Genomic DNA, 49,620 nt, shown 5'->3' on the forward strand with positions numbered 1-49,620 from the left:
CGGCTCACCTCGAACCGCCGCGCAATCTCCGTGGGACGATCCCCCCGATCCAACGCACCCAACACACGATCCCGCAAATCCTGCGAATAGGCTGGCATCCATACCCCTTCAAAAATACATGAACAGTATCGCATACAATGTATATGACTAAATTAAAATACTCTAATAAAAGATCGGAGGCGTCAATTGTCATGAACGCCCAATTCCTGACCGAAATCGAAGTCGCGGAACGAACGCACGTCAGCCTCGCAACTCTCCGCCGGTGGCGGCTGGAGAAACGCGGACCGAAATTCTACAAGTTCGGTTCCCTTGTTCGCTATGACAAGCAGGAACTCGCCCAATGGGAACAGACCCAGCCGAGCGGCGGTGAAGATGCCACCGAGCGATTCATGCCCAAACCCGCTTGGAGCAACGAACTGCTCAGACGATCGGGATAAAGAAAACGAGTAGATTGCCGGAGCGATTCCTAACCTCAACAGGGCGAAGGAATTTAAGGGAACGCAAGAGATGAATCGAAAAGCACTCGAATTTACACTGCGATCGGAGTATCCTATGCACAGGAGGACTCCCATGCCCCCGGTGGTCAAAGAAAAACCAAAGAAAGCGGCTACACTTCCGGTCAAAGCTCCCACGCCTCGCAAATCGAAGTTTCAAGCCGACCTGGCACCTTCGGAAGACAGTATGGTGCGGATTCTCAAGGCAGAGCTGCAAATGACGAGCAATACGGACTTTCTCTCGGACGCGCTCGCATTGTTCCGTTGGGCTGTCTCGGAGCGTAAGCGCGGCCATCACATCGTCAGTGAGAGTTCAACAGGTGAACGCAAAATCCTGATTTTCCCCCGCCTGGAGCGTGTTGCCCCGGAAGTGACCTTGCCGCACGTCGATATTCGCTGGACGGACAAGGAACTGGGAAGTCTCGCTGAACTTGCCTCCGGGCAGCCCGCTGATCCCACCGATGCCCTCATTCGGGCCATGAGGCGATAAAGTGGCGGTAACGATTCGTCGACTCGAAGAATCCGATGGAGTAGAGAACTTCGATTGTGGAGATGAACCGCTCAACAATTATTTGAAGCGCCATGCGTGGACGAATCAGCAAAAGATCTCTATCGGCGTGACGCACGTCGCGGTGGATGAATCCGCACCTCACACCGTGCTCGGCTACTTCACGTTAGCCACTTCCAGTGTGCCCCGCGACCGACTTCCCAAGAAATATGTGCGCGGATTGCCCCCATACGACCTGCCTTTGATTTTGTTGGCCCGCTTGGCGGTAGACAAGCGATTCAGCGGCAGGGGGCTCGGCCACGCTTTGCTATCAGAAGCTCTCAAAATTACCCTGCGCGTTGCCGATGAAGTTGGCTGTCGTTGCATCATCACCGACGCCTATCTTGACAAGGCTGGATGGTATGCACGCTACGGTTTCGTCCCCTTAGAAGGCGCAACCACAACCAGCCCGCAAAAGATGTTTCTCGATGTGCGCACGATCCGGCGCGCATCCTCGTTTGAATCTCCCCCTGCAGAAAGTGAGTAGGCAGGAGAACAGGAGCCATTCTCATGAGTCTCTTTCGTCGTGGTGATGTTTGGTGGTACGAGTTCTGGTTTTCCGGACGGCGTATCCAGGAATCGACAAAATCTGCCTCAAAGACTGTGGCCAAATCCGCGGAGCAACGGCGACGCCGTGAACTTGCAGAGGGCTTCAACAGCTTCGAGGACGTTCGTCATGAGCGTGTCCGCACCGTCAACGAGATTGCCACCGATTTTCTGACCAGCTACAAGCTACGCAATCCGCAGTCGGCGGTATTTGCGACCTATGCCGTGCGGCATCTGCAACGTCTGCTAGGGGACCGGATGATGGTCGAAGTGAGCGAGCAAACGGTCAGAGATTACCAAGACCAACGCTTGCGCGAAAACGCTTCGCCAAAGACCGTCAACGATGAGGTTGGCATTCTGCTGCGGATTATGGACGATGCCGGCAACCTGTTGCCGTTCGCGTGAGTCCAGCCATGCGAGCACGGAGGCGCGTTTGTAGAAAATCTTGCGGCCCACTGCGATGCACGGCGGCCCTGTGCGCTCAAGGTAGCGGCGGTAGAGCGTGCGCTTGTGAACGCCGAGGAAGTCGGCAGTCTGCGCCTCTGTCAGATAGTCAGCGCCGAGCAACGGATTTGCGGTTTGAATGTCGGATGTCATGCCGTGTCAGCCTCCATGCTTCGGAGTCTGTCAGCATCTGAGCGTCGGCGTAACAATACCGCCCGTCGAGCGCGGGTTACGCAGACAAGTTTTAAGGCTCTTGCGCGCTATTCATGCGGGGCTGCATCACCCGAAAAAAGTGAGCTGCAAAAACTTCTGAAGTCAGTGGGCGGCGAGCGCTGACACAGAAAATTTGTGTCAGGATCAGGCCGGTCATTTTTGCTGACACAGTGCTGACACAACACACAAAATGAAAACGCCGCTTTCGGCGGCGTCATCTAAATTTATGATTCTGCTTGGTTTACTTGGTAGCGCTAACGGGAATCGAACCCGTGTTTTAAGATTGAGAATCTCACGTCCTAACCCCTAGACGATAGCGCCATTGCTTTTGATAACTTACATAATGAAACTGGCTTCCTGACCATTTTACTATGCAATCTGCGAGAATTTTCTACCCGATAGACGTTCCGAGACGCGGGCCTATTCTCAAAAAGCAGCCCTCGTCTCATCATCGATTGGGAGATATCGAACCCGCTACGGATAGCTACTATGGACATCAAGTCAACCTTAAACAGTATCGCCGGTTGGACGGAAAATGGCAATTCGTACCGGTCGTGAAACAGGGGAAAAACCCACCCTAAATTCATCCTCGTCAACGGCGAAGCGGTCAGCTTGAAGGGCGGCAGGCCTAAGATCGTTGACAAGAAAGTGGAAGTCTACCAACCGGAAGAGCTGAAGTCCTTCTTTGCAGACTGCACCCCTGAGGAGAAGTTGGTCTTTCAGGTCTTCCTCTTGACCGGCTTCTGCGAGCGGGAGGTGCCCGAATCGTGACAACTGAGCCAATGAATACCAGGCTCTATCCCACCCTGCGTAGTCGAGCTTAGCGTGAAATGAGGGGAAAGCATATTACAGAAACATATAATCGGACCCTTGCCAGGTGGCGAACTACTCAGCCATCGAAGGATAACAAGCAGCGCAGATCTAACCGGGCAGGCAGGTGCCATCAAGAAGGGTTCAGATGTCGAGGTTTCTCATCGTCCGGAAGGCAGGCCGATTCGCTCTAGCACAACGGTCGGCGTTGAGGCGTTGGTCGCTACGTTGCCGGCACCTACAAGCAATTCGAATGGCTGCAGGGTTCCGTCCGTCGTTCTGGCTCGCTGCAAGGTGGACATCATCGATGCTGGATCGAGCAGAAAAGTGGCGGCCGCTTCCGTTCCCGCGGCATTCAGGCCAGCAACAATGAGCACGTGGCCTGTTTTGGTAAGATTCGGCAGGTAAGCGATGATTCCGTAGGTCTGCTCTTCCTGTCCTTTGGTACTGTAGAGTGTGGCTTCGCCAGGTCGCGGGTACAGGTTTACAAATCCCGATGGCTTATCTGGGTCTGGATCGAACCGAAACCGGAAGTGCAACTGAGGGCGAAAGAGTTCGATCCAGGGATTCGCCTCGTCGGACCCAATGAGAATGACATTGCCCGCGCGTAGATCGTAAATGCGTAAGTCGTGCGCATAACGGACCATCATGCGCTCGGGAACGACTTCCCTCAATTGCGCCAGATGGACTGCGAGACCGAGGTCTACCACGCTGGTGAAGCGGCGCCCCCCCAACTTGAGAATCTCCTTCGCATCGGGCTCAGTGTCAGTCTTCACCGATGTCCGATAGCTTCCGTTCATGTATTCGGTGAGCGGCACCGGGCGCTCAATCAGCCGCTGCATAATGACAAGACCATCGTCGGAAGGCACAATGAAGGTGTCGTGATCCCTGCTGAATAATTGCCCCCAGAGGATGTGCGATAACGCCTCCCGTCGGGACTCCATCAATCTGGAGTGCTTCAGAAGCATGATGCCGACCCCAAGGAGAAGACCCACTAGAAGCGCAACGATCATGCCCGGACTGATGCGAAAGCGTCCATCAGCCTTATGGGGGACTCCTGGGACAAGGCCTGAGACAATCTCAAGCTTTTCGGGCGCCACCGATTTCGTTGTCTCGGATTCCTGGGCTTCGGTTTCTTCTGAAAAAGCGCCATCATCGATTCGAGGTGAAGGCGGAGCAACGTCAGAAAAAATCGGCGTGTATCCACCGCGAGGAACCTCAAGCCGTAGAGTCTCCTCACGTCCTTCCGTCGCGAAATACTCTTCGATACGCTTGCGCAGTTTCCGCGCATAGCTGCGTACGATGTTGTCGTCGTTCGGGTCGTAATCTTCCGCCCTCCCGAAGACGATTACACCGATCCGTTGTTCTGTAATCTCCTCTGTGCGGCCTCGAATACAGCGACCAACGATGTAGAGAAGGAAATCCGAGAGCAGACCCGAACGCCCCAGCGATCCACTTGCAGCGATACGCAATGCAAGCTGCCACCGAGCGTCTTCTGCATTGATAGGCAGTTCCACGCCTGGCACGCCGTCCAGCCGGGACACAAAGCCCTGCGTAGCCTTCAGTGATGTCTCCAGGGTTTGCATGGCATGCGAACTTTCTTTGTTGGAATCGAGTCTAAATCGACTTGATGAACGCCTCATGAATCCATGTGTCTCGCGGCATTCGCACACATGTGTTCATCTCTCCAGATGAAACGCACCCTGTGATGATTTTGCGAAAGATACCGGCATTGCACCGTGTCCAAGGGCTCAAACATGAGAAAACCCCTACCGCGATCTATTGTTCCATCCAATACTCAAGACATTCGGGCCAGCGAGCCCAACTTGTGCTCATACCGTGTGCATTCCCATGAAAGCGAAAGGTGAATATGAAAACTTTGTTATTGGAGACGCCGCGCGCAATCTTTCGATCAGACAGGCAAGGAAAGATGAGACCCTTTCTGGGTTTGAATTTAATCTTCGGCCTGGTGGCCTTGCTTCTGATCGCAACTGGGCAGTCTTCATTCTGCCAGGGCATTACCGGATCGATCACCGGAACGGTGACCGATTCCAGCGGGGCCGCGATCGCGGAAGCCACGGTGACCGTGCGCAACGTGGACACCAATGCGACCCGCATTGCCATGACCTCCAATGTGGGGTCCTATCGGGTGCCTGAACTCCCACCTGGAAACTACAGCGTAACAGTCGAGAAAACCGGCTTCCAGATTTCCCAGCAGAACAAGATTGCTCTGGCGATCGATCAGTTGTCCCAGGTCGACGTCAAGCTCAACGTAGGCTCAGCGGTACAGACGGTGAGTGTGTCGAGCGCCGCTCCGGTGATCCAGACCGAAACCTCGTCTGTGGGCTTGGTGATTGACAGCTCCACCATCCAGAACACCCCGCTCAACGGGCATCTCAGTGTCCTTGGCCTCATCAGCCTCGTGCCTGGCGTTCAGGACGTCGCCACACAGGACACGGTTCCGGTCCGCGGCATAACGCTGGCCTTCGGCAGCAATCAGCGCAACGCCTACGGCGACGCTGGATTTACCTTCGACGGCGTGACCAACGAAGAGATCGAACTGCAACGCGGTGAGGGCGAAGTGCCGCCGCTCGATGCCATCGCGGAGTTCAAGGTCATTACCCAAGGCGCGCCGGCGGAATTCGGTCAGCCCAATCAGGTGATTGTGGTGAGCGCCAGCGGCGGCAATGCGCTGCATGGCGAAGCATTGGAGTATAACCGCAGCCGCGGTACAGCCGCCAAACAATGGTACCCGAACGCGGACGCACCGGCCCGTCCGCCCTACCAGCGCAATGAGTACGGCGGGAACCTTAGCGGACCGATTTATATTCCGCATCTCTACAACGGAAAGGATCGCACCTTTTTCTTCACCAGCTACGAAGGCTTCAACCTAACCCAGTCCGTTACTCTCACCAGCACTCAGCCCACCACAGCAGAGCGGAATGGCGATTTCAGTTGCTTCCTCGCCGGCGGCAGCTGCGCCACATCGGCGGCGGGCACGGTTATCAAGAATCCATTGACCGGTCAGCCATTCCCAGGCAACGTCATCAACGTCCCCTTCAATCCGGTCGATGTTCAGTTGCAAAACATGCTCATGCCTCAGTCAACGACGCAGTCCACCGGCATCAACACGACTGAGCTGGTTCCACACACCACGGGTATCAGCCGCTTCAACTTGCGCGTAGATCACAAGATCGACGATAAAGACCAGATTCGAGGAACCTGGCTTCGCGCCTTTTACGGACCATTCAAAGACGTGGCCTCCGAGGGCGCCGGGTCCAGTCTGGCCGGCGGCGTGGCACAGGATGGCGAACACAACGATATCTTTGTGGCAGGCTGGACCCACACCTTCTCGCCCACTTTGCTGCTGGACAGCTACATCTCCTATCTGCACCTGCCGCTCTACCGCACCGCGCAAAACTACAAGACCGACTTCTCCGCGATCATCCCGGGGCTGTCCGCACAGACGCTGGAAGGCGCGCCGTCGATATCGATCACCAACATCACCCCGTTCAGCGAGGCCGGATCGAAAAACCTCGAGCAAACCTATCAGGGCAACACCGCGCTCACCAAGGTTCTGGCAAAACACACCATCAAAGCAGGCATATCCTACCTGTATAACGATTCCTGGCAGAACAGCGCGGTCTCGCATGGCGCCTTCACGTTCAACGGACAATACACAGACATTGCTTATGCCGATTTCCTTCTCGGCTACCCGACCACCACCCAAACCGCAACCCCGCTGGACTTTGTGGTGCGCTTCAACTCCAGTCAGTATGCCGCTTATGTCCAGGACGATTGGAAGCCGTTTCGGAAACTGACACTCAATTTCGGCCTGCGCTACGACGTGCAGAGATTCCACGACAACCCCTATGGGACCGAATCGCTCTTTGTTCCCAGTGTTGGCAAGGTCGTGGTCTTCGGCAACTCCTATCCCGCGATCGCAAACCCGGTCTACATCCCTGATACGGTGCTTTCATCCAACGTGGGTTTGCCTAACAGCATGTTCGCTTATCTGGGGCAGGCTATGACCAATATCGCTCCGCGATTCGGGTTCGCTTATCAGATCGACCAGAAGACGGTCATCCGCGGCGCGGTGGGTCAGTACTACAACATGATGCCATCGTCTTATATCGACAACGGCTTCACCAATCTTCCGTTCGACACCACGCTTACCTATAGCAACACGGCGAAGACGCCAGGCATCAGCATGAACGCGCCATTCGCCGCCAGCTCAACTGTGCCCGCTAATCCCTCCGTTGTCGCGCAGCACAAAACCACCGCCCCCTACACCGAGCAGTACAACCTCGCGATCGAACGGCAGTTGCCCGGAGAGATTGATCTGCGTATCGGCTATATCGGTCAGCGAGCCCTTCACCAGAATAATTCCGGCGGTCCCGGTAACACGGAACCGGATCTTAACTATGCGCCGCCTGGCGATTACACCGAGCAGTCGCAACGGCCTTACCAACCCTTTAACACCATTTCGGAGGCTTTCGATCCTATCTTTCACAGCATGACCAATTCTTTGCAGGTGGGCGTGCATAAAAAGTACAAGAACGGCCTGATGATCAACGCGGAGTATCAATGGATTCGCATTTTGGGCGTGGAAAATTTTCAGAACCCAACCACCATCGGCGATTCCTATGGCAACATCTCCAGCAATACCCCGCAGGTGCTCCAGCTCAACTATGCCTATGAGCTTCCCATGGGCCGGGGGAAGGCGCTCTTCGGCAACGCGAGTGGCATAGCCGACAAGATCATCGGCGGATGGCAGCTAGCCGGCGTCACCACCTTCGAAACCGGTCAACCCTTCTCTGTTACCTACACGGCACCGGGATCACAGGTATACGGCGCCAACGGCCGTGCCGATCGTATTCCCGGGGTTCCGTTGTATCCGGCGCACAAATCCCTTGCGGAATGGTTCAATCCCGCGGCTTTTACAGCTCCGCAGCCATACACATTCGGAACCTCCGGCTATGACATGCTGTGGGGGCCGCATGCCCAGAACTGGGACATGAATCTCGTGAAGAACATCGACTTTGCGGAGCGCTACAGGGTACAGCTCCGAGCCGAGGTTTTTAATATCGCCAATCATCCCAACTTCGGCGTTCCCAGCGCTGCTATCAGCAATCCTGCCTCAGTCGGCATAATTTCGTCGACGATCAATGAGAACCGCACGATGGAGTTCGGCGCCAAGTTCAACTTCTAAACAAATCGCGCATAGGACCGCGCCCGTCTGTCAGGCATAGAGACTCTGACAGACGGGCGCAATCAATCGCACCTCATCTCAAATTGCGGCTATAGGAACATCGGCTCGACATCTTATAAGCCCATAGATAGGAAGTTATGTATGAATATGAATCGACGTCTGGTAATTGTCCTGCTGTTTACCTGTCTCTTCCAAACATGCGGTAGCCAAACAACTTCCCTTCCAGCAGCACAAACTCCGGCGCGCACCATCGGCGACCCCACACAGCAAAATCCAAAGTACATCGCAGGCGGCTTCGACCTGCCGAACGGCTGGCGCATCACTCCAGCCGGAAAGGCCATTGCGACGATCGAAGACCTGGTACTGAATGCGGTGGTATCGCCGGACGGCAAAATCATTGTCGCGACGCATTCGGGCTACCTGCCGCATGGCATTGACGTGATCGACGTGAAGACGCGAAAGCTCGTCCAGCAGATCCCGCTCAAGACAACCTGGCTGGGGCTCGCATGGTCATCCGACGGTCATACTTTGTATGTTTCGGGCGGCAATGCTACGGGCGCTAAGAACATCGCCGGAAGCATGGCTCCCATTTATGAATTCACCTATAAAGACGGTCTCCTGAGCGAGAAGCCCACGGGCGGTCTTGTCGAAACAATCGATGCAAAGAAGGTCTGGTGGTCCGGTGTAGCGTATCTGCCCGGCAAGCATCTGATCTACGCTGCCAATCGTGGAACCGGAACCGCGCCAAGCAACGTTGTCGTCTTCGATGCCGACACACGCCAGATCGTGACCCGGATTCCCGTCGAGATCAATCCCTATGCAACCGTGTTGAGCAAGGATGGACGCAGGCTGTTCGTCTCGAATTGGGCGAGTGAGAGCGTGAGCGTCATCGATACCGGGACGAATAAAGTCATCCGCACATTGCATGTGGGAATGAATCCGAATGACATGAAGCTGGCGGCGGACGGCCGGTTGTTCGTAGTCTGCTCGAATGACAATACGATCCATGTGATCGATACGAACACACTCGAAGTCGTCGAACGGCTTTCGACAACATTGTCTCCATTTGCGCCTGAAGGCTCGACGCCGGATGCGATCGAGATCGATAACAAACGCAAGATTCTATACGTGGCGAATGCCGACAACAACTCGATTGCCGTGATCCGGATTGCGGTGCGCGGCCACAGCGCTGTGATCGGATTCATTCCAACCGGATGGTATCCCTCGGCGCTGGCGCTGGCGGAAAACAACAATACGCTTTTCATCGGCAACAGCAAAGGCGAAGAAGGACATCCGGATCTCAAAGGCGTCGGAAGTCCGCTCGCCTCGAAGTGGAACGGCGACGAAACCGTCAAGACGCTCCAGAAGAGCAGCATCGAAGTCTTACCCGTGGCAGATCTGCGGCAAAGCCTGCCGAAGTGGACGCATGAAGTGATTGAGAATACGCCCTACAACGACTCTCTGTTGTCGGAGGCGCGGCCATCCAAAGAACCTACGATTCTACCGCGCGAGGTCGGCGTCGAGACGCCCATCAAGCACGTGATTTACATCATCAAGGAAAACCGCACCTATGACCAGGAGTTCGGCGACCTCAAAGGCGCCAACGGCGACCCTCGGCTGACCATCTTTGGCGAGGAGGTGACGCCTAATCAACACGCACTGGCGAAGCAATATGTGATCCTCGACAACCTTTACTGCGATGGCGAGGTCAGCGTGGACGGCCATTCGTGGTCGGACTCGGCCTATGCAACAGACTTCAACGAACGGTATTGGCCGCCGACTTATGCCGGTCGCAGCAATGCAGTGCCGACGCGGGCGTATATCCCGTCGGCAGGGCATTTGTGGGATTTGGCAGCACGCAAAGGGCTCACATACCGGTCCTACGGCGAGTATGCCGCGCGCGCCAGCACCGGCACAACGATGGATGCCGCTCCTGGCGCGGGAGGACTTGTCGGTCATGTTGCCGCTGACTATCTCGGATCGCGCCAGCGCGATACAGCAAACGTGGCTGTCTTCCTGAAAGAGTTCAAGGAATACGAAAAAAATTACGACAGTTCCGACCCGAATAAACAGTTCCCAAACTTTGTTGTGATGAGCATGCCAGAAGACCACACACGCGGCACCGCTCCCGGCGCGTTTACGCCCCGCGCGATGGTGGCGAGCAACGACTACGCGATCGGGCAGCTTGTCGATGCGGTCAGCCACAGCCGCTACTGGCCAAACACAGCAATCTTCATCATTGAGGACGACGGGCAGGATGGCCCGGACCACGTGGACGCGCGGCGCACAGTAGGACTGGTGTTGAGCCCCTATGTAAAGCGCGGCATCGTAGACAGCACCCTGTACTCCACAAGCTCGATGGTCAGATCTATCGAACTGCTGCTCGGCATGCCGCCAATGAGCCAATATGATGCGGCCGCCATGCCGATGTACGCGTCTTTCGGAACGGAAGCTCAGGTGACTCCGTTCGATGTGATTCAGCCGGAGATCGATGTCAACGCAAAGAACAAAAACGGTGACTACGGATCGGACGAGAGCAGAAAGATGGATTTTTCCGACGTAGACCGCGCTCCGATGCATGCGCTGAACGAAATCATCTGGAAAAGCGTCAAAGGCGCAAACTCGCCCATGCCGCCGCCGGTACACCGCTTCCGTCCCCTCATCGATGCGGGCGACATGATCACGAAAGACGACGATTAAAGCATTGCCGGCAAATGCTTGTGCTATCCAGATGCGAAAGCTCTACGGCGAATTTCCATAGGCCGCATCTTCGCCAACAGCCCTTCGCTGCGTTTGCCCTCGTGGGCGCATGCCCAACACAATCTTCGTTTTTAGCTATATGTGAAAGGAACTGAGTATGCGCCTCCCTGTTTTCGCGGCTGGTTTGATCATGATGGGTTGCATCGGCAACTCAACCCTGGCGCAATCAAGCCACAGCAATCCATGGGATCCGACTGAGCTTGGCCCGCTGCCGCCCATCGCCAGCCTCACCGATGGCTTCTGGCTCAAGGGCGACCTTCATCTCCACTCCCGGCACAGCAAGGACTCCAGTAATAATTCCGAGGCCAAGATCATCTCCTTCGCCGAGTCCGTCGGCATGGATTATCTCTGCATCAGCGACCATGACAATCATGTACTGGGCGATGTGGCGCATAACACCTGGACCGATCCCGAATTCAAATCGAAATCCGTCCTGCTTCTCTACGGCGCCGAGTGGACTACGACGCGCGGCCACGGCAATGTCTTCTCTGCCAGACCGTACGATCATCAGCGGCTCTACGACGTGCGCGATCAGCGTGACATCGTGATCGAAGCAGTGAAGAAGGAGCTTGGGATTCATCTATCGGCAAATCATCCCAGCGGAAAAGACCACTTCGGTTTCTCCTACGATCTGGTCGATTCGATCGAGGTCTGGAACTCGGCTGTATGGCCGAAGAACGCCAACGCGATCATGATCTGGGACGACATGCTCTCCTCGGGCCGCAAGCTCACCGGAAGAGGCGGAAGCGACTCGCATCATGGCACTCCGGACTCTCCTGAACTGGCTACGAAGAACACTTATCAGCGGCAGGCCAATTACGTTGGGACGCCGACGACCTGGGTATTTGCGAAGGAGCGAACGTTGCAGTCGGTGGTGGATGCACTGACGAACGGCCGCGTGGCCGTCAGTGCGAATCCCTATGCGCCTCGTGTCGAGTTCTATGCCGATCTCGATCAGGACGGCAAGATGGACATGATGATGGGCGACAACGCGAAGGCAACCGGCAAGCCGGTGAACTTCCGCGTTCAGCTGACGGGAAATACCGTTGCCGGGGCATCCTATACCGTTCACATTGTGAAGGATGGAAACCCGTTCAGCACCTTGCAGGCCATTGGCGGCAAGACGACGATGGTCGAGTTCACCGATACCCCGAAGCTGCTTGGACGGACCTATTACCGCGTCGAGGTCGAGGGACCACCTACCGCTTATCCGGAGGTTCCAGGGTCTACGGCGCTGAGCGGAAATATGGTCGGGTTGTCCAATCCCATTTACTTCAACTTCGACCCGAACTTTTGAGAGAGAGCCTGCCTTCATGGACCGACGGAATGCCGATGTGAACAACATCCTCTGGACCGCCTTAATCGTTGCCACGCTCCCTGTCCGCGCCATTGCACAGACCACTCCTGCTCAACAGGACCAGATCGTCCATATCAATCAGATTCAGGTGATCGGGACGCATAACAGCTATCACACAGGTGTTGCGCCCAGTGAGCGCAAGCTGATTGAACAGCAAAATCCCAAGGCTATGCGCGCGCCAGAATAGCGCTCTCCAGCGGCGCGCAACTCCTCAGCGCGGATTATCCCCCGGCCGAGCCAGCCAAGTGGACCGGATTCTCGATCACGCTTCCGCGCGGCGTGATTGCGCGCTGCAATCCGGTCACTGCGCCATCGGGCTGCACAGACTCCCCGTTAGAGCCAGCGCCGGAGAAGTAAACACGAAAAATTGAAGGATGCCGCATTGCTGTCTTGAAGTTGCAGTTTTTCCTCTACCAACAAGGTTATTCATGAAATCGGTCTTCATGCAAAAGAACATCTCATCTGCATTCAAGCGCTCAATGCTCCTCGTCATCGGCGCTCTTGCCTTGACTACCTCTCTGCTCTCGCAAAAGTCCACGGCCAAGTCCTTGCCGTATGACACGCGCAATGTCGATCCCTTTATCGGAGTCGATTGGGGCGGCAATACCTTCGTGGGCTCCACAATCCCTTACGGGATGGTCAAGCTTGGTCCCGACATGGAGACCCACTACACATTCCCGGCTTCGCGGCAGTCGCTTATGGCCGTTCTCTCATTGCCTTCAATCAACGGTCAGGAAGATAGTAAAGGAGTTGACGAATTGGCTCCCACCGCTATCCCACGAATGGTCGCTCCGTCGATCGACCTCCCTGGTGTGCCATTTTCCTATCCCAGCAAGTCCACCGACCAGATTGGAGTCATGTATTCCCCCTCGGGGACGGAGATTACACCGGAAGGATACCTGTACAGCGGCTTCGGCGAATTGATGTTTTATGTCGGGGTGGATAGACAACCGGTAGCGCAAAGGCTCCGCACCCTCGAGGATGGGCATCTCCCCATCGTTTGCTACGAAGTCGAGCACGAGGGGCTGCTCTACCGCTTCCTGATGTTTGCCGCCTCGCTTGGTCCCGAGCAGAATGGGCAGCGCGTGGTCAACTTCGTGCGGGTGACCGTGCACAATCCGGGCAAGTCGGCCAGACGAGGATTCGTTACTTCAGCATGGCGGTACTCCGGACCACAGACCACAGTGTTTCCGACGGGCGACAATCGTTTTCGCCGGCCAGTCATGGGTAAGCGCGTGGGAGATTACTGGCAGCCCGGCGAGGCCTTCCATCCGGAATCTGCTTATAGCGTGAAGGACAACGCGTTTCTGCGGGATGGCGCAGCCGTATATTTTTTTCCTGCGGAACCCAAACCTTACCTCACTCCCACGTATCGCGACTACTATAACCGCATCCCGGCGCCCAATGCCCAAAGCCGGGTAATGCCTGTCCTTCCGGACACGCCCGTGGCGACAGCGGAATACGCGCTGAATGTTCCAGCAGGTTCAGATCGTTCCGTTGACTTCAAGATGCCTCTGATTCCCGTCGCCCCCGACAGCCCTGAGTTCAATGCGGTGCAACAGGCGAGCCTCGATGAAAGACATCAGCAGGTGCGGCACTTCTGGAACGGCGTTCTAGCCGAGGGCATGCAAATCGTAACCTCGGAGAAAAAAGTCAATGATACCTTCGACACCAGTCTGGTGAACGACCTGCTCTCGCTCAATAAGATCGGGGACGATTACGTTCAGACCGTCAATCAGCTTCAATATCACGGCTTCTATCTAAGGGATTCCGCCGACTTCGTGCGAATGTACGACACGACCGGATACGCACAGATTGCAGGCCACGTCGTCGATTTCTTTGCTTCGAGGCAAGGAGAAGACGGCCTCTTTCTTTCGCAGCCTGGGCAATATGACGGTTGGGGAGAAGCGCTCTGGACGTATGGCGAGCACTATCGCATGACTCGCGATCGAGCCTTCGCAGTGAAGGTCTATCCGCGCGTGCTTCGCGCTGTCAATTGGCTTGAGAAAGCAATGGCAGATGATCCGATGCACATTGTGCCCTCCACCGACATCCATGACAACGAATACATCTCCGGACATCTGACCGGCTATAACTTTCTCGCGCTTGACGGCCTGGAAGCCGCGGCGCTTCTTGCTCACGACCTGGGCCATAATGACGATGAACTCCGCATCGGCAAAATCGAAGAGTCACTGCGCAAAAACTTCATGTCCCAACTCGACCGCGTCACGGCAAAAACAGGTGGCTATATACCGCCTGCCCTTGATGGAGATACGGGCGGAACGGATTGGGGAAATCTCTTATCGCTGGTTCCCGAGCAGCAGCTCAGTCCATTGGATTCGCGCGTAACCGCGACCCTGCGCGCGACGCAGGCGCGCTATGAGGAAGATCTGGTGACCTATCGTCAGCCGGGACAGGGCACCTATCTGCATCACTATCTGACGATCAAGAACACACTCACTGAATTGATCCGCGGGGAGCAGAAACAGGCAATCCGCGAATTCTATGCGGTGCTCCTTCACACCAGCTCGACAAACGCCGGCTTCGAATATTCCATTCGACCCTGGGGCGATCGCGACTTCAGCGGCAACCTGGCTCCGCACGGCTGGTTTGCGGCGGAATATCGCAACCTGCTGCGCGACATGATGGTGCGCGAAGAAGGCGATACGCTGCATTTGCTGTCCGCTGTTTCTCCAGCATGGATCGGAGCTGGAAAGTCTCTCAACGTGGAGAAGGCTCAGACGTACTTCGGAACCGTCGGCTTCAGCCTCAAGATGCCTTCGGCAACGCAGGCCGAGCTTTCCCTTCACACCGAATTTGCCAGTGGACATACGCCCAAAAAAATCGTGCTCCATCTTCCGTGGTTTATGGATGTCGCTGCCGTGAATGTGGATGGCAGGCCGGTGAGCCCGGTGGATCACGAGATCCAGATAGCGCCGACTGCGAAATCGGTGCATATCGCCTGGAAACGGCGACTTGTTTCTCCCGATGTGCCCTCAAGCTACGAGGTTGCCGTGCAGCGCTACAAAGCCGAGTATGCAAAGCGCTATCGCGAACTGAATGGAGAGGGTCAGTGAAAACGCTTATCACGCAGTCTCGATCGAGATGCATACCATATCTCAGTTTGAAGACAGCCCAAAGGTGGTTACCATGATCAAATCTCTTCGCTATTTACTTTTGCTGGTCGCCGCCTGGAGTCTCACTCTGCGGGCGCAGGCACAGAAACCGGATGTAGTTTTGGAAGGCGATGTCACCGTTGCCCAGAACCATACACATTTCTTCGTTCCGTTCCTGGTGCCCGCCGGAGTTCATCGCATCTCGGTCGACTTCAGCTACACACACCGACAGGAAAAGACGACCCTCAACATCGGCATTCACGATCCGAACGGCTTCCGCGGCCAGAGCGGCAGCAACAAGGACCATTTCACGCTCGGGCCGGGCGATGCCACGCCCTCCTATATTCCCGGAGCCATTCCGCCAGGCCAGTGGAAGCTGCTGATCTCCGTCTCCAGCATCCGCCAGGAGCTGACGTCCCATTACCGGGCGGAGATACGCTTCAACTCGCCGCTGGAAGATTCAAGTTTTACTCTCGTTCCTCTTGAAACCGATACCCGCTGGTATCGCGGCGACCTGCACATGCACACAGCGCATAGCGACGGAAGCTGCGTGAACCAGAGTGGAGCCCACGTTCCTTGTCCGCTCTTCCTGACCGCTCAGATGGCTGCTTCCCGCAATCTCGACTTCATCGCCATCTCCGACCATAATTCTCTGGCCCACTACGCGGAGATGCGAGAGCTGCAGCCCTATTTCAGCAAGCTGCTGCTGATCCCAGGCCGCGAGATGACAACCTTTTATGGCCACTTCAACGCATTTGGCACAATGCAGTACGTCAACTATCTGGTCGCGGAACAAGGCGGCAGAACCATCGATCAGGTCGTCGCGGACATTCGATCCCAGGGCGGCATCGTATCGATCAACCATCCGATGTCGCCAACCGATGAGCGGTGCCGCGGATGCGGATGGGGACCACCGGGGCCAGTAGATCTTTCCAAGTTTTCCGCCGTCGAAATTGTGAATGCGAACCGCGTCATGTCGCCCTTCTGGGACGAGCAGATCGCGAAAGGCTTCCGATTAACCGGGGTCGGCGGCAGCGACAACCACGAGGCGCCGAAGACTGACGACATCCTGTCAGCGATTGGTCATCCCACGACCGTCGTTCAGGCGACAGAGCTTTCGGTTGCCGCCATTCTGGATGGAATCCGTGCCGGGCACGTCTTTGTGGATGTCACCGGCTCCCGCAACCGAATTCTTGAAACAGAGGCGCATACCGCGGAGGCTACCGCGCACATGGGAGATGCGATAGCCGCAAAGAGCGGTGCAACGATCGCACTGCGGATCCACGTTGTAGGCTGCGGAAGCGCGAGCGTCCAGAGCATCGTCGATGGCAAGCCGCTCGATTCGCCCATTCCTCTTGCCGGCAACGACCAGACGGTTGAAACACACTGGACAAGCGATGGCAACCGGCACTCGATACGTTTCATCGTGGTCGACGCGGAAGGCAGGACGGAACTCCTGGGCAATCCCGTCTATGTGAACTTCTGACTTGCTCATGCGGCCATAGAACAAACAAGAATGATCATGAAGACGAGGATCTTCCCGGACAATCCGGAAGCGATGGAAAGCCCGCACAATGCGGCTGCTCCGAAGGAGCGGCTGATGGCGCTCGGCGCGTTGCGCGAGCAATCACTGAAATTGCACGACATATTCAGGGACTGTTGTGTAATCGGAGATTCTTCCCCACCTCCAAGCAGGCCCTTCTATTCGTTGGACCTTTGCACAACTATGCGGTTACGCCCTTGCTCCTTTGCCTGATAAAGCAGAACATCCGCCCGATGGAGCAGTTCTACGGGATCATGAACTTTTGAGACTTCGATGATGATTCCTCCACAACTTACGGTAATGACCTTCTCAACATTTGAACTTTCGTGAGCGATCGCCAGGAAGAGTATGTCCAGACGAAGTTGTTCAAGCAACACATCGAATTCCACTATGCCTGATAACAGAAGGACAAATTCCTCTCCTCCGTAACGCGCTGCCAGATCATATGGTCGCCGCGTAATTTGTGAGAGAACATGCGCCACTTCCTTTAGGGCGTTGTCGCCCGCGCCATGCCCATAGCGATCGTTGTATTGCTTGAAACAATCGACGTCAATCATAGCGAGATTCAATGGCTCACCAGTCCGCGCGGCACGACGGCACGCAAGGCTTAATACCTGGTCGAAGTGACGACGGTTTGCGAGACCTGTCAAGCTGTCTCGTGTCGCCAATCGTTCTAGTTCCTTGCGTTGAGCTACTAGCTTCAGATGATTTCTGATTCGAGCATGGACAATGACCGGACGAATCGGTTTGAATACGTAATCCAAAACGCCAAGCGACAAGCCGTGCTCTTCGTCCTGTTCGTCGGTGAGAGCGGTGATGAAGATAACGGCGGTATCCGCTGTCCGCTTCTCAGCCCTCAGACGCCGCAACACTTCGTAACCATCCATTCCCGGCATGGAGACATCCAGCAGGATAAGATCAATGTCGGGTTCTTCGTTAAGTCTTTGGAGCGCGGAGGTTCCATCCTTTGCAAGAAGGACACGGCATTCTCTTTGTAAGAGTTCGGCCAGCATCGTACGATTGATCCGGTCATCATCGACGATCAGCACGGTTGGCAACGGACCGATTTCGCTCACAGGGATAACGCTCCACCCGATGAATGTTTCTCAAGATCGTCTCGCAAACGCTGCAGGGCAACAATGGCCTGCTCCAACTCCAGCTCATCAAAATGAACGCGAATCGCCTCTGCCAAAGCAGATGCTGAAGTCCCGTTGAGACGAGCACCGATCTGTTCTAAAAGGAATTGCGCAGCATAGTCGCCGCTGGCTACCAACGGCTCTACCGTTGCTACGAGACTCAACACCATAGGAATGTCCACGGCATTGGTAGTAGGTGCTCCGCTGGCTGCTGGTGAAATCAGATCATTCACTTTTCTGAGGAGCGCTTCCAGATGATGACGGAAGATCGGCACTTGCTTGTTCACCGCATCCTGGTCGAGTTTCCGCGCTGCCTGCTCCAGTTCATCGGCCGATGTGCAAAGATCATGCGCATCGAGATAGGAAGCCGCTCCCTTGACAGCATGGGCGAGCGAGGCGACGCCCTCGAGATGGCCACCAAGATGATCCGCAACCAATTGCGCGGGAGCGGCATTGAAATCGCGAACGAATCCCTGCAACAGTCGAGATAGCCGCTCAGGATTATTGCCGAGTCTGGCGAGCGCAGCCGAAAGATCGAGAGAGATCAGGTCTCCGCCCGCACCGGAATCTTCGGCATCTTCCCCATCGGATTGCCTGGAACTATCGTCACCGGTCATCGGCGCGGGTGTTTGGGGCAACAACTGCAAAAGTGTTCGATAGAGATCCATCTCATCGATAGGCTTTGTCAGGTGCGCGTTCATCCCGGCTGCAAGACTCGCCTCGCGATCCTCGAGCCGTGCTTGGGCGGTTAGAGCGACTATCGGCAACTTCGACCAACGTTCCTCTTTCCGAATCTCCCGCACTGCAGTTAGACCGTCCATTACTGGCATATGCACATCCATAAGCACGGCCTCATAGTCGCCGTCTTCCAGTTGCTTCAACGCCTCTATTCCATTGGATGCAGTCCCGACTTCCACTCCGGCCAGCATCAGAAAGTCACTGACAACTTCACGGTTCAGCGCATTATCATCGACCACTAATACGCGGCGACGGTTCAAGCTTTTGATCCACTCTTCCTGCGACGACGGCGCGTGCGAATCGATGCCGGACCACATACTGCCTTGCGATGCGATGGTTTCGCCTTGTTTATTCATGGGCGTGGGATCGAGAATGTCGATGATGGTATTGAACATGACAGATTCGGTTACCGGCTTTATGAGCACTCCTTGAAGACCAAACTGCTCGGACTTTCGCAGAACCTCCTCACGACCATAAGCGGTAACCATTAATACTGCCGGGATCTCCCGCAAATTCATGTCGGCCTTGATTCGCTGTGCGGCATCGAGACCGTCCATCCCGGGCATTCGCCAGTCCATCAGGACTAGCTCAAAGGGCCGACGCTGTGAAGAAGCCAGCTTTAGATTCGTCAGCGCCGATGCTCCTGAATCGACCGCTTCGACATCCATGCCGAAATTACGCACCATCTGCGAGAGAATGTCACAGGCGCTGGGATTATCATCGACAATCAGTACTCGCTTCCCTTTTAAGTTCGCCCGCTTGGGTGTCATACGATGCGCGTCAGGAATCGCTGGCAACCTCACTTCGATCGTAAAGAAAAAGGTGCTTCCCTTATCGGGCTCACTTGTAACCCAGATAGTCCCGCCCATGCGTTCGACGAGTTGCTTGCAGATGGCCAGGCCCAGGCCGGTACCGCCGTATTTACGTGAGGTATTTCGATCGGCTTGAGAAAAAGCACGGAACAGGCCTGCGATCTGGCTGGGATCGAGACCGATGCCGGTGTCGCGGACGGCGAACTGCAGCGTCGCCGCATTCGTTCTGCTCTGCGGAGCCCGACCGATCGATACGACGACTTCTCCCCGTTCAGTGAACTTCACTGCATTGTTCACGAGATTGATAAGTACCTGGCCGAGTCGGAGGGAATCGCCCACAAGGCGCCCCGGCACATCCTGCGCGACCTCATAAACGATCTCCAGGCCTTTCTCCTCCGCCTTCAATGCGGTCACAGAGGCGGTCGATTCAAGCACGGATTCCAACGTGAACTCGGTTTCTTCAATGTCGAGCTTTCCGGCTTCAATTTTGGAGAAGTCCAAAACATCGTTAATGATGGAGATCAGTGCGTTCGCCGCGGTATTGATCTTGTCGAGATAGTTTCTCTGCCTCGGCGCAAGATCGGTCTGCAGCGCCAGCCTAGTCATGCCGAGAACGGTATTCATTGGGGTACGGATCTCATGGCTCATCATGGCCAGAAAATCGCTCTTGGCGTGTTCGGCGGCTTCGGCGGCATCTCTCGCCTGTTCGAGAATCTCCGCAGCCTGCCTTTCTTCGGTAATGTCCTGAAGCGTTCCAGATACGCTAATGACTTTGCCCGATGCATCCAGGTTTGCCCGGCCTCTGAGACGAGCGAAGTAGCTCGTACCATCGATTCGCCAATGCTCCGTTTCAACGTCGAAGGGTGTACCGTCTGCGGCGCATCGCTCGAATCCGCTGTGCATCTTTTCCAGGCTCTCGGGCGGAAGCAGATTCCGGAGACGATCGACCGTCAGCGGAGGATCGTCCGGCCCCACTCCATTCATCTCATTGAGCATGTCAGAGGTCGTGAGGCGGGAGGTCTTGAGATCGAGTGTCCAATTGCCGACCTTCGCCAGCTTTTCCGCCTGGCGCAATGCCTCATAGCTGTTCTGGAGCGTCTCTTCGGCCAGGCGGCTCTCCGTGACATCCATGACGATGCCTACGAATCGATTGGGTGTACGCTCATCGGCTTCCAGCATACGCGCTGCGGATAAAATCCTCCGCGTCTCGCCGGCAGGAGTGATGATGCGGAACTCCATGCGATGAATTCTCTCTCGTTTCGCGAGAGTCGTCACGCGCTCCCGAGCAACCCAGTCTACGTCATCGGGATGCAGTCGAGCATTGAACGTCTCCATGGTAACGACTGAAGTGGGATCAACACCGTAGATTTCATACCAGCGTGCGTCACAAAGGATGGTATTCGCGGCGAAATTGTAATCCCACACCCCGAGATGAAGCGCTTCCGCGGCCAGCCCGAGGCGCTCCCGTTCCAGGTAAAGCTCATGCTCTGCCGTCTTCCGTTGGGTAATATCCGTATTTGTGCCAATGGTTCTTAGCGGAGTACCATCCTGGGCGCGCTCGACGACTTTACCGCGAGCCAGTATCCATCGCAACGAGCCATCTTTAGCTAGCATGCGGTACTCTATGACGAAATCTTCGGTCTTTCCCTGCAAGTGATTGCCGATTGCCTCCTGGCAGAGGGCCAGATCGTCGATAGGCAATCGATCGAACCACTCCGCTGTTGTGTCGCCAATCTCCTCTTTGGTATAGCCCAGCATCGCCTTCCACTGGCGGGAGTAGTAGACCTTCCCGGTCTTCATGTCCCAATCCCATATGCCGTCGCCCGTGCTTTCCAGCGCGAAACGCCATCGTAGCTGGCTCTGACGCAACTCCTCTTCAATCCGTTTCTTCTCGGTAATATCGCGTGCGATGCCGATCAAGCCGATGATCTTTCCCTGTTCATCTCTGTAGGGACTGCGGGTGGTCAGGAAAGTGCGTATCGTTCCGGCTCTGTCGAGCGTCTCCTCCACCGTTGAGGCGACACCCTTCTCTATCACCTCGAGCTCAATCTTTCTGATTCTCTCCCCGGCTTCTTCTCCGAACAGATCGCTGGCTTTTTTCCCGAGCCCCCCTTCGCTGGGACGCTCGGCAAATTGCGCAGCAGCTCGATTGAAAAGCAGAAACCGCCCGTCACAATCCTTGATGAAGATCGCGTCGGTGGCACCATCTACGATGGCCCGGAATAGTGGAGAGGAATCCGCCACATATTGTACGACCTCGTCGTCGGGAGGCTGGGGAGAGCCCATATTTTGAGGGAGGGTCATCGCTACTTTCTCTGACAATTGTAACCAGTATCGGATATCTGCAATATTCTACCCCGTCAACTTCAGAAGTTGACCGTCACCATTGCTGTGGACAGAACCAATATTGCTTCGATTTGACCATGCATCGTCCTCCTCTACTGCTACAGAAGAGCCGCTCTAGTGAGGGCTGGCGTGGGAGAGGTGGAAGGTGGTGACGTACTGGAGGAAGAAGGTGTTGTCGTTGGTGGGTGTGCCTGAGCTGCGATGGTCGAGCTCATAGTCTGCTTTGAGCAGTTGGAAGCGGTTTGGGCGGAATCCCGTGGCAAACTCGAAGCGCTCGGTGTTGCCGCTCTGGTTGGCGCTTGAGTAGCCGGTGCGGGCGGCGGCGTACCAGCGGGGACCGAGGGTGCGGCGAGCCTCAATGTAGCCGGCGTCTTCGCGAATGGTGGGCATGGTGGTGTACGGCAGAACGAACCTCTGAAATTCGCCCTGGATGTTCCAGTGTCCGTGGCCCCACTCGGAATCGACGCCGAGGGCATGAGCAGGGAGCCTGCTGGGGTTCGCCTCGCCAGGACGGAAGAAGGGGGATTGGCGGTCGAGGTAGGGACCGCGATAGCCGGAGACGCCAATCCGCAGGCCTTGCCGGATGGTGTATCCACCGCCGCCGGCCCAGTTGCCGTACTGGTCGTGGTCGAAGATGCTGCGAGGATTTGCAGGAGAGGAGTTGGCGAACTGGGCGCGCCCATCGAACTTGCCGCGGGTGGCATCAATCTGCGCTCCGGCCACGGCGAGGCTGGAGACAGCGGCGTAATAAGAGGAGCCGTAGGAGAGGGAATAGTAGCCGTAGGGGAGGGGAACGTTGGCGAGCGGGTTGTCGGCGTCGTCGTAGCGCAGCAGGAAGGAGCCGAAGGCGGTGGAGAGCTCGCCCACACGGACTAACAGCGAACCTTTGGTCGAGACACGCGAGTAGTTGAGCGAAGCCTGGAGGATGTTGCCGCTGGCTCCGCGGTCGGTTTCGGAGAAGCTTTCGAAGAAATATGGACGCGTGTAGAGCTGCCAGGCTGCGGTGATTGCCCATCGGTCGCTGAACTTGACGGTGGGATAGAAGACGCCGCGGAAGCCTGCGCTGGCGGGCGCTTCGGCGACAGACGGCTGCGTAAATACGCTGGATGCGGCGAACTGGCCACTGAGGGTCGCGCGCAGATCGACGCCGGCATCGGCCTCCTGCGCCTGGGCAACGGTTGACGGGATCCACGCGAGCAGCGCGATCAGGAGAGCGGTTGGCTTCAAATTGCCTCCCAGGCTTCGAAGCCAGGGACGGGCGCGGGTTCGAGGGCAGCTTGTGTGGCCGGCGAAGTCTCGGGCTCGGCTTCGCGTTGTGCGGCGGCATTGTGGAGCGGCAGTTGAGCGAACACCTCGACGATGCGAGGGTCGAACTGTATTCCGGCGTACTCGTGCAGGATTTCGATGGCGCGCCGATGGGTGAGCCCGCGACGGTAAGAGCGGTTCGTTGTCATGGCGTCGTAGGCATCGGAGACGTGGATGATGCGCGCGTCGACGGGCGTCTGCTCGCCCGACTGGCCTTTGGGATAGCCACTGCCATCCCAGTTCTCGTGGTGAAGTTCAACAGCATCGAGGAATGGGGTAAGGCCACCGACGCCTTCGAGGATCTGGCGCCCGATCACCGGGTGTTTCTTGACGATGGCGAACTCCTCGTCGGTGAGCCGCCCGGTTTTCTGCAGGATGGCGTCCGCGATACCGATCTTGCCGATGTCGTGGAGGAGCGCTCCAACACGGATGCGTTCGATGTGTTCACGGTCGAGTTGCATGGCGGCTGCGGTTGCGGAAGAGAGCTCGCTGACGCGCATGCTGTGGCCTGCGGTGTAGTGATCGCGAGCGTCGAGCGCGTTGGCTAGGGAGCCGACGAACTCGACGTAGGCGTCATGCAGGCTGTCGCGGGCGGCGCGGACTGCGACGGCGGCATGGTTGTAGTTTTCGACCAGTTGCCGAATTTCAAAGATCGAAGAGTGATTGCTTTCGAACTCCGGGAGTACGCCGGTGTGTTCAGAGTTGCGGAGGTGGGAGACCAGTCCAGCGATGGGCCGCACGATGGAGCGCGATGAGATGAGACTGCAGAGGAGCGCAACCACCACGCAGCCGATATCCACGGCGAGAAAAAGATCGTGCAGGATGGTTTGAACGGGAGCGATAGCCGCATCCATGTTCTGCAGACTGCGCAACTGATAGCCTTCGCCCATTGAGCCGCTCTGCATGGGAAGCGAAACCCAATTGGCCCCGCGCAGGCGGATGTCGCACTCGGACTGCGCGGGGCAGTTGCGCAGAGCGGCGCCGATCTCGACGTAGGGGATGCTGGAGATGTTGGAGTTGATGACCACGCCGTTGTGGAGCAGGACGGCGGGAGTGGTGAACTCGGAGAAGTCAAAAAACTCGCCCACGGAGAGCACACCGATGTTCTCCTGGTCCTGATCGACGGGAACGGAAGCGACCTGAAACGCGCGCCCGCCGATGAGCAGGAGACCTTTCCGATTGGACTCGAGAGCCGTGGTATCCACAGGCACGAGCTGGCTGGCTCCATCGGCGTCACGCGAGGGCTCGCGGACGACCGCTGCCAGTGGGGTTCCGTCGGGAGCGGAGACGAGCAGAAAGTCGAAGCCCATGAGCTCGCCCAGCTCGCGCAACTGGTCTTCGACGGTTCTGCGCGCCGCCGGGCTGTGCGATTCGGAGACAAGCAGTTGGATGCCGCTCTTGAGCGCGGCGTTTTCGCTTACGACCCTGAGAAACCGGCTGTTCTGCAGGTCGCTCTTGGAATGGAGGCGGGCGATTGCGAACTGATTATCGCGCAGGGTGGCGCGTACGCCATCGCCCACGGCAGACTGCACTAACCTCTGGATCATCCAGAAGCCGACCGTGAGCAGGAGCGCAAACGGGACGAAGCAGACGAGAAAGGTCCGGGTTTGAAGACGCACGGTTACCTGCCTTCCATGCCGTTCATCGACTCGCCCTGCATGTTCATCGCGCCTTTCTGCTGCGGAACATCGTCGATGGGAATAAAGAATTCGACGGTGGGGCTATGTCCTGATTCGACCACGACGCTCTTGCGGAAGAAGCCGGCGGCCTTGTGCCAGGCGACGACGGTGTACTGCCCGGGAGGAACGTTGGGGATGCGGAACTGGCCGGAGGGGTCCGAACGAACAAACCAACGGTTGGGAGTAACCACGATGGTGCCTTCCATGTTGGGATGCAGATGACAGTAGACATAGACGACACCGGGTTTGGTGAAGGTGACACTGCGGGATTCGCCTTTGTCGTAGTTTCCAAGATCGAACGTCTTCGGCTTGGAGAGCGAGAAGATGTTGTGGAAGATGGGGTCCATGTTGGGGAAGGCAACTGCTGAGCCGACCGGGACGACGAGAAGGTCCGGCGTGAATTGGCGGTTGAGTTGCTGCATGGAGAAGGTAGCGGAGGTCGCGGTGGCGGTGGCGGGAAGGCCGGGGCCTTCCAGATAGATAACGACGCGGGAGCGCTCGTAGTCGAGCGGGTCCTGGCGGGCGTCCTTGCCCAGTTCTACCGCGGTGCCGCGCTGATAAATGGAAACTGACGAGGTGACGCTCGGTTTGGTGAGCTTCTTCTTGATGAGGATTGTGCCAGTGATGTCCTGAAAAGGTGCTTTGGGGCAGTTCTCTGCGGCCTGACAGGTTGCGGCCTGTCCAGATGCAGGGCCGGGTTCGGAGGCCCCCACGGAGAGCAAGGAACAGGTGAAAAAAATGGCTAAGCAAGTTCGGTGCAGCAGAGTCATAGGGACCCGTTCCCAAAAAAGCACAAGCATAACTATTATATCAGAGTGCCAGATGGCTGAACATCTCACAGTTGAGGAGAACTGACCAAGACTGGGCATGGCAAGACGGCATGAGAATAACGACTCGGAATCTCGGCGAATACACTGCTGCCGCGCGTATTTCTGGCACGGCAGCGGCTGCGAGATCGTATGACAGTCGCGGAGACAAGAAAGCGATGATAAGAAAGACCTCATGATCGAGGTGCGGTGAAAGGCGATGAAACGGAGCCGAGTGAGCTGCGCGCCTACCTTCTTGGTAGAATGCCGGACAACGCGCAGACGATCTGGACGCTGATGACCTTCGGAAGAGGCGCTTTCCCGAACTTCTGCGGTGAAGGATCGAGAGCAGGCAAAGCAAGCAGAGGTCTCAATTGTGCCCACGGCCTCTGCAGAACTGCGGCATAAGTTTCACTCGGAGATTCTCTTTTCCCTGCTCGATGTTCGCCAGAGATCGAGTCGAAAACGACCTCTGGGCCGCCCTTAAAGTGGAATAGAAGTGAACCTTGTCTATTGGGCAGATAGCTGCGATTTTCTTCTCTGTTACTCGCCTTCGCCACCCTCATGCTGCGAAACCTCGAACAGATACTCAAGTGAAAGTTCCTGACATCCTCTAGGGGGTGACGGGCTGGGGGATCCTCTTGGTGCCGCGGAGTTCTTCGTCCGTGCGCTGAATATCGGGTGTCGCGAAGTCGAAGAAGGCCCAGGTGCCGTATCTGGCTTTGAGCTGGGGAAGGACGGTGTTGAGGACGGCTGCGCTGCTGTCACCGTGGGATTGGCTTTGAGCGATGCTCTGGCGGAGGAAGGCGAGGTAGTCGCGGAAGGCGCGAACATCGGCGGCGGTGCCAGGGTGGTCGCCGTGGCCAGGAACAAAGGTGGCTGTGGGGTAGTCGGCGAGCAGGGTGTCGAGTGTTTCAATCCAGGGTTTGGTGGAGGCGTCGATGAGGTTGGGGAGGGTGTGGTTCCAGAAGAGATCGCCGCAGAAAACGACATTGGCTTCGGAGTCGTAGACGACGGTGTCGCCGCCGGTATGGCCGGGCATGACGCGGAGCAGCAGGCTGCGGTGGTCGCCGAGGTAGATGGTGGTGTCGTGGGTATAGGTGACGTCGGGCAGGGCAAGAGTTTCGACGAAGGCGCGCTGCTGTGGAGTGATGTTGGGGAGGAAGAACTTGAGGTTTTCGGTGCGCTCCCAGGCGCGAACATTTTGCTGGGCCAGGACGATGGCGCCCGCGCCGACAAAGACCTGGTTTCCGGCGACGTGGTCGAGGTGATAGTGGGTATTGATGACGTAGCGGATGGGGAGTTTGGTCTGCTGTTGGATGACTTCAAGCATTTTTTGTGCCGCGGCCTGGCTTTCGAAGGTGTCGACGACAGCGACAGCGTTGGAGCCGATGAGAAAGCCGGCATTCGAGCCTGAGCTGGCGGTTTTAGCGGCGGGGTTGTCGATGGCGGCGGAGATGCCATGGCCGAGGGGCGCGAGGGTAAACGGCGCGTCGGCTTGCTGGGCGGTGGTTTGGGCAGCGCATGCGGCTGCGGTTCCGGCCAAAAGAGCAAGGGCGATTGAGAGAGTGCGTGCTGTGCGGATCATTTGCACTCCATTGTAGCGGCGGGGTGTTCAAGCCCGAGCAGCGTATCGGCAAGTACCGTCTCGGAATGGCGAATCCGATTGCCGGCGACGACTCTGAAGCAGAATCGACCGTTCGTGTCGTTGGAGCAGGAAGCGTACTTGAGTACCAGGGAGCGATTCGTTGGCTACAGCGACTTGTCGCTCTTTTTCCATCGCGGCCTGCACTGCCTCGTCGCCATCGTCGCCATCGAGTGGGAAGGCTATTGCGCCATTCATTGAATGCGGCAAAAATCGGGCTCTAAGCCAACGGGCTGAATGCGATTCACCTGCACGGATTCGGCGCGTCATCCTCAAATTCCAAGTCGTTTTACTTCGTCGTTGTAATACTTGCGGTAGAGGATCTCCCACTCCTGCGAGCCTTCGAGGATGATCTTGCGCTGGTTGGAGATTTTGGTGCGGGCAGCGGCGTCTATCTTTGCTTCTTCATTCAGCAGATTTTCGAGCGCCTTACGTGCTTCCTGGCGGATGGTGTTGCGATCCTCGTTAAAGCCGACCTCATTCATATCCGCGAGAGTGTCAGCAATGGTGTGCGCCAGCTTATTGAGCTTGTCTCGACTGATGCGCATTACAGCACCGCCTTGTACTTGCGCGCCAGCTCGTTTTTGACCTTCTTGAACATCTCTGCATACTGCGCGCCGGACTTCCGCATCTCGTCAGAGTAGGCCTCGAGAATCACGCGCACCTCATCATGAATGCGGTCTTCAAGCGACATTTCATCAATGAGAGCTGCTGTGACGCGCTCCTCCGTCGTGTGCAAGTTGCTCGTGGTGATCAACTTGGCATCGATGAGGTGTTTGACCGCGCGGCGGCCTAGATAACCAATGTATTCGCGGGAAAAGATCATCTGCGTAAGGGTCAGAATAGCGCATTGGGGTGGCGGATGTATACCCGTGTGAGAGGAGCATTCCGCGATGCGATTCACGATCTTGGAAAAGGCTGAGAAAAATGGCTTTCGCCACTACCGTGTCTATATGGATACGCCCTGATCTTCACCTTCCAATTTTTCGAGCGCAAAAAAGGGGCCGGATTGCGCAGTGCACCGAACCCCACCAGGGGACTTTTTATGGAAGCAGAACCGGATGCGCTGAAGTGTCATAACAGGCATTGCGCTAAGATCAGATCCTGAAAATCTGTATCATCGCTACGCCGCCGGCAGAACGTCCCTGACCAGCTTGCAGCTCACTCTTTCCTATACGACAAAAATAGTCGTATGGGACAAATCAGGTCGCATATCTATTTTTAATGCGGAAAAGTTACTTGAAGTTCTGGATGATGAGGCGAGAGCAAAGCAATAGCCTGGAAATAGAAAAAAAACGGCCCCCGTTTTTGGCGGGGGCCAAGTTGCCTTGGTTCTCTCTTGCGAGAGCTTTTTTGGCGGCCGTCGGCGGGGGTGAGCCGAAGGCGCGGTAATAGCCTCGGGGGCGTGGCTGAGCGGTTTAGGGCCGCTCCGCACCTGACGAGGAAGCAACACCCTGGGGTGATGCAGCATCCTGGGCCGCCAAACTGTTTTCCATCAACCGGATGCGCACCATGCTTGTACGAACAGGCTCATCGCTGTCCTCATTCTTGGCATTGCCAAGCGCAACGGCATGCAGACGGTAGACGGGAATGTTGTGTTCCACTAGATAACGGTTCACTGCCTGCGCAAACTTCTGAGAGTTCTGAATGCCTGCAGAGCCGTGTATTGGCGATTGAGCTTCAATGTCGATGATGTAACCCTTGCGTCCGTTCACGCTCTGGATCACGTCATCGAGCTTGCTTTTAGCATCTGCCGAAAGCGTTGGTACGCCGCCCTTGAACTTAACCTCAGTCTCGGTAACGGGCTTATACTGATCCAGGCCATTTACAGTCGTGTTCAGAGTGTCCACATGTGTGGATGCGCCCTGAGCGGTAGTAGAGGCGGCCTGCGCCTGCTGCCCGGCTGCGGTAGCTGTCTGGTTGGCTGTGTCCGCTGTGGACTGTGCCTGGTGAATGCCTGCCTGCGCCCGCGCATCTACATCTTTAATGTCCGCGGCGTTCTTGGCATTCAGTTGATCGAGCTCGGTAAGTCTGTCGTTGACGGGGTCCAGGCGTTTCTTGACCCACTTCTTGCGGGCAAAGGGATTCATGTGACCCCAGAAGCCTTCCTTGTCCGCGTTGTCGAGACGTTGCTGATTAATGTCCGGCTGCTGTTGCTGCTGCGCAGCGGCCGGAGCTGCCTCCTGAGAATTGCTGGAGGATTGCGCTTGGGCGCCCGTGGGGAAAGCGAGCGCCGTCGCAAGCGCGGTGAGAGCTACTGCACCGCGCAGGGCGTTTCTATCATATTTAGAAATAAGTCCTGTCATCTTTATCCTCGTATGTTTCCATCCCTGCGGCATAACCAACACGGACGGTTATTGACAGTACGCTTCTGGGTAGTGCAACAGTCGTGCCAAACTCCGCTATCGCCAGAATATTTTTGAAAGTAATTGTATTAACAGGAGTTATAGGACTGAAAACGCCGAGGCTTAAGGACCGGATAGGAAATACCCAGAACAAAGAAGGTAATTTTTACCTACTGAGGGTAACTTCTACCCTGTAACTTTGAAGGCGATGGCGGAAAAAGAAGTCCTGAAACGCTGCAAAAGCAGCCGGAAACGAGGCAAAATTGAGGAAATCGCGGGCCTAAGCAGGAGGCGCAATCAGCGGATCTGGACGCGCAGAATGCGGAGCTCAGGGTAGGCTCCATCCCAGCCCTGTGTGACAGGGTCGAAGATCAGGCGGAAGTCGCGCTCGTCGCCGGGTTTGAGCGGCGCATCTGCCACAGACTGCAAATCGACATACGGCTCGCGGGTGCGGATGACCTTAAGCGGCTGGGTCTCATTCTGCGCCACCTCGTGAGCCGGATCGCGGAAGAGCACCTGGACGGAGATTCCGGTCACGGTCTGACTTCCCTTGTTCGCAATATGACCATCCACGTAGGTCACCTTGCCACCGGCCAGGTTGGCGGATTCGCTCAGAGCCAGATTCGTGATGGGCAGATTCGCGGCGTAGGGATCGGCCGCAGCATTAATCGGCGCAACTGTCGGCTTGGAGCGGCCATGTTCCACGGCGAAGACCGCGATGGCGGCCACGGCAACGACAACTGCGGCAGCAATAGCCAGAGGCAGCCAGTTGCGTTCCTGCGCTTCGGCGGTGCGGATAAGTTGCGGTCCCGTGCTCACGCGTCAATTTTACTCCCATTACCAAAGACAACGTCTCAGCAACACAAGATCAGAATTTTCACAGAAGAATTGACCGCACGGGACGATAAGGGAAGCAGCCGAGAAATACGAAACCGCAACGAAACCTGATACAGCAACAGGTGCCGCAAAAGGTTCACCGCAACTGATTGCGTTCCAGTGTGTTTTAGTCCGAAGGAGAAGTTTTTGCATCCAATAAATCAAGCAAGCGGAAACGCTAACGCCACTGGGAACACCATCTGCGGGAAGCTCGAATTTGTGAGTCAGTGATTAGCCTCGCCCGCAGGGCGAAGAAAGGCAGGACGCCCGATGCAGCCCTCCCCTAATCCCGGTATTGCGGCACGCATCCTGCGCGGCCGCAGGAGTGAAGACCTGATCTATCAGGCAGTGGCCGCGGCAGCTATGGCCGCCACGCTGGTCAGCATCTGGCTGTTCTGATCGCCGCATAAATCGAACTCAGATGGGCACGCTTCGGCGTGCCCATTTTGCTTTTAGAACTCTCTTCCGCACCAACACTGTCAATATCCGTCTGCAATAATGAATTTTCTTCGCAGTCAGGATAAAAAGACGCAGGGAAACGCAAGCGCCAATGCGGCAAATTCTGATCGCAAAAACCGGGATGGAGAATCTGCCATGAAAATTGCCGCAAAGACAATGCGCGCAGCGCTTACTGCCTCAATCGTTGTGCTCGCCGCAGGCGCGGCGCACCGTGCATCCTGCCAGTCCACTCCCGCAACTGCCGAGCAGCCCGACAACTACACGTGGCTCGAAGAGATTCACGGCGCAAAGTCAATGGCCTGGGTGAACGCCGAGAATGCCAAAACCGAGACATGGCTCAACAGCGACCCGCACTTTGCCGCGCTCGAAGCCAAAGCGCTCACGGTTCTCGACTCACCCGACCGCATCGCGTTTCCTTCCTTCATGCATGGAACAATTTATAACTCGTGGAACGATGCGAGCCACGTGCGCGGCATCGTGCGCCGCACCACGCTCGCGGATTATCTGACCGCCGAACCGCACTGGGAGACGGTGCTGGACTATGACGCTCTCGGAGCGGCGGAAAAGCAGAGCTGGGTGGGCCGCGGATTGAACTGCCTCCGCCCGGAAGAAGATACCTGCCTGGCGAGCCTCTCGGCCGGTGGTGAGGACGCAGTGACGGTGCGCGAGTTCAGCCTGAAAACCGATAGCTTCGTCGAGAACGGTTTCGTGCTCCCGCGCGGCAAGCAATCCGTCACCTGGCTCGACAAAGACACGTTGCTGATCTCACGCGACTGGGGTCCTGGAACCATGAGCCAGGCCGGCTATCCCATCACGGTACGCGAGTGGAAGCGCGGCACGCCGCTCGAAAGCGCCAAGGAAATCTTTCGCGGCGAAGTAACAGACAATGGCTACGGCGACCACGCAACCGTGCTGCGCGACGGCGAAGATCACGTTGCCGTGATTCTCGAGCAAAGCGCCTCAACCTTCGAGCACACCTCTTTTCTTCTGTCGCCCAGCGGTCCGCGCAAGCTCGCGCTTCCGCCCAAATCCGGCATCACCGGCTTTCTCGCCAACCACTTCATCGTTGCGCTGCAGGAGGACTGGACCCCGGCCGGCCAGACCACGCGCTATCCGCAGGGTTCTGTGCTCTCCATCGATTACGACGCGGCCAAAGCCGATCCCGAGCACCTCAAGCCAACCGCCATCTTCACTCCGACCGAGCGCGAATTCACGCAGGCAGTCCGCACCACCAGGAACCATCTGCTGCTGACCACGCTGAACAATGTGCAGGGCCGCGCCTATATTTATTCGCCCGGCAAAAGCGGCCAGTGGAGCCGCAAAGCGCTTCCCATTCCGGACAATCAGACAGTGGCGGTGACATGGGCCAGCCCCACGGAAGAGCGTTTCTTTCTCTCGCTCAACGGCTTCCTCAATCCTCCTTCGCTCTGGCTGGGCAATGCAGCCGACGGCTCGCTCAAGGAGATCAAATCCGAGAAGCCGCAGTTTGACGCGTCAAATTTTGCCGTTCATCAGTATGAAGCCACATCGAAAGACGGCACCAGGGTTCCCTACTTCGTCGTCGGGCCAAAAGATATGAAGTTCGACGGCCAGAACCCCACGCTGCTCACGGCCTACGGTGGCTTTCAGGTATCGCAAACACCCGGCTACAGTCCAACCACCGGCAAGCTCTGGCTCGAACGCGGCGGCATCTACGTGCTGGCAAACATCCGCGGCGGCGGCGAGTTTGGCCCCGCGTGGCATGACGCCGGCCTGAAAACCCACCGCCAACGCATCTACGACGACTTTTACGCCGTAGCGCAGGATCTGACGACACGCAAAATCACATCGTCCTCGCGGCTCGGCATCGAAGGCGGCTCCAACGGCGGCCTGCTCATGGGCGTCGAGTTCACGCAACATCCTGAGATGTGGAAGGCCGTCATCATCTCTGTTCCATTGCTCGATATGCTCGCCTTCGAACATCTCTCCGCCGGCGCTTCCTGGGTAGGCGAATACGGCTCCGTCTCCGTACCGGAAGAGCGAAAGTTCCTCGCATCCATCTCGCCTTACAACCAGCTTCGCAAAGACGTGAACTATCCCGAGCCGCTGATCTTTACCACCACCAAGGACGACCGCGTGGGACCGGTGCATGCGCGTAAATTTGCCGCGCGTATGGAGGAATTCGGCGAGCCGTTCCACTACTTTGAAATCACAGAAGGCGGCCACGGCGCCGGCGCGGACAACAAGCAGCGCGCCCGCACCGACGCCGCAATGTACACCTATCTCTCAACAAAGCTGATGTACTGATCTCTGCGTGTCCCGAAACAGAATCGGGTGCCCCACCCATGACGCTCACTATTCCTGTTAGGCTTTCAGTGCATGACACCCACCCCTGAAGATCTGGCGGCTCAGTATGCGCAAATGAGTGAGCCGGAACTGATGGAGCTGGCCCGCTCCTACGATGGTCTGCTGGAAGTGGCACAAGCAGCGTTGCGTGCGGAATTTGCACGGCGCGCGCTTGAGCCGCCACTGGTGGAAGAGCCAAAGCAATGGGAGTTCCGTCACCTCATCACGGTGCGGCGTTATCGAGATCTGGCCGAGGCATACGCGGGACGTTCGCTGCTCGAATCGGCGGGAATTCCAGCCTGGATAGCGGATGAGAATCTGGTCCGGATGGATTGGTTCTACTCCAATATGGTCGGCGGTTTGCGATTACAAGTTGACGAGCGCGACGAAGCGACAGCACGGGAGATTCTGGACGAAGCGGCTCCAGACACAATCACGTATGGCGAGGAGCAAGTCTACGTACAGCCAACTTGCCCCAAGTGCGGATCGGCTGAAATCACGCTGGGCAGCGGGACAGAGAATGGGCGGTCTCTTTTGGCGCTCTACCTGGTGTCGATTCCGGTGCCGCCACAGCAAGCAGCCTGGCATTGTGAGGCATGTGACGCACGGTGGGTAGAGTCCGATGACTGACGGCACACCTTAACCAAACCTGGCCCGCTTCACCGACTGCCGAAAATCATTCCCCGTCATAGTCACCCGCACGCACATCTCCGCCAACCGCGACCGCATGCGATCCCCGATCCGATCTCCAAGCGTAGGCTCACGCCCCGCACGTTGCGCATCGCTCACATCCCCGCCACCGGCAGGCAGGTCAGAGTAATTAGTAGTCACAATCGTCGAAAGCTTATCGTTGTAGCGCGTATTCAGGATCAGCGCCACAATATCCCACGACCACTCATTCGGCTTCTGCGCGCCCAGGTCGTCGAGCACAAGCACCTCCGCCTTAAAAACTGGGCGCAAAAAATCCATCTCCGTCGCAGCCACCTGCGGGTTGTAGCTGTGCTGGATATTTTTCAGCAGCTCGCGATAATCACAGAAAAGGCCGCGCACACCGCGCTCCCGCGCCAACCGATGCAGAATGCCCGCGGCAAGATGTGTCTTTCCCACGCCAATGCAGCCGGCAAAGAGCAGCCCACGTCCAGCGGTCTCAGCAGGGTAGCCGTCTGCAAACTTGCGCGCCGTCATCAGCGCCGCGCCAAGCGTGGCATCCGCGCCGGAAAAACGCGTCTCAAAGGTATCCAGCGTGCAGTGGCGATAGCGCTCAGGAATGCGCGCGGAAGTCAGCCGCCGCTCCTCGCGCTCAAGCTCCTGGCATTGGCATTCGCGAGAGACCCAGCGCCCATCCTCTGCGACGACGCGCACAAGACCAACGCCACCGCAGATGGGGCATAGATTGCTCATAGCTCTCTACCAAGCCTAACGCACAACACGCGGGCAAGCCGATGTGCAAGCAGCGTACGCAATGTGGAAATAGCGCCGGACAGCGTAAAATCAAACCCGCAAAAGGTATGGCCGAATTGAGGATCTGACTGAGGTGAAACTGCTCACAGTGTTGACGATGACAGCAGCGCTTATAACCACGGCGTCCGAGCTTGGCGCGCAGATCACAACGCCGGCAGCTCCAGCCCAGTCCCAAGGCGCCCAGACACAAGGCCTGGACGGATACAGAAACGTCCGCGAGAAACAACTGCTCACCGACTTCGGCTGGCTTGCGCGCTACAAGGATGCCAACGCGCAACTGCCGCCAGCCCAGCCGGACGACAAGCGCGTCGTCTTCATGGGCGACTCCATCACCGAAAGCTGGCATCTCGACCAATCGTTCTCCGGCAAGCCGTACATCAACCGGGGCATAAGCGGCCAGACCTCGCCACAGATACTGTTGCGCTTCCGCCAGGATGTGCTGGAGCTGAAGCCGAAGGTCGTAATCATTCTGGCCGGAACGAACGATGTGGCAGGTAATACCGGTCCCATGACGGCGGAGCAGACCGAAGGAAACATCCAGTCGATGGCTCAGCTCGCCGCCGCTAACGGCATCCGTGTCGTGCTCTGCTCCGTTCTGCCGGCCAGCCACATCGGCTGGGCGCCAAATGTACAAGATACCGCAGACAAAATCCTCGCCATCAATACCTGGATCAAAAGCTACGCCACCAGCCAGGGCTACCTGTATGTCGATTACCACTCAGCTATGAAGGACGCGCAAAACGGCCTTCCGCCGGAGCTAAGCAAGGACGGCGTCCACCCGCTCCCGGCGGGCTACGCCATCATGTCACCACTGGCAGACGCGGCGATCGCCAAAGCGCTGGCAAAATAGCTATTTAGTGCTTGCTCGGGGGCGCTGCCGCAGGAGCCGCCGCCGTCTGGGTTCCGGATTGCCCTTTCGACAGGCTGCGCACATACGCAACCAGGCCTCGAACTTCCGCGTCCTTGGCGCGAACCTCATCCTCAGGCGGCATCTTGTCTCCCCTGCCCTTGCGGATGGCGTCAAAAAGCTCCTGATCGGATTTGCCTGCAAGCGATTTGGCGTCGGTGTAATCGAGCAGCACCAGATTCATGCTGGTCGCCACCTCAGATTTACCGTTGCCGGTATCGCCATGACACAGCGCACAGTCTTGCTTGTAGATCTGCTTAACGTGAGGAGTAATTTCCTGCGCGGATGACGCCTGCACAACACCGAATGCAAGGATCACACCGGATAGCAATAGCCCAAAACGGAAGAAGGTTCCAGCGGACATACATGCCTCCCCAATTCATTCGGCAGCTTGTAGACTGTCATGAATTTTTCGGCTGAAATTCTAGGCCCACGAATCGGCTTTGGGAAGGGTAAACATCATTGCCCGCAAACAAAAATCGCAGTATAATAACGTAGATTGCAGGAAAGGTCTGTTTCAGCGATGCCTAAGGAAAAGATTCACCCCCCATATGACGCTGTGCGCGTACTCTGCGCCTGCGGAAGCAACTTTGAGACCCGTTCGACCCACAAGGGCGACATTCACGTGGAAATCTGCTCGGTCTGCCACCCGTTCTTCACCGGCAAGCAGCGCCTGGTCGATACAGCCGGCCGTGTGGAGCGCTTCCGCCGCAAGTACGCGAAAGCCGAGCCCGCCAAGTAAGCCACTGAAACGGCAGGATTTGTGCCAAACAGGCCTCCGCCACGGCGGGGGCCTAATAGTGTTGAGTCGTTGCTTAACCTGACTGAAAAATCACTATGCCGCACCCCAAGCGCCAACTCGGAGCAAAGACAGAGATCGATGGCTTCCGCCTGATCTGGCGCCTGCACCGCGAGCAGCACACGAACGGGCTGGATGACTGGCACGCGGTCGCGATTCATGTTCGGAATGAGACGCCTGCGCGCCGCGACCTTTATCTGGAATATCCCCTGGCCCCGACGCAGAATAAGAATGGCCTGACCCGTACCGATACCATGCGCGTGCCGATTCACGAGAAGAAGGTCGAAGCCCATATCCAGCAGGCCATAGCCGCCGGATGGGACCCGGATTCCCGTGGCAAGCCGTTCATATTTGAAGTTCCAGAACTGCCGAGTTAAGTCGGAGTATTTCATGGCAGGACGAGGTTTCACCGTGAAGAAGGAGTGGGAGCAGCCCACCGAGCGCACCGGCTCCATGCCGGTTCCAGCCGAGATGAAAATCGGCCCGGTCGAGGTGCGCCCAGCCACGGTTCTGGCTCCCATGGCCGGCGTCACCGACACCATCTTCCGCCGCTTCATGCGCCACGCCAGCCTTTTTTCTGGCCCTGGGCCGGATTCGAGTGAAAACGTAGAGTCCTCTGTCTCGAATACCCAGTCCGGCTGCGGCCTGCTCATGACCGAGTTCACCTCGGCTGACGGCCTCTCGCGCATGCGCGAATCCAAGCGCAAGCGCTACCTCACCTTCTTTGACGACGAGCACCCCATCTCCGCGCAGCTCTTCGGCTCCAACCCGCAGACGCTGGCCGAAGCCGCACGCATCTGTCAGGACACCGGCTTCGACATAGTCGACCTGAACCTCGGCTGCCCGGCCAAGCGCGTCGTCGGCTGCAATGGCGGCTCAGGCCTGCTGCGCGATCTGCCCAAGATCGGCGAAATCTTCCGCGCCGTCCGCAAGTCCGTCTCAATTCCCTTCACCGTCAAGTTCCGCCTCGGCTGGAACGACGAAAACATCGTCTGCGTAGAGCTGGCAAAGATAGCCGAAAGCGAGGGCCTCAACGCTCTAGCTCTCCACGCCCGCACCCGCGAGCAGTCCTACACCGGCTACGCCCGCTGGGAGTGGATCGCCGCCGTCAAGCAGGCCGTAAAAATCCCCGTCATCGGTAACGGCGACGTCCGCACGCCTGAAGACGCTGCCGCCATGATCGCGCAAACCGGCTGCGACGGCGTCATGATCGGCCGCGGCGCACCAGCCAATCCCTGGATCTTCCGCCAGATCGCGCAATTCACGGCAACCGGCGCATACGACAAGCCCACCTCCGCCGATCGCCACCATATAATCCGCGCCTATTTCCACATGCTGATGGCCGGCGGAGAAATGTACGACATTTCCGAGAAGCCGGAGAATGCAATCCGTGAAGCCGCAGGCAAAATGAAGCAGTTCGCTGCATGGTTCACACACGGCGTCCCCGGCGGAGCGAAACTGCGCGCCTCTATCTATCAAGCCAAAACATCCAGAGCAATTCTCGATCAGGTGGATGCGTTCTTCGAAGCACAGGCCAATCCCAGCGCGACTAACGAAGAACTTGCAGAAGCCAACGCACCGCTTGATTTCTCCGACGCCGCGTTAGTCTGCGACTAAACAGCTTCCACAGCCATAGCCACAGCATTCCCCCCACCCAGGCAAAGCGCTACAATCCCGCGCTTCCCACCACACTCCTTCAAATCCGCCAGCAGCCGCACCAGCAGCCGCGCCCCGCTAGACCCAATCGGGTGCCCCACCGCCACCGACCCACCATGCACATTCACCCTTGCAGTATCGAGGCCAAGCTCCCGGTTCACGGCCATCGCCTGTACCGCAAAAGCCTCATTCAGTTCAAAGCGGTCGATGGAATCCAACTCCCACCCCGCGCGCTTCGCCACCTTGCGCACGGCATCAATCGGAGCCAAGCCAAACCACTCCGGCTCCCTGCCCGCCGTGCAATGCGCACGAATCACGCCAAGCGGCTTCAGATTGCGCTCCCGCGCCAGATGCGCGCTGGTAATCACCACAGCAGCCGCGCCGTCGCTCACGCCCGGCGCATTGCCAGCCGTCACCGTGCCGCCTTCCTTAAAGGCCGGCTTCAGCTTCGCCAGCGTCTCCACCGTCGTATCCGGCCGGATCCCCTCATCCATCGCAAAAACCCGCGCAGGTTCGCCCTTCTTCGCCGCTGGAATCTCCACCGGCATCATCTCCTCGGCAAAAACCTCACCCCGCGTCGCCGCAGCCGCCCTGCGATGCGACTCCGCCGCAAAAGCATCCTGCTCCTCGCGCGTAATGCCATACTTCTCCGCAATCATCTCCGCGCCAACACCCATGTGAAAGCCGCGATACGCCTCCCACAGCCCATCGTGAATCATCGCGTCTACCAGCGTGCCATTTCCCAGACGGTAACCGCTCCGAGCCTGCGGCAAGAGATACGGCACATTCGTCATGGACTCCATGCCTCCTGCAACCACCACCTCCGCATCGCCCAGGGCAATGGCCTGCGCTGCCAGCGCCGCTGCACGCAGGCCGGACCCACAGACCTGGTTCACCGTCAGCGCGGCTGATTCAGGGGCCAGCCCACCATAAATCGCCGCCTGCCGCGCGGGATTCTGCCCCAACCCGGCCTGCAGCACGCAGCCCATAATGCACTCGTCAATTTCCGTAACACCGAAACCGGAACGACGCACCGCCTCGCGCACCACAAGCGCACCCAGCTTAGGCGCTGTAAAACCCGACAACGAGCCTTGAAACTTACCTACCGGCGTACGCACCGCCGAAACAATCACTGCCTCACGCATTTTTGAAAATCCTCCCAGCGAACACCCGAGAATATCAACTCAGATGTCACGCGCGCGACAGGCGCAGGATTCACTTGAGCAAGCCGCGCAGGTTTGCTAGCCTTGAGCGCGTCATGCGACTACCAATTTCCGCTTTTTTTGTGGCTTTCGCCGCTGCCTGCGTTGCCCTGCACGTATCCGCGCAAAAATTCACGCCCAAAACCATCCAGTTCCAGGGCGCGCCGGATTACTCGAACGATGAACTGCTCTCTGCCGCCGGTCTCAAAGCAGGCCAGACGCTCTCTTCCGACGATATGCAGCAACGCATGAACGCGCTCTCGCAGACCGGCCTTTTTGATGGCGTCAAATTTACCTTCAACGGGCAGGACCTGGTCTTTCAGCTCAAGCCCGCCGCGCAGCTCTATTCCGTGCGGCTGGACAACATGCCGCTCACGCCCGGCCCCGATCTCGACGCGAAGATCCGCGCGAAACTCCCGCTTTATCACGGCAAGGTTCCTACGGAGGGAACGCTGCTGGACGGCGTGCAGGCGGTCCTTGTAGAGCAGCTCGCCGCCATCGGCATCAAGGCAACAATCACCTCCGCGCCATACAGTACCCTGGGTGCTCGTGAGGCCAGCGCCATCGCCTTCCACGTTTCCACGCCGCAGATCCTCATTGGAGAGATACTGCCGGGCGCCGCTCCACAGCTCACGCCGAAAGCTCAGGAGGTTCTCGCATCTCTTACCAGCAAACCCTTCAGCACAGAAGACTCCGCAGCCGGCATCGCAAAGGATCTCCGCGAAATTTACCAGGGCATGGGTTATCTTGACGTGAAGGCAGACGCCACAAAGCAGCCAAATCTGAGCATCGCGCCCGATAGCGTACAGGTTTCCTTCCGGTATTCGCTTGATCCCGGCACGCTCTATAAGGTCACATCCATCCAGCTTGCGCCGGATATGCTGGTCAGCCAGGCGGACTTCGACAAGCAGTCGCACGTGCATCCTGGCGACCCTGCCGATGCCGAGCACATTGCCTGGAACTGGCATTTCATCGAGCGGCAGTATCACAACCGCGGTTACGCGCGGGCGCGCATCACGCCGACAGCCACGCTCGACCACGCGCAGCACACGGTGAGCTACGCCTTAGCCGCCGAGCCGGGAGAGGTGTACAAGATGGGCAAAATCAGCGTCGAGAATGTGTCGGATGAGATTCGCGCCATGATGCTGGCCGCGTGGAAGCTCCCGGCCGGGGCTATCTTTAATGAAAGTGCGCTGTTTTCTTACTACGCAATCGACGCCACAAACACCCATGCCGACCCACGGCTGTTCAAACTCTTCCAATCGGTCAACTGCAAATACACGCTGATCGTGAATGACGACACCAAAACCGTGGACGTGGCGCTAAGGCTGGAGAAGCGTACCTCTTAGGCTATCCTCATGCCATGCTGCACACCATTTTGAATGACATGTTCCACTTGCAGCTTCCGATCATCGAGAAGCTGCTGCGTCCCGTCGTCGTTTACCTGGTCCTTGTGATCCTGCTGCGTATCTTCGGCAAACGCGAACTGGCGCAGCTAAACCCCTTCGACCTCGTCGTACTTCTTTCACTCTCCAACACTGTGCAGAACGCCATCATCGGCGACGATAACTCGGTCACCGGGGGCATCCTCGGCGCACTCGGCCTGCTGGGCATCAACTGGCTTGTCGCCCGCTTCTTATTCAGTTCACCGCGCCTTACGCGGGTATTGCAGGGCCATTCCACCGTGCTGGTGCGTAACGGGCAAATCGATCAAAAGGCCATGCAGCATGAATCGCTCACGCATGAGGAATTGCTGGAAGCCGTCCATAAGCAGGGCTTCACGGCATTTCATCAGGTAGGTCTCTGTGAACTGGAGCCAAGCGGAACATTCTATGTAGAAGGCATGGAGCCAAGCTCTATCGAAAAACAGCACGCCGATATACTGGCGCGCCTGGAAGCGCTGACAAAGGAAATTGCGGCGCTGCGGATGCAATCAGCGCGATGATAATTGCCTTTTGCGCTTCAACTGCGGACCAGTTCGACAGCGACATCAATCTGAAGCCGCTGCCAAACGCGGTCAGCGGTCCATGCAGTAGCGCCGAACGATTTGGCAAGCGCAAGGCAGGCACGGTCGCCGAGAGAGAGTGACCGGTCGGTGCGCGCAAACCCGGCGGCAAGCTCCGCCACATCCTTTGCAAACGGAACAACCTCCACACCGGGCAGCATTGCATCCATTCGCTCGCCATCCATGAGCGGGCTGTCCCGCTGCAAGCGAGTAAGCGCTTCACACCAATTCACGCTGGAGATTGCTACAGGAGTCTTGCCTTCTTGAATCACAGATCGAACCCGTTCGCCGCCGCGCTCGCCGAGAATCATCGCCAATACAGCAGAAGAATCAAGAACAATCCTATCCAAGCTCCGCCTCGCGCTGTGCTTCTTCGTGCTTCTCAGCCAGAAACTCGTCCAGGATTCCGCTCAGGCTCCCGCGTTTGGCAATAATGGATTCCCGAACTTCTTTCAGCGTCATATCCATGTTTCGAATCCGGATCGAGCCGCCTTCGCTGCTGATTGTGAGGCGATCGCCGGGCTTTAATCCGAATTCTTTACGAAGTTCGGCAGGAAGAACGATGCGGCCGCTTTCGCCCAGAACGACAGTTTCGGTAGGCACATGGCACCTCCCATCAAGTATGGCAGAAAATCACTAAATCCGCCAAATTTCCTAAAACCTGCCATACCGACCCAACGGAACCACTGCTTCTTAGCTTGCACTCAAGTTACAAGCCAGTTCCCGACCACCGGGAGGGCCACAAAGTTTCCAGTGCATCGAAGGCGCAAAAGGGATGGACGGTCAATCCTCACTCCCACTCGATAGTGCCCGGCGGCTTCGACGTAATGTCATACACAACCCGGTTAATGCCCCGCACCTCATTCACAATGCGGCTTGAGATCCGCTTCAGCACCTCATACGGCAGCGGAGTCCAGTCCGCCGTCATGCCGTCTTCCGAATGCACAGCCCGAACCGCAGCCGTGTATGCATACGTCCGCTGGTCGCCCATCACGCCCACGCTCATCACCGGCAGCAATACGGCAAAGCTCTGCCAGATCTTGGTGTACAGTCCGGCAGCCTTGATCTCGCTCACCACAACGTCGTCAGCTTCCTGCAGCAGCGCCACACGGTCTGGGGTGACTTCACCCAGAATGCGCACGGCCAACCCCGGCCCAGGGAACGGCTGCCGGCTCAAAATCTCCTCCGGCATACCCATATCGCGGCCAATGCGCCGCACCTCGTCTTTAAACAGGTCACGCAGCGGCTCAATCAGCTTGAGCTTCATGTGCTCAGGCAGGCCGCCCACATTGTGGTGGCTCTTGATGGTCTGGCTAGGCCCCTTCACGCTGCTCGACTCGATTACATCCGGATAGAGTGTTCCCTGCACCAGCCAGTCCACTCCGCCCGTTTCATGCGCAATCCGCGTTGCCTCGTCGTCAAAGACGGCAATAAATTCGTTGCCGATGATCTTGCGCTTCTTCTCCGGGTCGGTCACGCCAGCGAGCTTGCTCAGAAAGCGCTCGCTCGCATCCACAGCCACCAGGTTTAGCCCCAGCTTGTCGCGCAGATTCTTCTGCACGCTCTGGAATTCGTTCTTGCGCAGCACGCCGTTGTTCACAAAAACGCACGTCAACTGGCTGCCGATGGCCTTATGCACCAGCATCGCCGCCACGGAAGAGTCCACGCCGCCGGAAAGCCCGCAGATGACATGATCCTTGCCGACCTTGGCGAGGATTGCAGCCACCGTCGTCTCAACAAAGTGCGCCGGCGTCCAGTCACCTTTAGCCCCACAGATGCCAAAGACAAAATTTTTGATCAGCTGAGGCCCGAGCGGCGTATGGTGTACCTCCGGATGAAACTGCACGGCCCATATACGGCGCTCTTCGTTCGCAATGCCGGCCAGCGCATTTGAACTTACAGCCGTCCGCGTAAACCCTCCAGGCAGCTCTCGCGCCTCATCGCCGTGGCTCATCCACACGTTCATCTGTGGCGGCAGTCCCTCAAAAAGCGGCGTCGCGGCATGCTCAATCGTCACTTCCGCGTGCCCATACTCGCGCTTGGGGCCGGGCCGAACCACTCCACCCAAATGATGCACAATGTAGTGCAGACCGTAACAGATACCAAGAATCGGCGTCTGCTGATCCAGAATCCTGGGGTCCGCAGCCGGCGCATCCGCGTCATATACAGAGGACGGGCCGCCGGAAAGAATCATGCCAAGCGGCTTGTAGCTCTGAATCTCCTGAAGGGAAGCCGTGCAGGGCAGAACAACGCAAAAGACGTTCAGCTCGCGGATGCGCCGGGCAATCAGCTGCGTATACTGCGAGCCAAAATCAAGGATAACGATGGTTTGGGTGTCCACTTTTCAGTGTGTCAGGGTACCGCATGGCCTGTAAAGAACTGCCTTGATCCCACCAACCGAAAAGAGCGTCCGCCTGACCATCCGGCAAAATTCCGCGCTGCAGCCCTTCATTCCGTATCGGGCATCGAATGACTTGCAATCTCTCGAAAATCCGTTGAATTTCGATTGACTTTCACGAGACGAATCGGAATAGTGAGACTGAAGAAATGACTTGGTTTATCGGTTTGTAGATTTGTAAACTAGCCGCGCCATCGGTCGAGATTCGCGGAGAAGCAGAGAGAGAGAGCATCCTCAATGGATAGCAAGCGATCCCTTACTCCACTGCTGTGGAAGATCGCCCTGGCGCTCGCAATCGTGGCGGCGGCATATCTGCTGCGCCTTTTTCTCGTTTGGCAATTCGGCTTTCAACTCTCGCTTTACCTCACCTATCTGCCGCCCATCCTTGCCATTGCGCTGCTGCTGGGCCTGTGGCCCGGCCTTGCAGCTACCGCGGCCTCCGCGCTGATTGTGGCTCTCACCGTCATCATGCCAAAGGGGTCGTCAGAGAACGTCAGGATGGGCCACCTGATCGCTTTCGGATTTTCCATTCTGTCCTGCGCGGCCTTCTGCTTTATGGCCGAGTATGTGCGCAAGAGCCAGAGCAGACTCGCGGAGCTCGAAAGCGAATCTATTTTGCACGAGCTCAGCGCCAAGCTGCAGGCAGCCCTTGAAAGCTCGGCAGAGGCCATGTTCATCTGCGATGCCAATGGCAATTTTGTGGATTTCAACCAGGCATTCGCAGTCTTCCACAAATTCCGTAGCAAGTCCGAGTGCCCGCGTATGAACGCCGACTATCCCGGCTTCCTGGATGTGTTTTTTCCGGACGGCACACCGGTGCCGGCGGAGCAATGGGTGGTGCCGCGGGCGCTGCGCGGCGAGCAGGCCACAGGCGTGGAATTCCGGCAGCGGCGCAAGGACACCGGAGAGCAGTGGGTGGGCAGCTTCAACTTCGCCCCCGTTCGGGATCGCGCTGGAAAGATCGCCGGCTGCGTAGTCAGCGCGCTCGACATTACAGAGCGCAAGCGTTCCGAAGAGGCTCTCAAAAGCAGCGAAGAGCTCTACCGAAGCGTCTTTCACACCAGCACGGACGCCATGGTAATTACGCGCCTGTCCGACCGGACATACGTTGACATCAACCGCCGGTTTGCCGAGTACTTCGGCTTCACCTGCGAGGAAGCAATCGGCAAGACCTCCGTGGACATGGGCATGTGGACCAATCTCGCAGACCGCGAGGCGGTATTCTCCGCCATAGAACATGGTGAGGAATTTCGCGATGTATCCATAAAATTCCGCAGAAGCGATGGCTCTGTGCTTTGGGGACTGGTCTCCGCCGCGCCGCTCATCATTCGCGGCGAGCCCTGCATGCTTGCCTCGATTCATGATGCCACCCGCGAAAAGCTGGCAGAGGATGCCCGGCGCACCAGCGATGCCCGCTATCGTACTGCTTTTCAAACCAGCGCCGATGCCATCGTGATTACCCGCTTCCCCGATTGCCGGTGCGTCGACATCAACGGAAGATTTACCGAATACTTCGGCTATACCCCAGCGGAGGCCATCGGCAAGACCTCGGCAGAATTAGGGCTCTGGCCTAATCCCGCTGACCACGAGCTCCTGGTGAATGTCTTTCGCGATGGGAAAGACTGCCGCGATGTGCAGGTTGAGTTTCGCAGGCGGGATGGTTCCGCGCTCTGGGGCATACTCTCCGCCACCCGGCTAGTCGTTGACGGCGAAGAATGCCTCCTCTCATCGGTGCGCGACATCACCCGGGAAAAACAGGCCGAAGACGCCCTGCGCTTCAGTGAAGCGCGCTATCGCGCGGCCTTTGAAACCAGTCCGGACGTCATTGTCATCACGCGCATCTCCGACGGCGTTTACATCGATGTCAATCCAGCCTTCACTACCGTCACCGGATGGCGCGGCGATGAAGTGATCGGCAGACCCTCGCGGGAACTCGACATCTGGACTGACTATGCCAACCGCGACGCCATGCTGGAAATCGTCCAGAAGGGCGAAAGCTTCCGCAGCGTCGAGATTCAGTTCCGCAAAAAAGACGGCACTCTGATCTGGGGCTCTGTCTTCGCCACCACAATTGAAGTCAATGGCGTGCCCTGCATCCTGATCCAGGTGCGCGATGTCTCCCATGAAAAGAAAGCCGAAGAAGAGATTCGCACCCTGGCTTTTTATGACCAGATAACCGGCCTGGCCAACCACCGCCTGCTCTTTGAGCAATTCCGCAAGAGCATCGCGCTCAGCTCGCGCACACACCACAAGCGCGCCATGCTCTTCCTGGACCTGGACAATTTCAAAATCCTCAACGATACGCGCGGCCATCATACCGGCGACCTGCTGCTGCGCGAAGTGGCCAACCGGCTACAAGAGTGCGTCAACTCAGCCGACACGGTCTCACGGCTGGGCGGCGATGAGTTCGTGCTGATTCTCGAAGAGCTGCACGGCTACCCGGAGATCGCGGCCACGCAGGCCATGAGTGTGGCGGAAAAAATTCTCCTGCTGGTTGCGCAGCCGTATCTGCTGGAACAGGCCGAGATCCGCACCAGTTGCAGCATCGGCATCACAGTCTTTGGCGATAACCAGGCCGATTTCAATCATGTATTGCAGCAGGCGGACATCGCCATGTACCAGGCCAAGGCAGCGGGACGCAACTCCATGCGCTTCTTTGCGCCGGGCCTGCAGGCTGCCGTTACCGCGCGCGCCACTCTGGAAGAGGAGATGCGCCAAGGCCTTGAGAACAAGCAGTTTGTCCTCTATTTCCAGCCGCAATATCAGAACGGCAGGCTCTACGGCGCCGAAGCGCTGGTGCGCTGGCGGCATCCACGTCAAGGCCTTGTCATGCCGGGTGAGTTTATTCCATTGGCCGAGGAAACGCGCCTCATTCTGCCGCTCGGAGCCTGGGTGCTTGAGAGCACCTGCCAGCAGATTGCCTCATGGACAGATAGATGCCCGGATCTCAACATCACAGTTGCGGTCAATATCAGCGCACTTCAGTTGCGCAAAGATGATTTCGTGGCCTCCGTGCTCGATGCCATTGCGCGCACTGGAGCAAATCCCGGATATCTCAAGCTGGAGCTGACGGAGTCCATGTTGATCGAAAACATTGAAGACGCCATCGCCAAGATGACCGCACTCAAAAAGCATGGCATCCGGTTTGCTCTCGACGACTTCGGCACCGGCTACTCGTCTCTGGCATACCTCAAGCGGCTGCCGCTCTCGCAGATCAAGATCGACCGCTCGTTTGTGCGCGATCTTCTCGACGATCCCAACAGCAGCACCATTGCCAGTATTGTCATCGCGCTCGGCAAAGAGATGGGATTGCGCGTTCTGGCCGAGGGAGTGGAGACCTGCGAGCAGCGCGAGGCCCTCCAGGCGCTCGGATGCTACCTTCACCAGGGCTATCTTTACGGGCCGCCGCTGCCGCCGGAAGACTTCGAGCAGTTGCTGTTTCAATGCTACGGCGATTCCGAGCAGCAGCCGGCTTGAAATCCGGAATCTCTGAAACTCACTTCAGTGCGGCTCCTGCCTGCTCTCGTTTTTTTAGGCCGCGCCGTGCTACATTGCTATCCATCACTGCATGCCTACCCCACCGTCAAAGGGAAAACCGATGAACTGTTCTCGCATTGCCTCCGCTCTGCTGCTTGCAGCCGGAACCATTTTCACTGCCAGCGCCCAAACCGCCGGAGCCCAATCGAATCCTGACAAGCCCGCGCCGCCGCCCGACGCCAAAAGCCTGGATCTCTCCGCCATCGACAAAACCGCGGACCCCTGCGCCGACTTTTACCAGTACTCCTGCGGTAACTGGAACAAGGCCAATCCCATTCCAGCCGACCAGGTTCGCTGGGCGCGCAGCTTCTCACTGCTCGGTGAGCGCAATCGGTATCTGCTCTGGCAGGAACTCGACGCTGCCTCAAAAGACCCCAAAACTCCGCTGCAGAAAAAATTCGGCGACTACTATGCCGCCTGCATGAACACCGATCTTGTGGAGCAGAAGGGTCTCGAGCCGCTCAAACCCGCACTCAACAGCATTGCCGCGTTGAACGATCCGCATAAGCTCGCCGTCCTTGTCGGCGAACTGGCCGCGCACGGCGAACCGGCGCCGCTCTTCCGCTTCGGCGTTTCGCAGGACGAAAAGGATTCGAGCAAACAGATCGCCACCGTCGGCCAGTCCGGCATTTCGCTTCCCGACCGCGACTATTACCTTCTTGACCGCTTCGCAAAAATCCGCGACCAGTACAAGGATCACGTAACCAAAATATTCACGCTGGCCGGCGACACGCCGGACGCCGCCGCCAAAGAAGCCGACAGCGTGATCCGCATTGAAACCGCGCTGGCCAAGGCCTCCATGACCCGCGTCGCGATGCGCGACCCCGAAAACCGCTACCACATCTACACCGTCGCCGATTTCCAGAAGCTCACGCCCGATTTTGACTTTTCTACTTACTTCAAGGATGTAAAGGTCGGCAGTTTCGATACGATCAATGTCACTACGCCGGACTTCTTCAAGTCGCTCAACGGGCTCCTTACCTCCGAGCCGGTCGATGCCTGGAAGTCCTACCTGCGCTGGCACACCATCCACGCCGTTGCGTCGAATCTGCCCAAGGCGTATTTCGACGAGAACTTCGCCTTCTTCGGCAAGGTGCTCGCAGGCCAGAAAGAGCCCACTCCGCGCTGGAAGCAGTGTACGCAGATGACCGACGCGGCGCTGGGCGAAGCCGTCGGCCAGGACTGGGTTAAAGAGCACTTCCCGCCCGAGGCCAAGGCCAAGATGGACCAACTCGTCGCAGCCCTTGAAAAATCTCTCGGCGACGACATCAAGACGCTGCCCTGGATGAGCGACGAAACCAAAAAAGCCGCGCAGGAAAAGCTCTCAATGATTCGTAACAAGATCGGCTACCCGGAAAAATGGCGCAGCTACAGCGCCCTTGAAGTCAAGCGCGACGATCTCCTCGGCAACGTTCGCCACGATGCTATCTTCCAGCGCAACTACAACCTCTCCAAGCTGGGCAAGCCCGTGGACGAAAAAGAGTGGGGCATGACGCCGCCCACCGTCAACGCCTACTACAGCCCGTCCATGAATGACATCAACTTTCCCGCGGGCATCCTGCAGCCGCCGTTCTTTGATGCCTCCATCGATCCGGCCGTGAACTTCGGCGGCATCGGCGTTGTCATCGGCCATGAGATGACACACGGTTTTGACGACGAAGGCTCCAAATACGACGGCAAGGGCAATCTGCGCGAATGGCAGAGCGCCGAGGACCGCAAAAAGTTCGTCGAACGCACTGACTGCGAAGTGGCCGAGTACAGCGGCTTTGAGACCGCGCCCGCGCATGACGACACACCCGCGCAGAATCTCAACGGCAAGCTCACCCTGGGCGAAAACACCGCCGATAACGGCGGTCTCCGCATCGCCTATCTCGCGCTTCTCGACACCCTCGCCGCCGAACACAAGTCCATCGACGACCAGATCGACGGCTACACCGAAAAGCAACGCTACTTCCTGGGCTTCGCGCAGGTGTGGTGCGAAAACCAGACCGAACAATCCGCCCGCCAGCGCGCGCTCACCGATCCTCACTCCACCGGCAAGTGGCGCGTCAACGGCGCCGTGCAGAACTTCGACGAGTTCGGCAAAGCCTTCAGTTGCACCAAGGGCCAGCCCATGTACCCGGTCAACTCCTGCCGGGTCT

Annotated in this window: 40 protein-coding genes, 1 tRNA gene and 1 pseudogene; 22 read left to right on the top strand and 20 right to left on the bottom strand. The window is 57.5% G+C overall.

Features of this window, described 5'->3' with window-relative positions:
* Nucleotides 1-191 precede the first annotated feature (191 nt).
* From ABSG47_RS05140 to ABSG47_RS05155, 4 genes are all read left to right on the top strand, one after another.
* Nucleotides 192-437 (top strand): helix-turn-helix transcriptional regulator, encoded by a 246-nt coding sequence (locus ABSG47_RS05140; RefSeq protein ID WP_424167275.1) that lies wholly within the window; start codon nt 192-194, stop codon nt 435-437.
* Between the two features lie 133 nt (nt 438-570).
* Nucleotides 571-984, top strand: coding sequence for a hypothetical protein (locus ABSG47_RS05145; RefSeq protein ID WP_424167277.1), 414 nt, complete (start codon nt 571-573; stop codon nt 982-984).
* Between the two features lies 1 nt (nt 985).
* Nucleotides 986-1,528 (top strand): GNAT family N-acetyltransferase, encoded by a 543-nt coding sequence (locus ABSG47_RS05150; RefSeq protein ID WP_424167279.1) that lies wholly within the window; start codon nt 986-988, stop codon nt 1,526-1,528.
* A 23-nt stretch (nt 1,529-1,551) separates the two neighbouring features.
* Complete coding sequence (locus ABSG47_RS05155) at nt 1,552-1,992, top strand: hypothetical protein (RefSeq protein WP_424167373.1); 441 nt, start codon at nt 1,552-1,554, stop codon at nt 1,990-1,992.
* A gap of 54 nt (nt 1,993-2,046) precedes the next feature.
* On the opposite strand, the pseudogene ABSG47_RS05160 reads toward ABSG47_RS05155, so the two are convergent.
* The 3 genes and pseudogenes from ABSG47_RS05160 to ABSG47_RS05170 form a co-directional block, all read right to left on the bottom strand.
* Nucleotides 2,047-2,184: pseudogene (locus ABSG47_RS05160) on the bottom strand (hypothetical protein); the annotation flags it as partial.
* A gap of 306 nt (nt 2,185-2,490) precedes the next feature.
* Nucleotides 2,491-2,565, bottom strand: a tRNA-Glu gene (locus ABSG47_RS05165).
* Between the two features lie 650 nt (nt 2,566-3,215).
* A complete protein-coding gene (locus ABSG47_RS05170; protein WP_424167281.1) occupies nt 3,216-4,640 on the bottom strand; it encodes a hypothetical protein in 1,425 nt (474 codons plus the stop codon).
* Between the two features lie 344 nt (nt 4,641-4,984).
* Here ABSG47_RS05170 and ABSG47_RS05175 point away from each other — a divergent pair, with 344 nt between their 5' ends.
* The 5 genes from ABSG47_RS05175 to ABSG47_RS05195 all read left to right on the top strand — a co-directional run bounded on the left by ABSG47_RS05175 (nt 4,985) and on the right by ABSG47_RS05195 (nt 12,740).
* Nucleotides 4,985-8,266, top strand: coding sequence for an outer membrane beta-barrel protein (locus ABSG47_RS05175; RefSeq protein ID WP_424167284.1), 3,282 nt, complete (start codon nt 4,985-4,987; stop codon nt 8,264-8,266).
* Between the two features lie 147 nt (nt 8,267-8,413).
* Entirely contained in the window at nt 8,414-10,966 is a 2,553-nt protein-coding gene (locus tag ABSG47_RS05180; protein WP_424167286.1) for a bifunctional YncE family protein/alkaline phosphatase family protein, read from the top strand.
* Between the two features lie 157 nt (nt 10,967-11,123).
* Nucleotides 11,124-12,323, top strand: coding sequence for a CehA/McbA family metallohydrolase (locus ABSG47_RS05185; RefSeq protein WP_424167288.1), 1,200 nt, complete (start codon nt 11,124-11,126; stop codon nt 12,321-12,323).
* Between the two features lie 16 nt (nt 12,324-12,339).
* On the top strand, nt 12,340-12,570 hold the full coding sequence (locus ABSG47_RS05190) for a Ca2+-dependent phosphoinositide-specific phospholipase C (protein ID WP_424167291.1): 231 nt from the start codon (nt 12,340-12,342) through the stop codon (nt 12,568-12,570).
* The gene (locus tag ABSG47_RS05195) at nt 12,567-12,740 is read left to right on the top strand and encodes a Ca2+-dependent phosphoinositide-specific phospholipase C (protein ID WP_424167370.1); all 174 of its coding nucleotides are present in this window, start codon (nt 12,567-12,569) and stop codon (nt 12,738-12,740) included. Before ABSG47_RS05190 ends, ABSG47_RS05195 begins: the two co-directional genes overlap by 4 nt.
* Here ABSG47_RS05195 and ABSG47_RS05200 read toward each other — a convergent pair.
* Nucleotides 12,685-12,828, bottom strand: a complete 144-nt coding sequence (locus ABSG47_RS05200) for a hypothetical protein (protein WP_424167294.1) — start codon at nt 12,826-12,828, stop codon at nt 12,685-12,687. The two genes, ABSG47_RS05195 and ABSG47_RS05200, sit on opposite strands and share 56 nt — an antisense overlap.
* Between ABSG47_RS05200 and ABSG47_RS05205 the strand changes: the two genes are divergently transcribed.
* Nucleotides 12,827-15,460: a glucosidase family protein gene (locus ABSG47_RS05205; protein WP_424167296.1), complete on the top strand. Its 2,634-nt coding sequence runs from the start codon at nt 12,827-12,829 to the stop codon at nt 15,458-15,460. The two genes, ABSG47_RS05200 and ABSG47_RS05205, sit on opposite strands and share 2 nt — an antisense overlap.
* Before the next feature lie 73 nt (nt 15,461-15,533).
* Nucleotides 15,534-16,985: a CehA/McbA family metallohydrolase gene (locus ABSG47_RS05210; RefSeq protein WP_424167299.1), complete on the top strand. Its 1,452-nt coding sequence runs from the start codon at nt 15,534-15,536 to the stop codon at nt 16,983-16,985.
* A gap of 215 nt (nt 16,986-17,200) precedes the next feature.
* On the opposite strand, the gene ABSG47_RS05215 is transcribed toward ABSG47_RS05210, so the two are convergent.
* The 10 genes from ABSG47_RS05215 to ABSG47_RS05260 all read right to left on the bottom strand — a co-directional run bounded on the left by ABSG47_RS05215 (nt 17,201) and on the right by ABSG47_RS05260 (nt 30,673).
* Nucleotides 17,201-18,118 carry a GGDEF domain-containing protein gene (locus tag ABSG47_RS05215; protein ID WP_424167302.1) on the bottom strand — a complete coding sequence of 306 codons (918 nt, stop codon included), beginning with the start codon at nt 18,116-18,118 and terminating at the stop codon, nt 17,201-17,203.
* Complete coding sequence (locus tag ABSG47_RS05220; protein ID WP_424167304.1) at nt 18,115-22,032, bottom strand: PAS domain S-box protein; 3,918 nt, start codon at nt 22,030-22,032, stop codon at nt 18,115-18,117. The genes ABSG47_RS05215 and ABSG47_RS05220 overlap by 4 nt, the downstream gene beginning before the upstream one ends.
* Nucleotides 22,033-22,188: 156 nt before the next feature.
* Nucleotides 22,189-23,301 (bottom strand): hypothetical protein, encoded by a 1,113-nt coding sequence (locus ABSG47_RS05225; RefSeq protein ID WP_424167307.1) that lies wholly within the window; start codon nt 23,299-23,301, stop codon nt 22,189-22,191.
* Nucleotides 23,298-24,998 carry an HD domain-containing phosphohydrolase gene (locus ABSG47_RS05230; protein ID WP_424167309.1) on the bottom strand — a complete coding sequence of 567 codons (1,701 nt, stop codon included), beginning with the start codon at nt 24,996-24,998 and terminating at the stop codon, nt 23,298-23,300. The genes ABSG47_RS05225 and ABSG47_RS05230 overlap by 4 nt, the downstream gene beginning before the upstream one ends.
* A 2-nt stretch (nt 24,999-25,000) precedes the next feature.
* On the bottom strand, nt 25,001-25,828 hold the full coding sequence (locus ABSG47_RS05235; protein ID WP_424167311.1) for a hypothetical protein: 828 nt from the start codon (nt 25,826-25,828) through the stop codon (nt 25,001-25,003).
* A 649-nt stretch (nt 25,829-26,477) separates the two neighbouring features.
* Nucleotides 26,478-27,452, bottom strand: a complete 975-nt coding sequence (locus ABSG47_RS05240) for an MBL fold metallo-hydrolase (protein WP_424167314.1) — start codon at nt 27,450-27,452, stop codon at nt 26,478-26,480.
* Nucleotides 27,453-27,781: 329 nt separating this feature from the next.
* On the bottom strand, nt 27,782-28,057 hold the full coding sequence (locus ABSG47_RS05245; protein WP_424167317.1) for a DUF507 family protein: 276 nt from the start codon (nt 28,055-28,057) through the stop codon (nt 27,782-27,784).
* Entirely contained in the window at nt 28,057-28,335 is a 279-nt protein-coding gene (locus tag ABSG47_RS05250) for a DUF507 family protein (RefSeq protein WP_424167320.1), read from the bottom strand. The genes ABSG47_RS05245 and ABSG47_RS05250 overlap by 1 nt, the downstream gene beginning before the upstream one ends.
* A 592-nt stretch (nt 28,336-28,927) precedes the next feature.
* Complete coding sequence (locus tag ABSG47_RS05255; RefSeq protein WP_424167322.1) at nt 28,928-29,815, bottom strand: OmpA family protein; 888 nt, start codon at nt 29,813-29,815, stop codon at nt 28,928-28,930.
* A 336-nt stretch (nt 29,816-30,151) separates the two neighbouring features.
* Nucleotides 30,152-30,673, bottom strand: a complete 522-nt coding sequence (locus ABSG47_RS05260) for a DUF2393 family protein (protein WP_424167325.1) — start codon at nt 30,671-30,673, stop codon at nt 30,152-30,154.
* Between the two features lie 327 nt (nt 30,674-31,000).
* Here ABSG47_RS05260 and ABSG47_RS05265 point away from each other — a divergent pair, with 327 nt between their 5' ends.
* The 3 genes from ABSG47_RS05265 to ABSG47_RS05275 all read left to right on the top strand — a co-directional run bounded on the left by ABSG47_RS05265 (nt 31,001) and on the right by ABSG47_RS05275 (nt 34,144).
* On the top strand, nt 31,001-31,129 hold the full coding sequence (locus ABSG47_RS05265; RefSeq protein ID WP_424167327.1) for a hypothetical protein: 129 nt from the start codon (nt 31,001-31,003) through the stop codon (nt 31,127-31,129).
* Between the two features lie 195 nt (nt 31,130-31,324).
* Nucleotides 31,325-33,475 carry a prolyl oligopeptidase family serine peptidase gene (locus ABSG47_RS05270; protein WP_424167329.1) on the top strand — a complete coding sequence of 717 codons (2,151 nt, stop codon included), beginning with the start codon at nt 31,325-31,327 and terminating at the stop codon, nt 33,473-33,475.
* 72 nt (nt 33,476-33,547) lie between these two features.
* Nucleotides 33,548-34,144, top strand: coding sequence for a putative signal transducing protein (locus tag ABSG47_RS05275; protein WP_424167332.1), 597 nt, complete (start codon nt 33,548-33,550; stop codon nt 34,142-34,144).
* A 9-nt stretch (nt 34,145-34,153) separates the two neighbouring features.
* Here the strand turns inward: ABSG47_RS05275 and ABSG47_RS05280 are convergent, their stop codons facing one another.
* Nucleotides 34,154-34,915 carry an ATP-binding protein gene (locus ABSG47_RS05280; RefSeq protein WP_424167335.1) on the bottom strand — a complete coding sequence of 254 codons (762 nt, stop codon included), beginning with the start codon at nt 34,913-34,915 and terminating at the stop codon, nt 34,154-34,156.
* A 133-nt stretch (nt 34,916-35,048) separates the two neighbouring features.
* On the opposite strand from ABSG47_RS05280, the gene ABSG47_RS05285 reads away from it, so the two are divergent.
* Entirely contained in the window at nt 35,049-35,825 is a 777-nt protein-coding gene (locus ABSG47_RS05285) for an SGNH/GDSL hydrolase family protein (RefSeq protein WP_424167338.1), read from the top strand.
* A 4-nt stretch (nt 35,826-35,829) separates the two neighbouring features.
* Here the strand turns inward: ABSG47_RS05285 and ABSG47_RS05290 are convergent, their stop codons facing one another.
* On the bottom strand, nt 35,830-36,246 hold the full coding sequence (locus ABSG47_RS05290) for a c-type cytochrome (protein WP_424167340.1): 417 nt from the start codon (nt 36,244-36,246) through the stop codon (nt 35,830-35,832).
* Between the two features lie 159 nt (nt 36,247-36,405).
* On the opposite strand from ABSG47_RS05290, the gene rpmE reads away from it, so the two are divergent.
* From rpmE to dusB, 3 genes are all read left to right on the top strand, one after another.
* On the top strand, nt 36,406-36,624 hold the full coding sequence (gene rpmE, locus ABSG47_RS05295; protein ID WP_424167343.1) for a 50S ribosomal protein L31: 219 nt from the start codon (nt 36,406-36,408) through the stop codon (nt 36,622-36,624).
* A 95-nt stretch (nt 36,625-36,719) separates the two neighbouring features.
* Nucleotides 36,720-37,058, top strand: a complete 339-nt coding sequence (locus ABSG47_RS05300) for a hypothetical protein (RefSeq protein ID WP_424167346.1) — start codon at nt 36,720-36,722, stop codon at nt 37,056-37,058.
* 13 nt (nt 37,059-37,071) lie between these two features.
* Nucleotides 37,072-38,298, top strand: a complete 1,227-nt coding sequence (gene dusB / locus ABSG47_RS05305; protein WP_424167348.1) for a tRNA dihydrouridine synthase DusB — start codon at nt 37,072-37,074, stop codon at nt 38,296-38,298.
* On the opposite strand, the gene ABSG47_RS05310 is transcribed toward dusB, so the two are convergent.
* Nucleotides 38,295-39,482, bottom strand: a complete 1,188-nt coding sequence (locus ABSG47_RS05310; protein ID WP_424167351.1) for a thiolase family protein — start codon at nt 39,480-39,482, stop codon at nt 38,295-38,297. The genes dusB and ABSG47_RS05310 overlap by 4 nt on opposite strands.
* Before the next feature lie 113 nt (nt 39,483-39,595).
* Here ABSG47_RS05310 and ABSG47_RS05315 point away from each other — a divergent pair, with 113 nt between their 5' ends.
* Both ABSG47_RS05315 and ABSG47_RS05320 read left to right on the top strand, forming a co-directional pair.
* Nucleotides 39,596-40,888, top strand: a complete 1,293-nt coding sequence (locus ABSG47_RS05315) for a POTRA domain-containing protein (protein WP_424167353.1) — start codon at nt 39,596-39,598, stop codon at nt 40,886-40,888.
* Nucleotides 40,889-40,902: 14 nt separating this feature from the next.
* Nucleotides 40,903-41,484, top strand: coding sequence for a DUF421 domain-containing protein (locus tag ABSG47_RS05320; RefSeq protein ID WP_424167355.1), 582 nt, complete (start codon nt 40,903-40,905; stop codon nt 41,482-41,484).
* Nucleotides 41,485-41,501: 17 nt separating this feature from the next.
* On the opposite strand, the gene ABSG47_RS05325 is transcribed toward ABSG47_RS05320, so the two are convergent.
* The 3 genes from ABSG47_RS05325 to guaA all read right to left on the bottom strand — a co-directional run bounded on the left by ABSG47_RS05325 (nt 41,502) and on the right by guaA (nt 43,885).
* Nucleotides 41,502-41,894: a type II toxin-antitoxin system VapC family toxin gene (locus ABSG47_RS05325; protein ID WP_424167357.1), complete on the bottom strand. Its 393-nt coding sequence runs from the start codon at nt 41,892-41,894 to the stop codon at nt 41,502-41,504.
* A complete protein-coding gene (locus ABSG47_RS05330) occupies nt 41,887-42,147 on the bottom strand; it encodes an AbrB/MazE/SpoVT family DNA-binding domain-containing protein (protein ID WP_424167360.1) in 261 nt (86 codons plus the stop codon). The genes ABSG47_RS05325 and ABSG47_RS05330 overlap by 8 nt, the downstream gene beginning before the upstream one ends.
* A 187-nt stretch (nt 42,148-42,334) precedes the next feature.
* Nucleotides 42,335-43,885 carry a glutamine-hydrolyzing GMP synthase gene (gene guaA / locus ABSG47_RS05335; protein ID WP_424167362.1) on the bottom strand — a complete coding sequence of 517 codons (1,551 nt, stop codon included), beginning with the start codon at nt 43,883-43,885 and terminating at the stop codon, nt 42,335-42,337.
* 294 nt (nt 43,886-44,179) lie between these two features.
* Here guaA and ABSG47_RS05340 point away from each other — a divergent pair, with 294 nt between their 5' ends.
* Both ABSG47_RS05340 and ABSG47_RS05345 read left to right on the top strand, forming a co-directional pair.
* Nucleotides 44,180-47,419, top strand: coding sequence for a PAS domain S-box protein (locus tag ABSG47_RS05340; RefSeq protein ID WP_424167364.1), 3,240 nt, complete (start codon nt 44,180-44,182; stop codon nt 47,417-47,419).
* A 121-nt stretch (nt 47,420-47,540) separates the two neighbouring features.
* A partial coding sequence (locus tag ABSG47_RS05345) for a M13 family metallopeptidase (protein WP_424167367.1) occupies nt 47,541-49,620 on the top strand: 2,080 nt, incomplete at its 3' end.

This window comes from Occallatibacter sp., from assembly GCF_049510455.1.
In the GTDB taxonomy this organism is placed as follows: domain Bacteria; phylum Acidobacteriota; class Terriglobia; order Terriglobales; family Acidobacteriaceae; genus Telmatobacter.

Excerpts from the sequence above, each read along its gene's own strand:
- ABSG47_RS05310 (WP_424167351.1), bottom strand. The coding sequence starts at position 39,482 with ATGCGTGAGGCAGTGATTGTTTCGGCGGTGCGTACGCCGGTAGGTAAG.
- ABSG47_RS05315 (WP_424167353.1), top strand. The coding sequence starts at position 39,596 with ATGCGACTACCAATTTCCGCTTTTTTTGTGGCTTTCGCCGCTGCCTGC.
- ABSG47_RS05205 (WP_424167296.1), top strand. The coding sequence starts at position 12,827 with ATGCAAAAGAACATCTCATCTGCATTCAAGCGCTCAATGCTCCTCGTC.
- ABSG47_RS05265 (WP_424167327.1), top strand. The coding sequence starts at position 31,001 with ATGCAGCCCTCCCCTAATCCCGGTATTGCGGCACGCATCCTGCGCGGC.
- ABSG47_RS05155 (WP_424167373.1), top strand. The coding sequence starts at position 1,552 with ATGAGTCTCTTTCGTCGTGGTGATGTTTGGTGGTACGAGTTCTGGTTT.
- ABSG47_RS05240 (WP_424167314.1), bottom strand. The coding sequence starts at position 27,452 with ATGATCCGCACAGCACGCACTCTCTCAATCGCCCTTGCTCTTTTGGCC.
- ABSG47_RS05190 (WP_424167291.1), top strand. The coding sequence starts at position 12,340 with ATGGACCGACGGAATGCCGATGTGAACAACATCCTCTGGACCGCCTTA.
- ABSG47_RS05320 (WP_424167355.1), top strand. The coding sequence starts at position 40,903 with ATGCTGCACACCATTTTGAATGACATGTTCCACTTGCAGCTTCCGATC.
- ABSG47_RS05175 (WP_424167284.1), top strand. The coding sequence starts at position 4,985 with ATGAGACCCTTTCTGGGTTTGAATTTAATCTTCGGCCTGGTGGCCTTG.
- ABSG47_RS05140 (WP_424167275.1), top strand. The coding sequence starts at position 192 with ATGAACGCCCAATTCCTGACCGAAATCGAAGTCGCGGAACGAACGCAC.
- ABSG47_RS05270 (WP_424167329.1), top strand. The coding sequence starts at position 31,325 with ATGAAAATTGCCGCAAAGACAATGCGCGCAGCGCTTACTGCCTCAATC.
- rpmE (WP_424167343.1), top strand. The coding sequence starts at position 36,406 with ATGCCTAAGGAAAAGATTCACCCCCCATATGACGCTGTGCGCGTACTC.
- ABSG47_RS05185 (WP_424167288.1), top strand. The coding sequence starts at position 11,124 with ATGCGCCTCCCTGTTTTCGCGGCTGGTTTGATCATGATGGGTTGCATC.
- dusB (WP_424167348.1), top strand. The coding sequence starts at position 37,072 with ATGGCAGGACGAGGTTTCACCGTGAAGAAGGAGTGGGAGCAGCCCACC.
- ABSG47_RS05145 (WP_424167277.1), top strand. The coding sequence starts at position 571 with ATGCCCCCGGTGGTCAAAGAAAAACCAAAGAAAGCGGCTACACTTCCG.
- ABSG47_RS05235 (WP_424167311.1), bottom strand. The coding sequence starts at position 25,828 with ATGACTCTGCTGCACCGAACTTGCTTAGCCATTTTTTTCACCTGTTCC.
- ABSG47_RS05210 (WP_424167299.1), top strand. The coding sequence starts at position 15,534 with ATGATCAAATCTCTTCGCTATTTACTTTTGCTGGTCGCCGCCTGGAGT.
- ABSG47_RS05245 (WP_424167317.1), bottom strand. The coding sequence starts at position 28,057 with ATGCGCATCAGTCGAGACAAGCTCAATAAGCTGGCGCACACCATTGCT.
- ABSG47_RS05170 (WP_424167281.1), bottom strand. The coding sequence starts at position 4,640 with ATGCAAACCCTGGAGACATCACTGAAGGCTACGCAGGGCTTTGTGTCC.
- ABSG47_RS05280 (WP_424167335.1), bottom strand. The coding sequence starts at position 34,915 with ATGAGCAATCTATGCCCCATCTGCGGTGGCGTTGGTCTTGTGCGCGTC.
- ABSG47_RS05250 (WP_424167320.1), bottom strand. The coding sequence starts at position 28,335 with ATGATCTTTTCCCGCGAATACATTGGTTATCTAGGCCGCCGCGCGGTC.
- ABSG47_RS05255 (WP_424167322.1), bottom strand. The coding sequence starts at position 29,815 with ATGACAGGACTTATTTCTAAATATGATAGAAACGCCCTGCGCGGTGCA.
- ABSG47_RS05180 (WP_424167286.1), top strand. The coding sequence starts at position 8,414 with ATGAATCGACGTCTGGTAATTGTCCTGCTGTTTACCTGTCTCTTCCAA.
- ABSG47_RS05275 (WP_424167332.1), top strand. The coding sequence starts at position 33,548 with ATGACACCCACCCCTGAAGATCTGGCGGCTCAGTATGCGCAAATGAGT.
- ABSG47_RS05340 (WP_424167364.1), top strand. The coding sequence starts at position 44,180 with ATGGATAGCAAGCGATCCCTTACTCCACTGCTGTGGAAGATCGCCCTG.
- ABSG47_RS05300 (WP_424167346.1), top strand. The coding sequence starts at position 36,720 with ATGCCGCACCCCAAGCGCCAACTCGGAGCAAAGACAGAGATCGATGGC.
- ABSG47_RS05220 (WP_424167304.1), bottom strand. The coding sequence starts at position 22,032 with ATGACCCTCCCTCAAAATATGGGCTCTCCCCAGCCTCCCGACGACGAG.
- ABSG47_RS05200 (WP_424167294.1), bottom strand. The coding sequence starts at position 12,828 with ATGAAGACCGATTTCATGAATAACCTTGTTGGTAGAGGAAAAACTGCA.
- ABSG47_RS05290 (WP_424167340.1), bottom strand. The coding sequence starts at position 36,246 with ATGTCCGCTGGAACCTTCTTCCGTTTTGGGCTATTGCTATCCGGTGTG.